Source organism: Candidatus Zixiibacteriota bacterium, from assembly GCA_021159005.1.
Taxonomy (GTDB): Bacteria; Zixibacteria; MSB-5A5; order UBA10806; family 4484-95; genus JAGGSN01.
Map to the genome: position 1 here is coordinate 1 of JAGGSN010000187.1, position 57,671 is coordinate 57,671.

61 protein-coding genes and 2 tRNA genes (1 of these 63 running past the window's edge) are annotated in these 57,671 nt (G+C 42.5%); 53 read left to right on the forward strand and 10 right to left on the reverse strand.

The window, feature by feature from the left end:
• Positions 1 to 89: 89 nt before the first annotated feature.
• Positions 90 to 266 (reverse strand): hypothetical protein, encoded by a 177-nt coding sequence (locus J7K40_11515; protein ID MCD6163024.1) that lies wholly within the window; start codon positions 264 to 266, stop codon positions 90 to 92.
• 1,787 nt (positions 267 to 2,053) lie between these two features.
• Here J7K40_11515 and J7K40_11520 point away from each other — a divergent pair.
• Complete coding sequence (locus J7K40_11520; GenBank protein MCD6163025.1) at positions 2,054 to 3,247, forward strand: HEAT repeat domain-containing protein; 1,194 nt, start codon at positions 2,054 to 2,056, stop codon at positions 3,245 to 3,247.
• Positions 3,248 to 3,436: 189 nt separating this feature from the next.
• Complete coding sequence (locus tag J7K40_11525; protein ID MCD6163026.1) at positions 3,437 to 4,729, forward strand: HDOD domain-containing protein; 1,293 nt, start codon at positions 3,437 to 3,439, stop codon at positions 4,727 to 4,729.
• An 88-nt stretch (positions 4,730 to 4,817) separates the two neighbouring features.
• Here the strand turns inward: J7K40_11525 and J7K40_11530 are convergent, their stop codons facing one another.
• From J7K40_11530 to J7K40_11540, 3 genes are all read right to left on the reverse strand, one after another.
• Complete coding sequence (locus J7K40_11530) at positions 4,818 to 6,161, reverse strand: DUF1565 domain-containing protein (GenBank protein MCD6163027.1); 1,344 nt, start codon at positions 6,159 to 6,161, stop codon at positions 4,818 to 4,820.
• A gap of 254 nt (positions 6,162 to 6,415) precedes the next feature.
• Positions 6,416 to 6,976: a tetratricopeptide repeat protein gene (locus J7K40_11535; GenBank protein MCD6163028.1), complete on the reverse strand. Its 561-nt coding sequence runs from the start codon at positions 6,974 to 6,976 to the stop codon at positions 6,416 to 6,418.
• 446 nt (positions 6,977 to 7,422) lie between these two features.
• The gene (locus tag J7K40_11540; GenBank protein MCD6163029.1) at positions 7,423 to 8,409 is read right to left on the reverse strand and encodes an HD domain-containing protein; all 987 of its coding nucleotides are present in this window, start codon (positions 8,407 to 8,409) and stop codon (positions 7,423 to 7,425) included.
• 394 nt (positions 8,410 to 8,803) lie between these two features.
• On the opposite strand from J7K40_11540, the gene rsgA reads away from it, so the two are divergent.
• The 15 genes from rsgA to J7K40_11615 all read left to right on the forward strand — a co-directional run bounded on the left by rsgA (position 8,804) and on the right by J7K40_11615 (position 23,375).
• Complete coding sequence (rsgA, locus tag J7K40_11545) at positions 8,804 to 9,718, forward strand: ribosome small subunit-dependent GTPase A (GenBank protein ID MCD6163030.1); 915 nt, start codon at positions 8,804 to 8,806, stop codon at positions 9,716 to 9,718.
• A gap of 306 nt (positions 9,719 to 10,024) precedes the next feature.
• On the forward strand, positions 10,025 to 10,222 hold the full coding sequence (rpsU, locus tag J7K40_11550) for a 30S ribosomal protein S21 (protein MCD6163031.1): 198 nt from the start codon (positions 10,025 to 10,027) through the stop codon (positions 10,220 to 10,222).
• Positions 10,223 to 10,230: 8 nt separating this feature from the next.
• Entirely contained in the window at positions 10,231 to 10,677 is a 447-nt protein-coding gene (locus tag J7K40_11555; protein ID MCD6163032.1) for a GatB/YqeY domain-containing protein, read from the forward strand.
• 19 nt (positions 10,678 to 10,696) lie between these two features.
• Complete coding sequence (locus J7K40_11560; GenBank protein MCD6163033.1) at positions 10,697 to 11,374, forward strand: CvpA family protein; 678 nt, start codon at positions 10,697 to 10,699, stop codon at positions 11,372 to 11,374.
• A gap of 142 nt (positions 11,375 to 11,516) precedes the next feature.
• A complete protein-coding gene (locus J7K40_11565; protein MCD6163034.1) occupies positions 11,517 to 13,865 on the forward strand; it encodes an endonuclease MutS2 in 2,349 nt (782 codons plus the stop codon).
• A 2-nt stretch (positions 13,866 to 13,867) separates the two neighbouring features.
• On the forward strand, positions 13,868 to 15,622 hold the full coding sequence (locus J7K40_11570; GenBank protein ID MCD6163035.1) for a DNA primase: 1,755 nt from the start codon (positions 13,868 to 13,870) through the stop codon (positions 15,620 to 15,622).
• The gene (locus J7K40_11575) at positions 15,622 to 17,094 is read left to right on the forward strand and encodes a sigma-70 family RNA polymerase sigma factor (protein MCD6163036.1); all 1,473 of its coding nucleotides are present in this window, start codon (positions 15,622 to 15,624) and stop codon (positions 17,092 to 17,094) included. Before J7K40_11570 ends, J7K40_11575 begins: the two co-directional genes overlap by 1 nt.
• 232 nt (positions 17,095 to 17,326) lie before the next feature.
• Positions 17,327 to 18,643: a signal recognition particle protein gene (gene ffh / locus J7K40_11580; protein MCD6163037.1), complete on the forward strand. Its 1,317-nt coding sequence runs from the start codon at positions 17,327 to 17,329 to the stop codon at positions 18,641 to 18,643.
• 31 nt (positions 18,644 to 18,674) lie between these two features.
• Positions 18,675 to 19,025 (forward strand): 30S ribosomal protein S16, encoded by a 351-nt coding sequence (gene rpsP, locus J7K40_11585; protein ID MCD6163038.1) that lies wholly within the window; start codon positions 18,675 to 18,677, stop codon positions 19,023 to 19,025.
• A 42-nt stretch (positions 19,026 to 19,067) separates the two neighbouring features.
• A complete protein-coding gene (locus J7K40_11590) occupies positions 19,068 to 19,298 on the forward strand; it encodes a KH domain-containing protein (protein MCD6163039.1) in 231 nt (76 codons plus the stop codon).
• 1 nt (position 19,299) lies between these two features.
• A complete protein-coding gene (rimM, locus tag J7K40_11595) occupies positions 19,300 to 19,821 on the forward strand; it encodes a 16S rRNA processing protein RimM (protein ID MCD6163040.1) in 522 nt (173 codons plus the stop codon).
• Positions 19,818 to 20,555: a tRNA (guanosine(37)-N1)-methyltransferase TrmD gene (gene trmD / locus J7K40_11600; protein ID MCD6163041.1), complete on the forward strand. Its 738-nt coding sequence runs from the start codon at positions 19,818 to 19,820 to the stop codon at positions 20,553 to 20,555. Before rimM ends, trmD begins: the two co-directional genes overlap by 4 nt.
• Positions 20,539 to 20,886, forward strand: a complete 348-nt coding sequence (gene rplS, locus J7K40_11605; GenBank protein ID MCD6163042.1) for a 50S ribosomal protein L19 — start codon at positions 20,539 to 20,541, stop codon at positions 20,884 to 20,886. The genes trmD and rplS overlap by 17 nt, the downstream gene beginning before the upstream one ends.
• 136 nt (positions 20,887 to 21,022) lie before the next feature.
• Positions 21,023 to 21,604 (forward strand): ribonuclease HII, encoded by a 582-nt coding sequence (locus J7K40_11610; protein ID MCD6163043.1) that lies wholly within the window; start codon positions 21,023 to 21,025, stop codon positions 21,602 to 21,604.
• Between the two features lie 427 nt (positions 21,605 to 22,031).
• Positions 22,032 to 23,375, forward strand: a complete 1,344-nt coding sequence (locus J7K40_11615; protein MCD6163044.1) for an MATE family efflux transporter — start codon at positions 22,032 to 22,034, stop codon at positions 23,373 to 23,375.
• A 490-nt stretch (positions 23,376 to 23,865) separates the two neighbouring features.
• On the opposite strand, the gene J7K40_11620 is transcribed toward J7K40_11615, so the two are convergent.
• Positions 23,866 to 24,219 carry a hypothetical protein gene (locus tag J7K40_11620; GenBank protein MCD6163045.1) on the reverse strand — a complete coding sequence of 118 codons (354 nt, stop codon included), beginning with the start codon at positions 24,217 to 24,219 and terminating at the stop codon, positions 23,866 to 23,868.
• Positions 24,220 to 24,347: 128 nt separating this feature from the next.
• Here J7K40_11620 and J7K40_11625 point away from each other — a divergent pair, with 128 nt between their 5' ends.
• The 12 genes from J7K40_11625 (at position 24,348) to J7K40_11680 (ending at position 31,875) form a co-directional block, all read left to right on the forward strand.
• Positions 24,348 to 24,803 (forward strand): transcriptional repressor, encoded by a 456-nt coding sequence (locus J7K40_11625; protein ID MCD6163046.1) that lies wholly within the window; start codon positions 24,348 to 24,350, stop codon positions 24,801 to 24,803.
• 267 nt (positions 24,804 to 25,070) lie between these two features.
• Entirely contained in the window at positions 25,071 to 25,829 is a 759-nt protein-coding gene (locus J7K40_11630; GenBank protein MCD6163047.1) for a hypothetical protein, read from the forward strand.
• A 17-nt stretch (positions 25,830 to 25,846) separates the two neighbouring features.
• On the forward strand, positions 25,847 to 26,569 hold the full coding sequence (gene truA / locus J7K40_11635; protein MCD6163048.1) for a tRNA pseudouridine(38-40) synthase TruA: 723 nt from the start codon (positions 25,847 to 25,849) through the stop codon (positions 26,567 to 26,569).
• Positions 26,566 to 27,213, forward strand: coding sequence for a fructose-6-phosphate aldolase (fsa, locus tag J7K40_11640; GenBank protein MCD6163049.1), 648 nt, complete (start codon positions 26,566 to 26,568; stop codon positions 27,211 to 27,213). The genes truA and fsa overlap by 4 nt, the downstream gene beginning before the upstream one ends.
• Entirely contained in the window at positions 27,214 to 28,506 is a 1,293-nt protein-coding gene (locus J7K40_11645) for an adenylosuccinate lyase (protein ID MCD6163050.1), read from the forward strand.
• Positions 28,506 to 29,126 (forward strand): phosphatidylserine decarboxylase, encoded by a 621-nt coding sequence (locus tag J7K40_11650; protein ID MCD6163051.1) that lies wholly within the window; start codon positions 28,506 to 28,508, stop codon positions 29,124 to 29,126. Before J7K40_11645 ends, J7K40_11650 begins: the two co-directional genes overlap by 1 nt.
• Entirely contained in the window at positions 29,123 to 29,887 is a 765-nt protein-coding gene (gene pssA / locus J7K40_11655) for a CDP-diacylglycerol--serine O-phosphatidyltransferase (GenBank protein MCD6163052.1), read from the forward strand. Before J7K40_11650 ends, pssA begins: the two co-directional genes overlap by 4 nt.
• Positions 29,888 to 30,139, forward strand: a complete 252-nt coding sequence (gene purS, locus J7K40_11660) for a phosphoribosylformylglycinamidine synthase subunit PurS (GenBank protein MCD6163053.1) — start codon at positions 29,888 to 29,890, stop codon at positions 30,137 to 30,139. It begins immediately after the preceding gene.
• Positions 30,136 to 30,828, forward strand: a complete 693-nt coding sequence (gene purQ / locus J7K40_11665; protein ID MCD6163054.1) for a phosphoribosylformylglycinamidine synthase subunit PurQ — start codon at positions 30,136 to 30,138, stop codon at positions 30,826 to 30,828. Before purS ends, purQ begins: the two co-directional genes overlap by 4 nt.
• Positions 30,825 to 31,091 (forward strand): hypothetical protein, encoded by a 267-nt coding sequence (locus J7K40_11670; protein ID MCD6163055.1) that lies wholly within the window; start codon positions 30,825 to 30,827, stop codon positions 31,089 to 31,091. The genes purQ and J7K40_11670 overlap by 4 nt, the downstream gene beginning before the upstream one ends.
• A gap of 96 nt (positions 31,092 to 31,187) precedes the next feature.
• Positions 31,188 to 31,424: a twin-arginine translocase TatA/TatE family subunit gene (tatA, locus tag J7K40_11675; protein MCD6163056.1), complete on the forward strand. Its 237-nt coding sequence runs from the start codon at positions 31,188 to 31,190 to the stop codon at positions 31,422 to 31,424.
• Positions 31,417 to 31,875, forward strand: a complete 459-nt coding sequence (locus tag J7K40_11680) for a hypothetical protein (protein ID MCD6163057.1) — start codon at positions 31,417 to 31,419, stop codon at positions 31,873 to 31,875. The genes tatA and J7K40_11680 overlap by 8 nt, the downstream gene beginning before the upstream one ends.
• A gap of 554 nt (positions 31,876 to 32,429) precedes the next feature.
• On the opposite strand, the gene J7K40_11685 is transcribed toward J7K40_11680, so the two are convergent.
• The 5 genes from J7K40_11685 to J7K40_11705 all read right to left on the reverse strand — a co-directional run bounded on the left by J7K40_11685 (position 32,430) and on the right by J7K40_11705 (position 36,018).
• Positions 32,430 to 32,834 carry a hypothetical protein gene (locus J7K40_11685; protein MCD6163058.1) on the reverse strand — a complete coding sequence of 135 codons (405 nt, stop codon included), beginning with the start codon at positions 32,832 to 32,834 and terminating at the stop codon, positions 32,430 to 32,432.
• Between the two features lie 21 nt (positions 32,835 to 32,855).
• Complete coding sequence (locus J7K40_11690; GenBank protein ID MCD6163059.1) at positions 32,856 to 33,023, reverse strand: hypothetical protein; 168 nt, start codon at positions 33,021 to 33,023, stop codon at positions 32,856 to 32,858.
• Complete coding sequence (locus J7K40_11695) at positions 33,024 to 33,392, reverse strand: hypothetical protein (GenBank protein MCD6163060.1); 369 nt, start codon at positions 33,390 to 33,392, stop codon at positions 33,024 to 33,026.
• On the reverse strand, positions 33,389 to 35,116 hold the full coding sequence (locus J7K40_11700) for a DUF4384 domain-containing protein (protein MCD6163061.1): 1,728 nt from the start codon (positions 35,114 to 35,116) through the stop codon (positions 33,389 to 33,391). Before J7K40_11700 ends, J7K40_11695 begins: the two co-directional genes overlap by 4 nt.
• 74 nt (positions 35,117 to 35,190) lie before the next feature.
• Positions 35,191 to 36,018: a hypothetical protein gene (locus J7K40_11705; GenBank protein ID MCD6163062.1), complete on the reverse strand. Its 828-nt coding sequence runs from the start codon at positions 36,016 to 36,018 to the stop codon at positions 35,191 to 35,193.
• A 596-nt stretch (positions 36,019 to 36,614) separates the two neighbouring features.
• Here J7K40_11705 and J7K40_11710 point away from each other — a divergent pair.
• The 24 genes from J7K40_11710 to rpsC all read left to right on the forward strand — a co-directional run.
• Positions 36,615 to 36,687 (forward strand) — tRNA-Thr (locus tag J7K40_11710).
• A 91-nt stretch (positions 36,688 to 36,778) separates the two neighbouring features.
• Positions 36,779 to 37,987 carry an elongation factor Tu gene (gene tuf / locus J7K40_11715; protein ID MCD6163063.1) on the forward strand — a complete coding sequence of 403 codons (1,209 nt, stop codon included), beginning with the start codon at positions 36,779 to 36,781 and terminating at the stop codon, positions 37,985 to 37,987.
• 11 nt (positions 37,988 to 37,998) lie between these two features.
• Entirely contained in the window at positions 37,999 to 38,163 is a 165-nt protein-coding gene (gene rpmG, locus J7K40_11720) for a 50S ribosomal protein L33 (protein ID MCD6163064.1), read from the forward strand.
• Positions 38,164 to 38,170: 7 nt separating this feature from the next.
• Positions 38,171 to 38,243 (forward strand) — tRNA-Trp (locus J7K40_11725).
• A gap of 15 nt (positions 38,244 to 38,258) precedes the next feature.
• On the forward strand, positions 38,259 to 38,441 hold the full coding sequence (secE, locus tag J7K40_11730; protein MCD6163065.1) for a preprotein translocase subunit SecE: 183 nt from the start codon (positions 38,259 to 38,261) through the stop codon (positions 38,439 to 38,441).
• 7 nt (positions 38,442 to 38,448) lie between these two features.
• Positions 38,449 to 38,979: a transcription termination/antitermination factor NusG gene (gene nusG / locus J7K40_11735; protein ID MCD6163066.1), complete on the forward strand. Its 531-nt coding sequence runs from the start codon at positions 38,449 to 38,451 to the stop codon at positions 38,977 to 38,979.
• An 18-nt stretch (positions 38,980 to 38,997) separates the two neighbouring features.
• A complete protein-coding gene (gene rplK / locus J7K40_11740; GenBank protein MCD6163067.1) occupies positions 38,998 to 39,420 on the forward strand; it encodes a 50S ribosomal protein L11 in 423 nt (140 codons plus the stop codon).
• Positions 39,421 to 39,548: 128 nt separating this feature from the next.
• A complete protein-coding gene (locus J7K40_11745) occupies positions 39,549 to 40,250 on the forward strand; it encodes a 50S ribosomal protein L1 (GenBank protein MCD6163068.1) in 702 nt (233 codons plus the stop codon).
• Positions 40,240 to 40,773, forward strand: a complete 534-nt coding sequence (locus tag J7K40_11750; GenBank protein MCD6163069.1) for a 50S ribosomal protein L10 — start codon at positions 40,240 to 40,242, stop codon at positions 40,771 to 40,773. Before J7K40_11745 ends, J7K40_11750 begins: the two co-directional genes overlap by 11 nt.
• A gap of 140 nt (positions 40,774 to 40,913) precedes the next feature.
• Complete coding sequence (rplL, locus tag J7K40_11755) at positions 40,914 to 41,285, forward strand: 50S ribosomal protein L7/L12 (GenBank protein ID MCD6163070.1); 372 nt, start codon at positions 40,914 to 40,916, stop codon at positions 41,283 to 41,285.
• A gap of 56 nt (positions 41,286 to 41,341) precedes the next feature.
• On the forward strand, positions 41,342 to 45,124 hold the full coding sequence (gene rpoB, locus J7K40_11760) for a DNA-directed RNA polymerase subunit beta (GenBank protein ID MCD6163071.1): 3,783 nt from the start codon (positions 41,342 to 41,344) through the stop codon (positions 45,122 to 45,124).
• 43 nt (positions 45,125 to 45,167) lie between these two features.
• The gene (gene rpoC, locus J7K40_11765) at positions 45,168 to 49,241 is read left to right on the forward strand and encodes a DNA-directed RNA polymerase subunit beta' (protein MCD6163072.1); all 4,074 of its coding nucleotides are present in this window, start codon (positions 45,168 to 45,170) and stop codon (positions 49,239 to 49,241) included.
• A 66-nt stretch (positions 49,242 to 49,307) separates the two neighbouring features.
• The gene (locus tag J7K40_11770; GenBank protein MCD6163073.1) at positions 49,308 to 49,682 is read left to right on the forward strand and encodes a 30S ribosomal protein S12; all 375 of its coding nucleotides are present in this window, start codon (positions 49,308 to 49,310) and stop codon (positions 49,680 to 49,682) included.
• An 18-nt stretch (positions 49,683 to 49,700) separates the two neighbouring features.
• Positions 49,701 to 50,171, forward strand: a complete 471-nt coding sequence (gene rpsG, locus J7K40_11775) for a 30S ribosomal protein S7 (protein MCD6163074.1) — start codon at positions 49,701 to 49,703, stop codon at positions 50,169 to 50,171.
• Between the two features lie 132 nt (positions 50,172 to 50,303).
• Complete coding sequence (gene fusA / locus J7K40_11780) at positions 50,304 to 52,388, forward strand: elongation factor G (protein MCD6163075.1); 2,085 nt, start codon at positions 50,304 to 50,306, stop codon at positions 52,386 to 52,388.
• A gap of 64 nt (positions 52,389 to 52,452) precedes the next feature.
• Positions 52,453 to 53,661 carry an elongation factor Tu gene (gene tuf / locus J7K40_11785; GenBank protein ID MCD6163076.1) on the forward strand — a complete coding sequence of 403 codons (1,209 nt, stop codon included), beginning with the start codon at positions 52,453 to 52,455 and terminating at the stop codon, positions 53,659 to 53,661.
• 5 nt (positions 53,662 to 53,666) lie between these two features.
• Positions 53,667 to 53,975 carry a 30S ribosomal protein S10 gene (gene rpsJ / locus J7K40_11790; GenBank protein MCD6163077.1) on the forward strand — a complete coding sequence of 103 codons (309 nt, stop codon included), beginning with the start codon at positions 53,667 to 53,669 and terminating at the stop codon, positions 53,973 to 53,975.
• Positions 53,976 to 53,990: 15 nt separating this feature from the next.
• The gene (rplC, locus tag J7K40_11795; GenBank protein ID MCD6163078.1) at positions 53,991 to 54,611 is read left to right on the forward strand and encodes a 50S ribosomal protein L3; all 621 of its coding nucleotides are present in this window, start codon (positions 53,991 to 53,993) and stop codon (positions 54,609 to 54,611) included.
• An 11-nt stretch (positions 54,612 to 54,622) separates the two neighbouring features.
• The gene (gene rplD / locus J7K40_11800; GenBank protein ID MCD6163079.1) at positions 54,623 to 55,252 is read left to right on the forward strand and encodes a 50S ribosomal protein L4; all 630 of its coding nucleotides are present in this window, start codon (positions 54,623 to 54,625) and stop codon (positions 55,250 to 55,252) included.
• Complete coding sequence (locus tag J7K40_11805) at positions 55,249 to 55,539, forward strand: 50S ribosomal protein L23 (GenBank protein ID MCD6163080.1); 291 nt, start codon at positions 55,249 to 55,251, stop codon at positions 55,537 to 55,539. The genes rplD and J7K40_11805 overlap by 4 nt, the downstream gene beginning before the upstream one ends.
• Positions 55,540 to 55,548: 9 nt before the next feature.
• Entirely contained in the window at positions 55,549 to 56,373 is an 825-nt protein-coding gene (rplB, locus tag J7K40_11810; protein ID MCD6163081.1) for a 50S ribosomal protein L2, read from the forward strand.
• A gap of 31 nt (positions 56,374 to 56,404) precedes the next feature.
• Positions 56,405 to 56,692: a 30S ribosomal protein S19 gene (gene rpsS / locus J7K40_11815; GenBank protein MCD6163082.1), complete on the forward strand. Its 288-nt coding sequence runs from the start codon at positions 56,405 to 56,407 to the stop codon at positions 56,690 to 56,692.
• Between the two features lie 12 nt (positions 56,693 to 56,704).
• Positions 56,705 to 57,079: a 50S ribosomal protein L22 gene (rplV, locus tag J7K40_11820; GenBank protein MCD6163083.1), complete on the forward strand. Its 375-nt coding sequence runs from the start codon at positions 56,705 to 56,707 to the stop codon at positions 57,077 to 57,079.
• A protein-coding gene (rpsC, locus tag J7K40_11825; GenBank protein MCD6163084.1) for a 30S ribosomal protein S3 crosses the window boundary here: on the forward strand, positions 57,079 to 57,671 show its 5' portion. The gene runs 400 nt beyond the window's last position; the window shows 593 of its 993 coding nt (coding positions 1-593); it begins with the start codon at positions 57,079 to 57,081; its stop codon lies off the right edge, out of view. Before rplV ends, rpsC begins: the two co-directional genes overlap by 1 nt.

Genomic DNA, 57,671 nt, shown 5'->3' on the forward strand with positions numbered 1-57,671 from the left:
ATCATATTAAAAACGATTTATTTGGCAGTCCAATAAATTAATTTACAAATTGACAAAACACATATTTTCAACCGCAGCTTTGTATTGTCTTATCTCACTATAGTCTTATGGTTAATATATTCATCAAAAGCTTCATCAATACTGCCAAAAGCAAATTCAGCCAGCTCTTCTATCGTAGAATGTGAAACGGTTTTATCGAACTCCTTATTTATGTAATCAATAAAACCATCGCTATCGATTAATTCATTTCTATTCATCTCATCCATCTATTCATCCTCCTGTTTATTAATGATATTTACAGAAATTATACCCCCAACAACCCCAATAATCAACTAATTTATTGACACCTCAACAAACAACCCCTAATATAAAATCATGTATAAACTAATGCCAATCCTGCTCGTCCTTGCTCTGATAACCGCCGCTTATCCTCAAGATTCTACACAATCCAACCTTCAGCGATTTGACCAGAAACTCAGCCTTGCCCTCAAAGGCCTGAAAATGACCCAAGCCGACCTCTCCCTGCGCGATGACTACCTCGAAAAGGATGAATACCGCCTGCCAATTGTCGACAGCCTGATGCATCACCCGCTCGATATGATGACAATATCGCAAGACCTGCTGACAAATCAGCCGCCGAAATATTCCGATTTCATTGGCTACAGCCTGAAAAACTTTTACCTCACCGGCGGACCGCGCGAGATTGTCAGGAAATACTATCGCGGCGGCGGCATCGATGGCATCACGATGTACCGCATAGCCTATTTCCTCAGCGGCGTAGAATACATGACCTCGCATGAGCTGTACAATAAAAGCTACGCCCCGCTTCTCGATTCGCTGATACTCGGCTTCACGCTTTTACTTGAGGAGGATGTCGAGGATGAGTTCCGCTCTGTCGATGAGATAGACTCCATCGCCGACTACGAGGAGGAGTGGACTAAGGCTCTTTCCAAAATGACTTTCGGTGTATCGCCGGAGGTGTTCGGCATGATGGGGCAGTCGCTGCTTGATATTTTCAAGGATGCTGTCATAAACGATGACAAGACGAATGAATTCAAGCGCAAATATGTCGAGTTTAACACCCGCTATGGCAAGGTATGCATCGGGGATGAATCATCGCAAAACTACACCGGCGATATATTCATCGTAATCGATTACGGCGGGGATGACACCTATGATATACAAAAATCCGGCACCGGCAATTTCACCTTCATTCTCGATTATGGCGGCAATGATACTTACCATCTGCCGAAAAACCGAATCTGCCCCTATGCCGCAGGCGCCAATCTGCTGGTGGATTTTGCCGGCGATGACTATTACGAGGCCGGTTCATGGTCATTAGGCGCTGGCTTATTCGGTGCCGGAACGCTCTGGGATAAGCAGGGCAATGACCGTTATTTCGGCGATACATTCACAATGGGCGCCGGCTGTTTCGGCTATGGCCTTCTGCGCGATGATGCCGGTGATGATTTCTACCACGCCGCTTTATTTGCCCAGGGATTCGGCTTTGTCAGAGGTGTCGGGATACTCATCGATTCACTCGGCAGCGACCACTATTTCGCCGGCGGCAAATACAAGGATATTCTTCGCTATGAGGATCATTACATATCGCTGTCGCAGGGGTTTGCTTATGGCCTGCGTCCCTATATGTCCGGCGGCATTGGCTATCTCATTGATAAATCCGGCAGCGACACTTACGAATCCGATATATTCGGGCAGGGAGCCTCCTATTGGTGGAGCCTCGGTATTCTCACCGATGGCGGCGGCAATGACAAATATTTATCATTCCAGTATGCCCAAGGCTCGGCGACTCACATGACTCTTGGCTGTCTGTATGATGTTGGCGGCAACGATTGCTATCTATCCAAGGGCGTCTCGCAGGGCTGCGGGCACGACCGCGCCACCGGCATCCTCTTTGATGTATCCGGCAATGATAACTACATGTCGCACGACCTTTCGCAGGGCGCCGGGTCGGCTAACGGCATTGGCATTATCGCCGACCTTGGCGGCATCGATTCCTATCTTGTCAAGGATCTGATAAAATCGCAAGGGTATGGCAACCCGCGCCGCGATTATGGCTCAATCGGCATTTTCCTCGATACAGGCGGCGCGCAAGACACCTACGGCGGCGGTGTCGGCGCCGATTCAACCTGGTGGAGCGGCTCGAAGTGGGGGATTGGTATTGACGAATAGGATGCTTCATCATAATGGTGCGCGGAGACATACACCATTCATAGTTGATGGTGCACATGGATGCACATCATTCGCGGCTACAGACAAACCATCGCGTAGGGGCGTATTGCATACGCCCTTATCTACACTATCATTGATTATCATTATCATTGCTACAAACATTTTCTCTCCCATCCTTTATGCTCAAAATCAGCCGACTAACGCCCAAATCGTCGATTCGCTCTTTATCCGCGCCTCCTCCGGCGAGGTCCAATACCGTGATTTGGTTCAGCCTGCCAAGGATGCCATAATCGAGATGGGCGAAACAGCTATTCCGCAGATGCTCGCCAAGCTCAATACCCGCGATGCCCGCGAGACTCATACGGTTGTAGATATTTTCAAAGGCATAGGCGAAATCGCAGTCGATTCATTAGCCAAACGCATCAACAGCCGTGATGATTTCACTCGCCGCTTAGCGATTCGCTGCCTTGGCGAAATTAAAAGCCAGAAAGCAATTGCGTCTATTATAAAAGTTGCCTCTCATGATGATTTTCGCACCAGAGCCGGGGTTATGTCCGCCCTCGGTAAAATCGGCAGTTCTGATGGCGCCTTTACTGTAGTCAGCGGCTTGGATGACTCAGATGAACTTGTCGCTACCGCCGCCGCCGTTGCCTGTGGAAGAATCAGGGAGGGCATATCGCCGAAACCGCTGATTCGGGCATTAAGCCATCGATATTACGGAGTGCGCTATTCTGCCGCCGGTTCGCTTGCCAAACTTGGCGAGATAGCTGTCGAGCCGTTGATAATTCAGCTCCAAACAGAGCCTTGCAGACTGTCTACGGGATATATCATCAAGACGCTGGGAAAGATAGGCTCGAAAAAGGTTATCTCTGCCTTAAAGCCAATGCTATCCTCCGATGATTGGGCTATTAGAGCTTCCACCGCCGAGGCTTTCGGCAATATTCAAAATAAAAAATCGAAGAAGATATTAAATAAAGCTTTAAAAAGCGAAACGCATCCTCTTGTAATAAATCAAATTAAATTATCGTTGGATAAGCTTCAAGCGAACTTATAAATATTAAATCAGGCTTTAAACATTTAGAACAACTTCTCTCCGAATGCCAATTGCAAATAGAATTATCGAAGTAAAGGAAAATATCCCTATTGTTGCAAACTTAATCGCCGTTATATTATATATTTAAAAGAATATTTATTTTAATCAATAAAAATAATTATTGCCGATAATATAGCAAGGTGGGAATTAATGGATTCATTACAGTTAAAAATTAAAAACTTTGCCAGAGCGTGCACTATTCCAGAAGTTTTAGCTACTCTTTTGGCTGAACTGGAAAATGAGAAATCAACATCCTCTTCTGTTGCAAAAATCTTAAATCAAGATATTTCACTTTCTGCCCGTCTGTTGAGAGCAGCTAATTCGCCATTATATAGAAGGCAATTTGATATCGTTACGGTCGAAATGGCAATATCGGTTTTGGGTATGAAAGCTGTAAGGGCTTTAGCCTTATCGGTTTCATTATTTGATATCACCCGCAAGTCAAAATTAAATGATCATTTTAACTTAAAAGACTTTTGGCGGCATAATCTTGAAGTTGCGATACTATCTCAAAAAATTGCCGATAAATGCAAACACACACAGCCGGAGGAGGCGTTTGTATGCGGCTTAATGCATGACCTTGGAGCGTTTTTCTTTATTCAGGAATACCCATCTGAATATGCCGATGTTTTAAAACTGAAAAATGCCGGCGAACCAATCGAAAGCGCCGAACAGAAAGTCTGCAAGATTACTCACTCTGAAGTGGGTGCGGCTATTGCCTCTATCTGGCGGCTGCCCAGCGTAATCAGTGAAAGCATCTTAAATCACCATCAAGATGAACTCCCTGAGATTTCTCCGGATAAGATAAAAATCTGGCACATTGTTAACCTTGCCCATCGCTTCTGCCGCAAGGGTTTTGATATTGGTTCCGAGCCTACACCCGATGAAATAAGCAAACGCTATCAGATAGCGAATATGTTCGGAATTGAAAAAGAGACCATGCGCAGTTTAATAAAGGATGTTCCCGAAATTGTAATCCAAACCGCATCATTTCTCGATATTGATATCGGAGACCCGTTAATGTTATTGCAGAACGCCAATAATGAGCTGGGTAAATTGTATGAACTTTATGAAATGCTGATGATTAAAAATGAGAATCTGCAGAGCAAACTTATAAAGGAAGAGAAGAATAAAAGCGCTATAGAGGCCTTGCAAACTACTCTGGCGACCATGTCGCATTATGTCAACAATGCCAATACCGCTATTATCGGACGAGCGCAAATTCTGGATTTATACATGACCCAGGGACGGCTTCAAGACCCGGAGGGCAAAATCGCAGAATCTGTTAAAATCATCTCCGATTCGGTTGATGTTATCAGCGCGGTGTTGGATGAACTTAAGGAGTTCCCCGAATATAAAACCGTGGTCTATCACGACAACTCAAGAATCCTCGATATAGATAAAAATTTAAAAGCCAGACTGGGACGCCTGGCTCGCAGCTAAATTCAATTTTTATGTTTAAACTTAAAGCCGCCTTTTTAGTAAGGAGGCTTTATTATTTAATCCGAAACATTGCCATATACCCGCAATATTATGGCTCGAGAGTGTACGGATGAAACACCACTTCCCCGCTCGAATTACCGCTTTCTTCGTTGTCATAAATATGAGTGTCTATATATGCAGAATCTGACGCATACCAGGTATTACCGCCAGCCCTTATCACAATTTCACATGAATTATAAATAAAATATCCATCTTCATCGACAAGTGAAAAAGTATTATTGCCGTATGAATAACCGGGTGAACTTATAGAATCGCCCAAATTAGCATAGGCAACCGAATCAATCATGATGCCGATGGAATCGATATTAATAACCTGACTGTTCCTTAAGTAAAGAAAAGTGTCTTCACCATCTTTAAGGCTAATGCCTGTAGCGGCAGTGTTTATAATTGAATTCTCAAAATAGAATTTTTCAATTTCGCTTTTAATATCAATTGCTGTTATGCAATCAGTAAATATCGTCGTATCGTTTATAAAAAGCGAATTATCCTCTAATGCTTGATTTTCATAATCAACGATTAATCCATAATCACAATTTGATACTTCATTGGCTTTGAATTCTAAAATAAAAATATTTGTCGATTGAATTGCGCCAATATAACAGCTGTCTATTTTGCAGTTATATAATTCCATTTGAGTTGTATCGCTGCTGCCGGCAAAATTAATTCCCACACCTGAACCGCCTGTGCCTACAATACCGATGCTTTCAATACTAATAAGATCATTCTGAATAAGGAAAGCGGCGTTGCTGATATTCTCTCCGGCAGGGGCTCTAACAGTTGCCGTGCTTTCCGGATACACACCTTTAACAGACCTGCCAAAAAGCGGCGTAATTGGAAATGTTTCGCCATCGCTGTAAGTACCCGGGAATACTCTGACAGTCTGCCCCGTTTCGGCAATGCTTAAGCCTTTGGTAATAGTCCGGTAGGGTTGGGCAATAGTGCCGGTGCCGGTTTCATCGCTGGCGTTTTCACCATCATCAACATAAATGTTGTTTGGGTCAACAATTGTTATCTTTGAGGAAGCTTTTTTGGAGGTGTCCTCCTGGCTAACAACCCAAATTATAACCGAATCGGCTAATCCCGTGCTGAGGGTGATAGTCGTATCAGGAGCTTTGTACCAACCGGTACTGTCAATACTGCCAATACTATCCAAATCGCCGTTTTCAATGTCATACACATACCATTTAACCGCAGTATTAGTTGTATTATAAACTCCAGCGGTAAATTGGATAGAATCGCTATGATTTACTATTGCCGAATCCGGCGACAGCATAACCTTAATTCCTCCAGAGGGATCAACAGGATTATCATCACCACAGCTGAAAATAAATAAAATTGCCATTATAATCGCAAATGCGCTTAGCTTCCTCATTGTTCTATCCTTTCATTTTACTCGTATTCATTTCGGTTATATTAATACATTATTTATATAAAATAAAGCAAAAATGGTTCAAGTAAAATATTTATTTCTTTTTATAATTGCCCCAAGCGCTTTTACGCCAGTTTGAAATCAGCCATTAGCTCCGGATTTTGCAGTAGAACTACAAATAAATTCCTCTGGTTGCCAAGCGCTGCTTGGCAGCCAGAGCTAAATATTGTGTGGGGCACCGCTGTTAATAAAACCGGTTATTTACTCCCCGATTCAATCGCCTCAATTCGCTTTATCATCATTTTGGCATACTCACTCTCAGGTGCAATATCGATATACTCCCGCCAGACAGCCAAAGCCGCCTTCGGATTATTATCAGCCGTCATTAAAATCAAACCCTTATTAAAATATGCCTGCGCCAGGTCAGATTTGAGATTAATTGCCTTGTTTAGATACTCCAAGGCTGTGTCGTTTTTACCAAGATGGTAATACATAATAGCGCAATCGGTTAAAACCAAGGGCCTGTCGGGCTGTATTTCCAAGGCTTTTTCATAGTATTCAATTGCCGACTGATACTGATCCAAATCAAAATAACCGTTGGCGATTCGGATTATAATTTCGATATTTGCCGAATCTTGCCTAAGAGAATCCTGCAGATATGAAATCTCTTCGCGAAGGGAAACCGCTAAACTGTCAACCGCAGGGGGGGGATGTATAAAATCGGACGGTTTTTCCGTTTGCATTATATAAAATAATATGACTGCGCTGATTATAAAAATTATCGCAAATTGAAGAAGTTTTTTGTTTGTTTCACTCATCGTTTTGCAAGTATGCATCACCCTATAGCCGATGTCAACAATTAAAATACCATGAGTTTCCCCGTTTTTTTCAGAACCCGACCTGCGAATAATTTATTAAAATTTTAGTGGTTGGTGTACGTCCTCGCGCACTAACTTTTTTTCAAATTGTATATATCAATATCCAAAGAATGCATCTACCTAATTTCATGTATTGTCAGGAACTCTTCATGCGTAGTTCCATGCGTTGTCAGTCCGCCCCGGCGGATTTCCAGACAACATCGGCGTTCACGCAAATGGGTTCCTGCCTTCGCGTAAAGCTCGGTGTATTAATAGTCAAGACCGCAAGGAGGGTCTTGACTTGAAAGACGGTATCTAATGGGCTGATGAGTCAAGTCCCAAGCGGACTTGACCTGCTTCGCAATGCATCGTTTGTTGAAAGAAATCTGATAATTTGCCTGAAAAAACTATATTTTAATTGCTTTTGAGGCGATATCCGTACCAAGCAAATGAACAAATTCTACAAATATCTTTTTGTCAAATTTAATGATAGAAGCCTTCATTTTTAACAATATCTTAAACGGTTTATGGTTCAATTTTAATTTATTGGTACGCAATGCTTCATCGTAACAATCACAAATAGCGATAATCCGCCCCTCTATACCAATTTCACCTGCTTTTAATCCGAAAGGGTAACCGGTTCCATCAAGACGTTCCTGATGTTCGAGAACAGGACGGAGAGCGCCGCTGGGCACAACACCTGTTTTCTCCAACATGTTTTTGCCTATTATTGGATATTTTTTAAATCGCGTATTTGTGATTCTAAAATTATCATTTTTGCGAAAGTAATAATTTTCGTCAATTATTCTTTTGCCGATTTCGTGCAATAGAGCTCCAATACAAATATTTTGGAGTTTTTCGGGGTTAGTAATCCCACACCGTATGCCAAGAAGTATCGACATGTTAGCGACATTGATAGCATGCGCAATCGGATACGAAATTTTAGAGTAATCCATTGTCATTAAATGCCGGGAGGATTCTTTATGAAGCGCCATATAAACATGGTTGTTGCTATGGTCAACCGAGTTCTTTATATTTGCTTTAGACATTGGTTCAGTTAGAATTCTATCGAGAATGCTCACCGAAGTACTAGTAAGAATATCAATTTTTTCTTCAATTAATACGGATTTATCTTGAAGCAAATTGGGCAGGTTATTAATCATGTGGTCATAAAACGGTTCCTTTTGCTCGGAAGGCACATACAGGATTTCCTGCCCGTATTCTATAAGATTATCAAAATCCTTTTGTAATACGGGAATATTTTGGCATCGGAAAAGTCGAAATGAGCCATTATTTTTCTGATAAAGGTCGAATTGATATACCGAATCAATTGAAATCGACTTTATGCTTATAGGCAAATATTCACCGTTTTCATTGACATTTTGCTCGCGCATATTTTTATCCCTGATAAAAATTTTAAAGGATCCATTACTTTTACTAAATGCTTTGTAAAATATTTATGAATTCCTCTATATCTCTATATCGGTTTTTATAATTATCACTTTTTATCGATAAAGAATTTCTGCAATTATTCTTCAATTTTTTCAAAAGTTAAGTTGCATTATGAATCAAATTTCCTCTCGGGAATCCGACCTGCAATTGAACAGGAAAAAAATGGGGAGAGTTCCGATAGTTATTAGGTTGACTTAATAAATCCATTTTTATATGTTTTAATATGATAAGCGATTTACCTTCCAAAAGTTATTCAAACCTCATAATAATAAGCCTTAATATTAATGACCGAAATTAATTACATAAATCGATATTGTTTCGATAATAATAGATGCGATGGATAATCAGCAATTATTTACAGGCAAGATAATAGCGATTTTTGGCAAAGATATTAAACTTTATCACCAAGGGGATGTTTACAATGCCTCAATAAGGGGCAAGCTGTTGAAGGAATATCAACTTATCTCGCCTGTTGCGGTCGGCGATAATGTCGAATTTAAAATCACTATTAAAGGCCAGGTGGTTATTGAAAATGTTCTGCCGCGTAAACAATACTTAGCCCGTCCCGGCAAATTAGTTAAAGGAAAAGTTCAAGTAATCGCGGCAAATTTAGACCAGCTCGTAATTATCAGCTCTACCCAAAACCCGAATTTCAAGCCCGGTTTGATTGACCGTTTTCTCGTCAGCGCCCTGAATGAAAAACTTAAGGCTGTAATTGTAATTAACAAGATAGACTTGACTGAAAAAAATATCCACAACGATTATCTCGATGCTTGGAGATCGGTCGGATTTCCTGCCATATATACATCTGCGAAAACCGGCGAGGGCATAGAAAAGCTAATCTCCCTTCTAAAAGGCAAATCATCCGCTATGGCTGGCCATTCCGGCGTCGGCAAATCATCCCTGCTAAATGCTATTAAACCATCGCTAAAATTAGCTACAAAAAAAATCTCCAAAGCTTCCGGAAGAGGAGTGCATACTACTTCCTCGGTTATTATGTTTCCTCTTGACAGCGATAGTTGGGTAGTCGATACGCCCGGAATTAAAGTTTTCGGTTTAACCGGAATCGATAAAAATAATTTGTTTCAAAACTTTCCCGAAATGGCTGAACTTAGCGGCAAATGCAGGTTTAACAATTGCCTGCATATTAGCGAACCGGACTGCGCTGTTAAAAAGGCCGTAGAAACAGGTAGTATAAATAAGTTCCGTTACTTAAGCTATAAAAGAATATGGGAACAACTTGATGAGTAAAATTATTGATAAAAAAGCGGTTAGAGCTTGGAGAAAAATAAATTAAAAATTATGATAATCATTAATACATTTTACTGATTTATAACCTCAAATGTTTGAGCGGGTTGTAAGGCATAGTTTAATTCATTTATTAAAACAGTGCAACTTATGATATAATAAATAGTTAGATATGTAAAAAAAACTTGTAAGTGCTTAAGAAAAAGCTTGACAAGAATAATGCAAATTATTACCTTGCTAAAAGTTAAGTAAGATGCTTAGCAGTTTTGCAATGTAAACCCTTAACCTTTCCGAAAGGGGGTTGAATGAATGACAGGTGTCCGTGTACGTATGGACGAGGCTTTTGAAAGAGCATTAAAAAGATTTACCAAGACTTGTGAAAAAGCTGGGATTCTCTCTGATATAAAAAAACATCAACATTTCGAAAAACCATCCGACCGCAAGAAACGTAAACAAAATGCTGCCCGACGTAAGGCTCGGAAGAAAACCAGCTATTCGTATTATTGAAAGCTGCAATGAAGTTAGTTGATAAAATTAATGAGGACATCAAAACCGCTATGAAAAAGGGCGACAAGACCCGGCTTAGCGTGTTGCGAATGTTCAAGTCCGACTTGAAATACAGGCAAATTGATGCGGGTAGAGATATTACCGATGATGATTGCGTTGCTGTTTTATCCAGTGCCGCTAAAAAACGACGGGATGCAATTGAGGGGTTTGGCAGGGGCGGCCGCAACGATTTAGTCGATAAGGAAAAAGCCGAACTTGAAATAATCAACGAATATCTGCCAAAACAAATTTCCGATGAAGAGTTGAGTAGGCTTGTCGATGACGTTGTCTCGGAAACTAATGCCTCTACGACAACTGATATCGGTATGGTTATGAAAAATATCATGCCAAGGGTTAAGGGAAGGGTTGATGGCAGAAAAGTTAACGAATTAGTTGTGAATAAACTTAAAGAATAGTTTTGAGCAGGAGGGGATTTTGAACTGGATAGATTTTTTTATCGCAGTGGTTTTGCTTATAACTGTCGCCATCGGTTTTAGGCAAGGGCTTTTTAGGTCTATATTCACTTTATTAGGGTTAGTTGCCGCAACAATAATTACGTTCAGTTATGCAGATTGGCTGGCAATTCAGGTTGAGGGTATGTTTAATATTTCGCCAAGTTTGCGTTATACTTTTTGTTTTATGGCTTTGTTTCTGGTGATGGTGGCGGTATTAAAAATTATCAGCCGCTACTTCTATAGAATGGCTAAATTAACGCCTCTAAAATATCCCGATATGATTGGCGGCGGGTTGTTGGGTTTATTCCGAGGTGTAGTAATTGTATCAATGATTTTTATGATGTTTATTTTTTTCCCGGCATTTCAACAATTCAATCAGTCGGTTGATGAGTCTGTATTAGCGTCTCATGTCCGACAAGTAGTGCCGGTGGTTTTTAACATGACCATATCTTTACATCCCGAAAGCGGTCCCTTTGTCGATAAAATCTCTAAAGGCATATTAGGCTCCAAAACAGAAAAATATGCAAAAAACCCTAGGTCTCTGCTCGGTAAAAATGAAGTGCTGGGATTTACAAACAAAGATATAGGCGTTCTCGATAATATAGATAAATACTTTGGCGAAACATTAGAACTGGCTACAAAAGATAAAAAAGATTAATAATTTAGGGAGGTTGTTTCAATAGCGCTTAGATATTCTGCATCTGAGCAGTTATCGTGTTATTATTCCAAGCGCTATATGCCTGATTATCCGGCTTTTGAGACGGTCTTTCAGGGAAGGAATTGTCTATCGGCAAATTTGTATGAATTCTCATGCACTTGAAGTACTGGAGTTTGATCGGATAGTTGAAAAACTCCATGGATTATGCTGGAGTATTCCGGCTAAAAGATACCTTATTGAACCTACCATTAACTCTGATTGGATTGAACATTCTCTCGATTGCTTAGCGGAGATGGTTGATGTATACAAATCCGATGGCGGTCCTCCCACATTGGTTTTTGATGATATAGATATGATGTTGGAAAAAACAGCGGCTGAAGGTGTTGTGCTTGAACCGTCAGAATTGATTAAAACGGCAAATTTATATAATGTTGTTATGGGCTTTAAACAACTAAATAAAAAATATGCTAATATAGGCAGAATTTGTGAAAAATTGACATATAGCGATGAGATTACCGCTGGAATCAACCAGGCAATTTTGCCGCCCAATGAAATTAAAGACAACGCTACGCCCGAACTGAAAAACATCCGCCGGCAAATAAGACAAACCAGACAGCGGCTCGAATCGAAATATAATTCCTATCTCGAATCTGATTATGCCAAATACCTCTCCGATAATGTCGTTACCGTAAGAGACGGGCGTTTTGTTCTTCCGGTAAGGGAAGGCGATAAAAACCGCATACAAGGCATTGTGCACGATAGATCATCCACTGGCGCCACATTTTTTGTCGAACCGCTCGATGCTGTCGAATACAACAACAAATACCGCGAATTATTAGCCGCTGAAAAACAAGAAATTTTCCGCATTCTCAGAACCTTAACAGATCTTGTCCTCGAAAGCATCGATTCTATTAAAAGCAATATTAAAATCCTTGTCGAATTGGATATTTATTCGGCAAAAGCAAGGTTGGCAATAAAGCTTAAATGCAGCCGCCCCAAAATCAACGATGAAAGCTATTTCGATATTAAACGAGGCTTCCATCCCTTGCTGCGCTGGCGCGATATACAAAACGGTAATGATGCCTTAGTCCCGCTTGATATCGAGCTTGGTAAAGAATTTACAACGCTGGTAATAACCGGTCCCAACACCGGCGGCAAGACTGTCGCCTTAAAAACGGTCGGTCTTGTCTGCCTGATGGCGCAATCCGGCATGTTTATTCCTGCGGCTGAGGGTTCATCCGTACCGATTTTTAAAAATATATTCGCCGATATAGGCGATGAGCAATCGCTTGAATCATCGCTTTCGACATTTTCGGCACATCTCGCCAATATCAAAACTGCGCTGAGCGAGGCTGCTCATGAATGCCTCGTGCTCTTAGATGAAATCGGCGCCGGCACCGATCCCGATGAGGGCGCGGCGCTGGGGCAAGCTATTATAGAAAAGCTAACCGAACAAAATATCCTCTCGATAGTAACCACACATCACGGCAAACTCAAAACGCTGGCTATTAACATCGAGGGCGTTCAAAACGGTTCGCTCGATTTCGACAGCCGCAACATGAAGCCGACATACCGCTTCAGGCTGGGAACGCCCGGCCTTTCCTATGCCATCGAAACCGCAGTTAAAATCGGCTTGGATAAATCAATTACCGAACGGGCTGAATCGCTAATCGACCGCTCGGAAAGAAAACTGGCGCGTATTATTAGCGAACTTTCGGAAAAACTTCAGGCAACAGATGAAACTTTAGTCGAGGCGGAAAATAAAAGACTATCGTATGAAGCATTGTCGAATATTTATAAAGAAAAACTCGATAATGTCCAGCAAGAACAAAAGCGTATAAAAAAGGAAGCTCTTCAAGAAGCCGAAAAGATGGTTTACAAACTTAAAGGCGAGATAACCGACCTTATTGATGAGGCGAAAAAATCTGACAAGAAAGTAGAAGCCTTTCGCGCCGCCAAACATCAGGCTCAGGAGCAGATTCAAAACCTTAATGAAAAAATTAGGCAATTCGAACCGCCTGTTAATCAAGCGGCGGCTGATGGAACCGAAGGCGAAAAAGTGTATCTCCCCGACTTGAAAGCAATCGGCGAAATTGTCGAAAAACCCGAACCCAGCGGCAAGGTGCGAGTGCGCATTGGCAATGTGATTCTGCATACTGAGATGCGAAAGCTTTTCAAATCATCCGAACAGGGTGAAGCAAAAGCGCCGATAACTCATACCAATCCTTTTGTTAATGTTGACCCGTCAATGGAAATCGATTTGAGAGGCATGACATTCGATGAAGCTCAACCGGTGCTCGATAAATACCTCGAGGATGTATACCAGGCTCATCTTGATAACGTAACCGTAATCCATGGCAAAGGCACTGGCGTCTTAAGAATCAAGGTGCAGGATTACCTTAAAAGACATTCCAAGGTAAAATCATTCCGGCTTGGCAATTGGAATGAAGGCTCATTCGGCGTAACGATAGTCGAGATTGTAAAGGACTGATTATGGCTGGCCCAATACCGGAAAACATTGTCGAAAAAATAAAAAATGACACCGATATCCTCGACTTGATTTCAGAATATGTTACGCTTAAAAAAGCCGGCAAAAATTATGTCGGTTTATGTCCGTTCCACAATGAGAAAACGCCGTCGTTTACTGTTTCGCCCGATAAGGGATTCTTCCATTGTTTCGGCTGTAAAGAATCAGGCAATGCCATAGGCTTTATCATGCGTCATGAAAGCCTGGATTTCCCGGAAGCCTTGAGATTCTTAGCCAAGCGCGCCGGTATCGCGATTCCCGAAAAAGGTTCCGTTGACTCCATCGCGACCAAACTTTACCAGGCGATTGAATACGCCCAAAGCTTCTATGTGAAGCATCTTAAAAACTCGACCGCCTATGAATATATTAAATCGCGCGGCATAAATGATGATGTGATTAAAGAGTTATGGGTTGGTTTTGCGCCTCCCGGCTGGGATAATCTGTATAAAGAGATTTTAAAAGATAAATTGTCGCCGGAGGTCTTTGAAAAAGCAGGCCTGCTGGTGAAACGTGAAAAACAACCGGGTTATTACGATAAATTCCGCAACCGGTTGATGTTTCCTATATACAGCCTTTCCGGCCGCTCTATCGGTTTTGGCGGGCGCGCATTAAACGATGAAGAAGGGCCTAAATATCTAAACTCGCCGGAGACTGCTATATATCATAAAGGGTCTGTGCTGTATGGTCTAAACTGGTCTAAAAATTCAATCCGTCAATCTACTAAAGCTGTTATTGCCGAGGGCTATTTCGATTACATCTCATTATATCAAGCTGGCATAAAAAATATAGTTGCCGTATCAGGCACCGGCTTTACCGCCAATCAGGCTAATATGCTGGCGCGTTTTAGTGGTGAGGTTATTCTCCTATATGATGCCGATTCGGCAGGCCTAAAAGCCACTTACCGGGCAGTTGAGGTTCTCTACAATGCAGGTCTTGAACCTAAGATTGTCAGGCTGCCCGAGGGTTCCGACCCCGACAGCTTTATCGTCGAGCATGGCTCTGAAAAGCTTGCTATGTTGATTGATTCTGCCAAAAGCTATCTCGAGTTTGTAAGCGATTCGCTTCCCGATAAATTTGTCCGGCTATCAATATCGCATCAGGAGAAACTTATCAAGTCATTAGCGGAAACTGCCGCCGGCATTGATGATAGATTAAAGCATGAATTATTTGTGCGTAAAGCCATTGAAATATTCGATCTCCCGCTGTCTGCAGAAGCTAAATTTCATAAACGGGGAGACGTCCAACAATCAAGAAGTAAGCAAACCGAACGGCTTGGCCGCGCTAAATTTGAGATTACATATCTTGGGTTAATAATGTCGCATCCCGAGTTTATTGATGAAAGTCTAAAAGTTATCAAGGAGGATAATTTTCAAGATTCTTTAAACAGAAGAATTTATGAAAAATTGAATATTATTGACATAAACAATCAGCCTGTCGGCGGACACGGCTTTTCAGTCGGCGATTTCCTTGAGCATTTTACAGATAAAAATCTCAGACAAAGATTAACCGAGATAATTATCAATGAAACTGCGGGAGCGCCGCCGGAGATGCTTTTTGATGAATATATGGCAAATTTTAAAAAGTTTATAGTAGCCGACCGTTTGGGCAAACTAAGAATCAAATTGGCCAATGCTGAAAAGGAGGGTAAAATCGAAGAATCAGAAAAAATTTACAGGGAATTTCAAGATCTTCAGAATACCGCTAACCAGGAGAGGATATAATGGTAGAAGGGGAAAATTCAGGGTTGCCAGATTTTGACCGTGGATTATCATTAGATAATGAAGGCAATGCGGCGAATGGCAGTGAGAATTCAAGTGATGTTAGTATACGCCGGGAAGTAGATGCCTCTGATGCGGGAGGCGATACTACTTGGGTATATTTTAAAGACCTTGGCAGGTTCAAAATTCTTACCAGGGAACAGGAAGTAGCTGTTGCTCGTCAGATAGAACAACATAAAATACACATCAAAGAGATAATATTTTCTTCATTAGCTGTCCTTGAAAAAATGATTGAGTGTCAGGACAAGCTTATCAATAAAGAAATCCGGCTTGAGGATATCGTTTCGCCGGAAACCTGCCGCTGGTTTGCTCCCGAAAACATCAAACGGGAAAAGCTGAAAGTTTTAAATCGCTTGAAAAAGATTAAGAAAATCATCAGCAATTTTGACAGGCCATTGGGAGATTACTCTCAAGAGAATCTTAAGGATGAGCTCAAATTACGCATTCAGTTGCGTAAAAAACTAATGAATGAAATCGAGAAATTCAATTTCAACCTTGAGTTTTTAGATAACCTTATGTATGTATTTAAAAAAAGAACTTCCGGAGGCAGAAGATTTCACCGCCCGCAAAACAACCTGCCCGAGTTGAAAAATAATGATCCTTGCGGATATTTATTGGCCGAGGAATTGCCTGTTGATGAACTTTCAAGATTAAAAAAGAAATTGCGCTTTCTCGAAAGAGAGTTGGAAGCTGCCAAAAAAATAATGATTGAAGCCAACATGCGCTTGGTAATTTCAATTGCCCGAAAATATATTGGCAGGGGCATGGAGTTTATGGACTTAGTACAAGAAGGCAATTCTGGCTTAGTTAAAGCTGTCGATAAATTCGATTATACAAAGGGCTTCAAATTCGGCACTTACGCTTCATGGTGGATACGTCAGGCTATCACCAGATCATTAGCCGAACAGGCCAAAACTATCCGTACGCCAATGTATCTAAATAGCCAGTATGGCAGAGTGGCTAAAGTTTCGCAAAACCTGTTCCAGAAACTCGGACGCAAACCGAATGTCAAGGAAATATCAAAACTTTCAGGCTTTTCGGTAGACAAAGTCTCTGATATCCTGCAGATGATACCCCAAACGGTCTCGCTTTCGAAACCGCTTGGCGATGATGAGGAAAACCAGATATCAAATCTGATTGCCGACCCGCAATTCTCGACAACTTCGGGCAAAGCGTCGTTTGTATATCTTCAGGACCAAATAGAAAAAACGCTAAACTCATTGACTGTCCGTGAGGAGGAAATCATCAGGCTGCGTTTCGGTATGAATGACGGTATGCCGCGCACTCTCGAGGAGGTCGGTTTGATATTTAATCTGACACGCGAACGCATCCGCCAAATTGAGGCCAAAGCGCTAAAGAAGCTGCGCCATCGCACTCGTTCCGATAAACTGAGAAAATGTGTTGATTTGCTGTGATTGATTGCTTTGCGTTGTCAGGCTGCCTAAACAGCTGAATAATCTGTTATGACAGACCGGAAAAATCGGATACTTTATTTTGCCGCTTTTTGACGTGTCTTTCTATCTCTTTATGATACAGCATGTTGAAAATTCTAAAATTCTATAAAAATCGCTATATTTAACTTGCATTTTTTCATTTGTTAATTATCTTAAAACCTTATCCGTTTTAGAGAAACGGTGTTTTATAGTTATGTTTGAACAGTTGACTGAAAGACTTGAATCGGTATTCAAAAAGATTACCGGACGCGGCATCCTTAACGAAAAGGATGTCAAGGAAGCAATGCGGGAAATCCGCATGGCTCTTCTTGAGGCTGATGTCAATTACAAGGTCGCCAAAAAGCTAATTGTCAACATACAGGAACGCGCGGTCGGGCAAGAGGTTGCCAAATCGATAAAACCCGGTCAGCAGGTTGTAAAAATTGTCAGCGATGAGCTAACCAAGCTTCTCGGCGAACAAAATGCTCCTCTGAATACAGCTTCCCAGCCGCCGACAATCATCATGATAATAGGCCTTCATGGCGGCGGTAAAACAACGCTCGCCGGAAAGCTTGCCAAACTGCTTGGCTCGCGCGGCAAACATCCGCTTTTAGTGGCCGCTGATATTCATCGACCGGCAGCCAAAAAACAACTTGAGGTGCTGGCCAAATCAATTAATATGCCGTACTACACAAGCGATTCCAATGCTCCCGGAATATGCCTTGAGGCTGTAAATCACGCGAAGGAAAAGTTGTACGATACTGTTATTCTTGATACCGCCGGACGTTTGCAAATCGATGATGATTTAATGGCTGAGCTTGCAGATATAAAAACTAAGGTGAATCCCGCAGAGGTGTTGTTTGTGGCGGATGCAATGACCGGTCAGGAAGCGGTAAATGTCGCTTCCTCGTTCAACGAGAAAATCGGCATTACCGGTGTTGCCCTAACCAAACTGGATGGCGATGCCCGCGGCGGCGCGGCATTATCTATTAAATCGGTTCTGGATGTGCCGATTAAATTCGTCGGTATTGGTGAGAAACTTGATGCAATTGAGGAATTTCACCCCGAACGAATGGCCTCCCGGATTCTGGGTATGGGCGATATTATAACCTTAGTTGAAAAAGCCCAGCAGAACGTAGATATCGAAAAAGCTAAAAAACTCGAACAAAAGCTTCGCAAACAGGAATTTACTTTCGAGGATTTCCTTGACCAGTTAAAGCAGGTCAAGAAAATGGGACCGCTGGAGTCGCTTCTGGAAATGGTTCCGGGCATGGGCGGAAAGCTGAAAGGGCTTTCCATTGATGATAAGGCATTGCCCCGAATCGAGGCGATTATTTGTTCGATGACTGTTCAGGAACGCCGTAATCCGTCAATAATTAACGGCTCAAGAAGAAAAAGAATTGCGCGCGGCAGCGGAACATCTGTACATGATATTAATGTTCTATTAAAGCAATTTACGCAGATGCGGAAAATGATGAAGAATTTTTCAAAGTTTAATTTCAAAGGTTTTCCGAAAGGGTTTCCGATATAAATTTATAAGTTTAAATATAACAGGAGGATAAGTGGCACTGACAATAAGACTTCGGAGATTGGGAGCTAAAAAAAGACCGTTCTACCGGATTGTTGCAATTGATAACAAAAAAGCTCGCGAGGGACGATTTGTCGATATCCTTGGCTGGTATAGTCCGATTGATAAGCCGGCCAAAGTAAAATTTCATGAAGACAAAATTTTTAAACGTCTTGATGATGGAGCTATTATATCGGATACGGTTAATAGCTTGTTTAAACAAACCGGCTTGATGGCTAAGTATTATAAAGTAAAAAAGGGTGAAGATGTTTCGGATGTTGTCGTATCCGAAACTATTAAGGAAAGGACAAAAAAGAAGAAGGAAAAAACCGCTAAGGCTGAGTAATGATGCTCAAATTGAACCACTTACTGTAATAAGGAGGCCAAGATGAAAGAGTTCATCGAAGTCATAGCACGCGCACTGGTTGATAACCCTGAAAATGTCGAAGTCACCGATGTTGAAGGCGAAAAGACAACCGTATATGAGTTGAGAGTCGCTCCGGAAGACCTGGGAAAGGTTATAGGACGCAAAGGGCAGACCGCTAAAGCTATCAGAACATTGATAGCTGCTGTCTCAGCCAAGAAAGGTAAAAGGGCCTTACTGGAAATTCTGGAGTAGTGTGAGCCCTAAGGATGATACTCTGATTGCCCTGGGGCATATTCAAAAGCCCCGGGGCCTCAGGGGTGAATTGACGGTTTTACCATACCAGGCTGACAGCATAAACTTACGCCAGGGTTTGCAAGTCCTGATCAAAGCTAATAACAACTCATTCGAAACGACAATTGAAGATGTCAAGCATATCAGTTCCCGTTTAGGTGTGAAGCTTAAAGGAATTGATAATCGTGAGGCGGCGGAAGTTTATAAAAACGGAGAGTTATTTTGCAAATTTTGTTTTTTGCCAAAAATGGAAAAGAACGAAATTTATGTTTTTGATTTAATTGGATTGAAAATAATCGATGATAACGATGAAGGTTTTGGCACTATTATAGATGTTAGAAGTTTTACTGCCAATGATTTGCTGGTAATTGAATCTCAGCATGGCGAGATTCTGGTGCCGATGGTAAAGCAGTTCATCGATTCAATCTCTATTGATGAAGGGTTTGTGAAAATTAAAAGAATTCGCGAATTTATTATATCATGAGGATAGACGTCTTGACATTATTTCCCGAAATGATTACCCAACCGCTCAATCACAGCATTATTGGGCGCGCGGTTAAAAACGGCGTGATGAATATTCAGGCGCATAATATTCGCGATTATGCTGTCGACAAGCACCATACCGTTGATGATAAGCCCTTCGGCGGCGGCACCGGCATGGTGATGAAAAGCGAACCTCTATATAATGCGATAAAAGCTATCGACCCCGATAATAAAGCTAAGAAGATATTAACCGATGCCTCCGGCTATAAATTCGACCAGACTGCGGCTAAAGAGCTTATGCTTGAAGACTGGCTTTTGATAATATGCGGCCGCTATAAGGGAGTCGATGAGCGTATAAAAGAACTGTTCGATTTATATGAACTTTCCGTTGGCGATTATGTTTTAACCGGCGGCGAAATACCGGCGCTGACAATAATAGATGCGGTTGGCAGACTTGTGCCGGGCGTTATCAAAGAGATTTCATCAGCCCAATCCGATTCATATTTCGAGGGATTGCTGGGCTATCCGGAATATACGCAGCCGCGCGAGTTTATGGGACATTTCGTGCCCGAGGTTTTAACCGGCGGCAATCACAAACATATAAAAAGATGGCGGCTTGAGCAATCATTAAAAAAAACGCAAACAAGAAGGCCTGATCTTTTGGCAAATAGAGAACTCGATGACGAAGAAAAAATACTATTGAATTTGGAGGATAAAGATGTTGAAAATAATTGAAAGCAAGTACCTGAAAGATAAACTGCCTGATTTTAAAGCCGGCGATAATATCAAGGTACACATCAAGATAATTGAGGGTGATAAAGAAAGAGTTCAGGTGTTTCAGGGTGATGTTATAGCCATGCGCGGTTCCGGAATCAATAGATCCTTTACGGTCAGAAAAATTTCATCAGGTATTGGAGTCGAAAAAATCTTCGCGCTTCATTCGCCCAATGTTACCAAGATACAGGTTATTCGCAGAGGCGATGTAAACAGAGCAAAACTGTATTACCTTCGTGAACGCACCGGCAAGCGGGCTAGAATTGAAACTAAGGTTGCCGAAAAGAAATAGCGCCCGATGGAATAGCAGGTAAGCCGATTCATCTCGCTTAGTTGCGAACGAACGCAACATTAAAACGTAGGGGCGTCCACCTCAGGAGGATGCCCTCTTTTTGCTAAAAACGCTTGACAATCAAAGCAAGTAACTGATGAGCAGGAAGCAGCCCGAAATAATCTGCGGTGTCGATGAGGTCGGTCGCGGTCCATTAGCAGGACCGGTTGTTGCCGCCGCTGTAATCCTCGATTCAAATATCATCATCAATGGCTTAACCGATTCCAAAAAACTTACACCTGCCCAAAGGTATCGAATCCTTTCAGGGATATTAGATAATTCCCAATGTTACGCTGTTGCCGGCGTTTCATGGTTTGTTATCGATAAGATAAACATACTTCAAGCCTCCTTGCTGGCTATGCGGCGGGCGATTGAGAAATTATCGGTATATCCCGACATGGTTTATGTGGATGGCAAATTCGAGATTCCCGGATTGGAGATTCCTCAACGAGCGGTCATCGGCGGCGACAGCAAGATACCGCAAGTTTCAGCCGCCTCGATTATTGCCAAAATCGCCCGTGATGTTTATATGATAGAGATGGCCAATCAATATCCCGAATATGGTTTCGAACGTCATAAGGGATATGGCACTAAAAAACATCTCGAAATTCTCGATAGAATAGGTCCCTGTGAAATTCACCGCCGAAGTTTTAAACCAGTTTCGCAAATGACATTATAGTATTTATCGGATGCTGAGGCTTTGCCGCGTGATAGATAATTTCAGGCAGTGTTAGTTCATAGTCCGCCTAAGGCGGATGAACTGACACGTTTTACTACACAAAATCGGCAGGTTACGTTTCACTACGACCTGCCTGAACAGTTAAATGAGGGGCAGACGGGGACGTCTGCCGCCCACGCGAATCCTTGTCCACCATAGGCGGACTTAGGTTGTTGAAAAAGCAGCAACACCTCTCTTGTTACCAAGCGCTGCTTGGTAACAAGAGGGCGTATCCGCCTGAGGCGTCCTTGTCTGCCAACAACGAATAAAAACCTTTTATTGTCATTTCTTATTATATATACTACTTTTAACGGTTGACATATATCCTAATGTGTCAACTTTTGAATAAAACACGCTCCGGATAATTTTCAAGGCTGGAGACTAATAATTGGCTAAGGATTTAACACAAGGACCATTAGCAAGTCAAATAGTCAGGCTGGCTATACCTGGCTTATTATCTCTTTTAGGGATAACGGTCAATCATTTTGTCGATGGCATCTGGGTCGGCAGACTTGGACCTGAAGCACTGGCGGCAATTACGCCATCATCATTTATAGTATGGATACTCTATTCGATTGTTGACATTATGCCGATAGGTTTGGTGGCAATAATCTCGCGCTATTATGGCGAGAAAAATCTAACCCAAGCATCGGAAACATCGCAGAAAGTTATTCAATTAGTATTCTTTATATCAATAATATTATCAGTCTGCGGTTGGCTGTTTGCTAAAAACGCCATGGAGCTTGTTGGGGTATCGGCCGAGGTTGTCAGGCTTGGCAGCATTTATTTGATGATAATCTCGACCTGTCTGCCGGCGATATTCTTAGTCGAGACTTATTCGAGCATATTCCGGGCAGTTGGCGATACTATCGTGCCTATGAGGCTTATTTTAACGGCAATTATCGCAAATATAATACTTGATCCGCTGTTGATATTTGGAATCGGTCCCTTCCCCGAAATGGGGATAGCTGGCGCGGCATTAGCTACTGCGATTGGTTATTATTTATCATTGGGTTTGGCATTTGTTGAATTAAACAGAGGCAAGCTACCTTTCAAAATTATTAAAGCAAGACCGTTGCCTTTTGATTTCCCCCTTCTCTGGCGGATTGCTAAGATAGGACTTCCAATTTCAATATCAGGAATTGGCTTTTCTATAGTATATTTGGCGTTGGTAAGAATTGCCGCTCCATTCGGTGATTATGTAGTAGCCTCATTCAGGGTTGGTCAATTTATCGAGGCTGTTTCCTTTATGATATGTTTCGGTTTTGGGCAGGCGACAGCGAGCATGATAGGACAGAATCTCGGCGCCAAGCTTACCGACCGAGCGGAAAAATCAGCGCAAACGGCAATTGGCATTGTTTCCGGCATTACCATAGCGTTTTCATTCATATTTTTCTTTGCCGCCAAGCCGTTAGTCTCAATATTCTCAAGCGATATTCAGGTGGCAACTGCGGCGGCTTTATATCTGAAAATCATAGCCATCTCGCAATTGTTTATGGGATTAGAGATCGTTTATGAGGGCGCTTTCTCAGGGGCGGGCGATACATTGCCCCCGATGCTGATTTCAATTATTGGCACTACCTTGCGAATCCCATTGGCAATTATCTTCGTTGGACCGTTAAATTGGGGATACCAGGGAATGTACTGGGCGATCACAATTTCGACGGTTTTAAAAGGAGTTAGTATCTTTATCTGGTTTAAGCTTGGCAGATGGAAACTGAAGCAGGTATAGAAATTTTAATGGTTGGCGTACGTCCTCGTCTGCCAACTTAAGAAATAAAGAATAGCCAAGACCACAAGTCCGCCTCAGTCGGATTGACCTACAAAATACTAAACGTTCCCCTTTTATTGAATATATCGATATAATCATTTGTTAACAGTCTGAGGGCGTATGCAATACGAGGGCGTATGCAATACGCCCCTACGCGAACGGTGTTTCAGTGGCTGGTGTACGTCCTCCTTTATAGTGGCTGGTGTACGTCCTCGTGCACCAACAATAAGTTCAGGGCGTATGCAATACGCCTCTACGCGCAACGGCATTTCAGTGGTTGGTGTATGTTCTTGTGCACCAACTTCAGTGGTTCATGTGGATGGCATCCGCCATAGGCGGGCTCGTCTGCCAACAACGACCCTTGACTGGGCTTATCCGCCTTACCGGGCAAACAAAAAGGCAGGTCTCGGAAAGACCTGCCCTACATAGTTTCCATCCTAATACCTGAAAACTATCTTCTTCTGCCGATAGCCCTCATCTTCTTCTTAAGATCGGGATTTTCCGCCATTTTTTCAAGCATCATATCAGACATACCTTCATACCCGAGAAGCTTCTCGAATATAACCTGCCGCTTATCCATCTGCTCAGTCAAGCGGTTTATAGTAGAGCTGACCCAGATGGTGTCTGCAAATAACTGATTAGTGATATCCGCTTTGATTGTTTCATTCTCAAGCATCTTGCTCATAAGATAGCTTTTCATTTCCGGTTTTTCTAAAATCTGGTCAATCGCTTTGCGCCGGTCGCAATTTACAAACAACACAGCGGCAATAAGCGTAATGAGTAATAATGTTAGAAGCTTTCTCAATTGTTCCTCCATTTATTTAAATGTTTATATCTTTCCTTATTTGTATAAATTATTCATCGGTTAAGTGTCAAGGTAAATTTAAAAAATACTTGACCCGTAATTGCAATGTAGTATAAACTTTAATGGTAATGTCGGATTTTGATAGAAATATTGCCTTGGCTAAGTTCAAATCTTTTCTGGCGGAAAAAGGGTTGAAACTTACCGCTGAAAGGCTAATCATATTAGAGGAATCATTAGCCACCGAGGGGCATTTCGAGGCGGATGACCTTTTGATGATATTAAAAAATAAAGGCCGCAAAACATCGCGGGCGACTGTCTATCGGACTCTGGATATTATCGCTTTAGCTGGAATTCTCCGCAAGGTTTATCTTGGCGATGCGCCGGTGCAGTTCGAGAAAATTACCGATGAGCCCCAGCATGACCACATGATTTGCCAGAAATGCGGCGCCAAAATCGAATTTCATCTGCCCGAACTAAGCGAACTTCAAGAACAGCTCTGCGATGAACATGATTTTACCATGAAAGCCTATAGTCTGCAAATTTACGGTATATGTTCTAATTGTTCGGAAAATAAGAGCGTTTAGGGGTGTCCGCCTGAGGAGGACGCCCTCTTTTTTATTATTCCCCTCTTGAGGGAGGTTAGGGGTATGTTATTAACGCAAAATTTTATGTTGTGTCAGTTCGTAGTCCGCCTAAGGCGGATGAACCGGCACTTTTTGCTTGATAAGAATATCGCCAGGTCACGTTTCGCTACGCATGCCTAAACAGTTAAATGTTCTGAAAATAAAATGGGGAAGCTCCTATTTTACTAAAAGATTGACCGTTAATACAGTTATCTATATATTAAATACATGAAATTCATCCAATTCAATCCCGAAAGCAAACTGTCTGCCTTGCCTGTCGAGGTTAAACTTGCCTGGATCCTATGCCTGTCAATATGGATACTTGTCGTCGATTTGGCAACAAGCCAGCTGCTTTTACTTATCCTAATGGCAGTTCTTGCGTTCTGCGGCGGCTTGAAAATATCAGCTATTATGCATCAATTTTACCTGTTTTTGCCCGTATTTATAATTGTATTCTTGTTTCATCTGTTTTATCATCCGGGAGACGAGCTATTTCATCTCTGGGTTTTAACCGCCACCGACACGGGACTTAAAGCTGGCATATTTAATATTTTCAGGTTTATTAATTTCATTATAATGGCTGTGTGCATTTTAAGCTTTATTTCTCCGGAAGAGTTTGCCGTAAAGCTTTCAACTGGTTTTGGTATTGTGCGGCACAGGTTTTTTCAGGAGTTAGCTTTAGTATTTTTTATCGCCCTGCGTTTTCTGCCGGTTCAGGCTCGCGAAAGGGAGATAGTCAGGATGGCTATGAATGCCAGAGGCGCCAATCTGAAAGGCGGTTATATTAACAGATTAAAAATGGAATCGAAATTATTATTGCCGCTTTTTGCCAGAACGATAAAGCAGTCCGATGATGTGGCGGCGGCTATCGCTTTAAAGGGGCATGATGGAGTTTATTTTGCCGGCGTTAAATCATCATTGAAAGGCATTGATTATTGCTTTATTTTTGTTGGTTTATCGATTACAATACTTATACTATTAATATGAATTGCTATTATTATAAAATGACAGTCGAATATGAAGGCGCAGAATTCTCCGGCTGGCAAATTCAGTCGAATAATCGCACCGTGCAGGGCGTTATTCAAGATGCAATCGAGAAGGTTTATCGCCAGAAAGTGAAGCTAAGCGGCTCGGGCAGAACCGATGCCGGTGTGCATGCAGCAGCCCAAGTCTGCGCTTTTGGCCTCGATAAGAATATCGAACCTGCCAAACTAATGTACCGTCTTAACAGGCTGCTTCCCGATGAGATAGCGGTTATAAAACTAAGCCGGACTAATGCGAAATTCGACCCTCGGCGGGATGCGGTCAGCCGTCTTTACAGGTACAACATAGCTGAATCCCCGACTGCGCTTAACAGACATATAACATATCAAGTTTGTCGGCGTCTTGATATCGACAAATTAAATAAAGCTGCCCGAATGCTTAAAGGACGACATGATTTCAGCGCTTTCTGCAAAATGAAATCTCAAAAGCAGGACAACCATTGCGAGGTTTTTATCTCGCGCTGGTTCCGTTATGGAGGCATGTTAGTTTATGAAGTGAAAGCCAATAGGTTTTTACATCACATGGTTCGGCGTATGGTGAGTGCTATGTTGGCGGTAGAGAATTTGAAAATAAACTTGACACGAATGAAGAGTTTTTTGAATAATACAGATTATGTGCGATTTAATGTTCCAGCTAATGGTCTGGTTTTAATTGAGGTAAATTATAGAAAGGAAAAACGATGAAGTTTTTTATCGATACTGCTAATATCGACGAGATTAAAAAAGCCGCTGAACTCGGTATGCTTGATGGGGTTACGACGAATCCTTCGCTTCTGGCGAAAGAATCCGGCAATTATATAGACATCCTGAAAGCCATCTGTGAAATAGTCGATGGTCCTATCTCGGCTGAGGTTACCGCTGTTGATGCCGATGGAATTGTAGCTGAGGCGGAAGAATTATGCAAGATTCATAATAATATCATTGTTAAGGTTCCCTGTATACGGGAGGGATTTATAGCCACTAAGCGTCTATCCGATAAAGGCATTAATGTGAACATGACCTTATGTTTCTCGCCCTTGCAGGCATTGATGGCGGCTAAGGCTGGTGCGGCTTTTATTTCGCCTTTTGTCGGCAGGTTGGATGATGTCAGCCATGTCGGGATGGACTTGGTTGAGCAAATTATCGATATATACGACAACTACGATTTCGAAACTGAGGTGCTGGTAGCTTCCATTCGCAACCCGCTTCATGTGGTTGAGGCGGCTATGATGGGCGCTGATGTTTCCACTATTCCCTATAAAGTTATCGAGCAGATGGCTAAGCATCCTCTAACCGATATCGGACTGAAAAAGTTCTTAGCCGATTGGGAGAAAGTGAAAAAAAATTAGATGATTCAGCGCTATACATTGCCGGAGATGGGGGCGCTCTGGACTGATGAAAACAGGTTCGCAACCTGGCTTAAGGTGGAAATCGCTGTTTGCGAGGCTTGGGCTAAGCTTGGCAAGATTCCAAAATCGGCGGTTGTTGATATTAAGAAGAAAGCCAATTTTAATATCGAGAGAATCTTCGAAATCGAAGAAGAAACCCATCATGATGTAATAGCCTTTTTAACCAGCGTGGCTGAATTTGTCGGACCTAATTCCAAATATATCCATTACGGTTTGACATCATCTGATATATTGGATATTTCCCTGTCGATTACAATCCAGAAAGCGGCTTTGCTTATCAGGAAAAGGCTGGTTAAGATTACCTCTTTACTTAAGAAGATGGCTAAACGTCATACCAATACAATCTGTATAGGCAGAACTCATGGCGTGCATGCCGAGCCGATGACATTTGGTCTGAAGATGGCGTTATGGTATTCCGAACTGGCAAGAGGAATCGAACGGTTCGATTTTGCTGTTAAGGAAATGGCTGTCGGCAAAGTATCCGGCGCGGTTGGCAATTTTGCTCATGTTGACCCTCGAATAGAACAATATGTCTGCCGCAAGTTCAAACTTAAACCGGCTAAAGTTTCCACGCAGGTTATCCAGAGAGACCGTCATGCCGACTTATTGAATGCTATAGCGGTAATAGGCGGGTCGCTGGAGAAATTCGCAATTGAGATAAGAGGGCTTCAGCGAACCGAGATTGGCGAACTTGAGGAAGGATTTGCCAAAAAGCAGAAAGGTTCCTCGGCGATGCCGCATAAGAAAAACCCGATTACCTGCGAGAGAATCACCGGACTGGCGCGTATTTTCAGAGCCAATGCTATAGCCGGCATGGAAAACCAAGCGCTATGGCATGAACGCGACATCTCTCATTCATCGGTTGAACGCATTATTATCCCTGATTCCTGCATCCTTATGGATTATGCGCTGTTCAAATTTGAGGGTATTCTTAAGGGTTTGGTTATCAACAAAAAGCGGATGAAGGAAAATGTTTATTCGGGCGGCGGTTTAGTATTTTCTCAGAGGGTTTTGCTGGCGCTTATCTCGAAGATGCCAAGCAGGGAAGAGGCATACAAAACAGTCCAGACCTTGGCGATGAAAGCCCGCAATACAGGCGGAAGCTTTTACGACCTTGTTAGCGGCTCATCGGAAATAGGCGGATTTTTATCCGAGAAGGAGATTGAAGATTGTTTCGATGTTGGTTATTTTACTAAAAAATCGGATTACATAATTAGAAGGGCGGTGAGATAATGGCGCGTGAGGGATTTATATTCTTTTTACCATTTGTGGTTATAGCCGTGATATTTTTCTATCTATTTAATAGATATACTAACATGGCTTTCATTTACTTGGGTGTTATATCATTTGTTCTTGCCTGCGCATTCATATTGTTTTTCCGCGACCCGGTCAGGAAAATACCAGCAGGCGACGATTTGATTGTTTCGCCCGCTGATGGCAAAATATTGAATATCGTTGATACAGGCGACCAAACTGTGATTACAATATTTTTATCGATTTTGGATGTTCATATTAACAGGATTCCCGTTAATGGCAAGGTTGTAAGGCTAAAATACAAACCGGGGAAATTCTTAGCCGCTTTTAGAGAAGCCGCTTCCGATGTTAATGAGCGTTTTGAAATAGAAATATCTACCGATAAGGGTAATGTAACAGTTCACCAGATTGCCGGTGTTTTGGCAAGGCGCGTTGTTTGCCGTCTTAAGGATAATCAAACCGTTGTCAAGGGCGACAGGTTTGGCATGATACGATTTGGCAGCAGGGTGGATTTGTTTATTCCCGGCTCATCGCGAGTTGATGTTAAAAAAGGGGATAAGGTTAAAGGCGGCGAAACTATAATGGGGAAATTGCTTTGAATGGTTATCGTCAAATATTTCCGGGGTTATTTACGATGGGCAATCTGTTTTGCGGGTATGCCTCGATATTAGCCAGCATGCGCGGCGAGAATTTAACCGAAGCCGCTTGGCTGATTATTTTTGCCGCATTTTTCGATTTTCTCGATGGCTTAGTTGCCCGCTTATCGAAAGGCGCCTCGCGTTTTGGTGTAGAGCTTGATTCCTTAGCCGATATTGTTTCGTTTGCGGTTGCTCCGGCAGTCCTGCTTTATTCATTCAAGATGATAGAATTCGGTAATTGGGGCTGGTTTATAGGCTTCTCTTTCATCATGGCGGGCGCTTATCGTTTGGCAAGATATAATCTTGATGCAAAGATTGAAACCAAAGGCAATTTCCTTGGCTTACCGGTGCCGATTGCAGCGATTGCTATCGCCTCATTTGTGATATTTTGCGACCATCTGTGGGGCGAAATAAGACTTGACCGATTCCTGTTAATTATGATAATACTGTTTTCAGCGCTGATGGTATCGACTATTGAATATGAAACAATGCCCCGGTTCGATTTTTCAATCAAAAAGAACCGGATTAAGATGATTATATTGGTAAGCGCTGGGATGCTTTTGATGATTAAAACGCGGCTTTTGATGTTTCCGTTTGTTGCCGGCTACATAATATGGGGAATTGTAAAATTGCTTGCCAGCTTAATAGAAAAAGGCGTTCATAATGATGATGATAATCAGTCTGAAAAATCATTGAAAAAGAATAAAAGCGCAGAGGAGTAGATGAGTAAATATACGGCAAAAGTTGAAGTCAAATTTAAAAGCGGAGTTTTAGACCCTCAGGGGGAAACTATTAAAAATGCGCTGTACAACCTTGATTACAACATGGTTGAATCTGTTAAAACCGGCAAAGTGTTTTGGATAGATTTGGAATCGGATTCAACCTCGAAAGCTTTGAAAACAGTAAATGAATTAACCGATAAGCTTTTGGCGAATCCGATAATCGAGAAATTTGAGGTGGAGATAGAGAAATGAAATTCGGCGTGGTTATATTCCCGGGTTCCAATTGCGATTATGATTCGTATCAGGCGGTTAAATCAACCGGCATCGGCGAGGTGCAATATCTTTGGCATGCCGATAAATCGCTTGATGGTGTTGATGTGGTGATCCTTCCCGGCGGCTTTTCATACGGCGATTACCTTCGTTCGGGAGCTATTGCGCGCTTTTCGCCGATTATGAAATCGGTAATCGATTTCGCCAATAATGGCGGCGCAGTAATAGGTATTTGCAACGGTTTCCAAGTGCTTTTGGAGGCGGGATTACTTCCTGGGGCTATGCGTAAAAATTTGGGAATGAGGTTTGTCTGTCAGGATGTTTACCTGAATGTTGCCAACCGCGATACGAGATTTACTAAAAACTGCCCGGACGAGAAGCTTCTCAAAATCCCCATCGCTCATGCTGAGGGGAATTATTTTGCCGATGAAGATACTATAAATGAACTTAATGAAACTAATCGCATTTTATTCAGGTATTGTAATAAGGATGGCGAAATTACCGAAGAGGCCAATCCTAATGGGGCTCAGCAAAATATCGCCGGAATTATCAATAAGGAGGGCAATGTGCTGGGCATGATGCCTCATCCGGAAAGAGCTTGTGATATGCTATTAGGTTCGCAGGATGGACGGTTTATTTTCGAATCAGTTGCAGGAGAGCAGGATAAATGAAAAAGAGGGAAGTGGTGTTTTTGACTGTCGCCTTAGTGTTAGGCGCTGTTATTGGCGGACTGTTAGGCGAACTAATCGGCTCTTTTCTGCCGGATGGAGCGGTTAAAACGCTGTTTATTGAATCGATTGAGATAGGCTTCAAGACGTTTACTGTGGAACTTTATGCTCTCAGTTTTACGCTTGGATTAATGGTAAAAATAAATTTTGTTTCTGTCTTGATGATTATTTTTGTTATTGTATATTTCAGATGGTGGTATATTTAGAGAAGCGTTGTTGTCAGAAGTAACTTTTGACAACACAATAAAAAAGGCGGTTGTCAGAAGTAACTTTTGACCGTACGTAAGATATGAGAGGTGAATATGTTTGATTATATACTGATTGGCACGCCTGGCCCGACAGAACTGATTGTTATTCTATTGTTGGTTCTGGTATTATTCGGCGCCAAACGAATCCCGGAAATCGCTCAGGGATTAGGCAAAGGAATCCGCGAGTTTAAAAAGTCGATGAGCGACATTCAGGGCGAAATAGAATCCCCCGAAAAGGAGAAGAAGGCAGACCAACCATCAGAGAAAAAAGAAGACGACAAAAATGGCTGAGAATAATCAACGCCCGATTTTTACTGAAAACGCTATTCAAGCTATAGCCAAAGTTCTCAACAACGCCGAAGTCTCAAGCCTTCAGGACCACTGGCGAATCAAGGTGGTTAATCCGCAGGAGCATCGGCACCTGTCGATAGATATTTATCCCCGGGCGAGTCTATCAAAGAAAAAGAAGGGCGCTTTGGTTTCAGTTTATGCCCTTAACAGCCATTTACAGCTTCATGAGTGCCGCGGTTTTATTATCTCTGATGAACTTGGCGAGGTTACTTTTATAAGCCATGCCGATAGCACACTCAGCGGTTTGGTTATCGAAAGGGAAGCTGCCTGTTCGCTCTATGCCAATGCCGACAAAGACCTGCTCTCGGATGATTTCACTCAACTCGGTGTCGAGGTGATGCTATCCGGCGTCGCTCTATCGTTAGCCGAGGAAATAATTGATAATAAATAATTAATAATTTTGTGGCTGGTGTGCATCACCGTGCGCCAGTTTTTATGATATGCTGTCAGGTGCGGGGACATGACAGCGCTTGAAAATCATTTAAAGCTATTAATTAATATCACTGAATAGTCAGGAGTCGGAGACTCCTGACCTACTTCCTAAATATATAGTGAGTGCAAGGTAATTTTAAATATCAAATCTCACTCAGTTATCGCAGGTTGGGTTCTCCACCCCAGGCGGATGAGTGGAGCGAACGAGCGGACGAAGTCCTTTATTCAACCCGACACCTCTCACAACAATATAATATTTTTTCCTTTAGTAAAATCCCTATCATAATCGAAATGTCGGGTTTCTCCCGTTGGTCGGAACCCGACCTGCTCTACTATAACAGATTGTGTGATAACGGAAAACAAAAGAAACTCGCACTGACAGCATGTATGAAAAAACTCCTCTTGATAATACGGAGCATGCTAATTAACAAAACAACCTTTAATCCTGAAATAAATAGCTTGACTTGAAAGACGGTATCTACAAAGCTGGTGTACGTCCTCGTGTAGCTTATGCTATTTATGAATATTCCATGATTTCTGAGGCAACGTTGCTATTATTGCATTTTCGAGTCCGTTGATCATATCGATTTCCAAACCGCTACTATACTGCCTATTTTCGGATGGTTTCCATGCCAGAATCTTTACCTTTTTATTCTCTCTAAGAGCTTGTTTAATCAATTCCGCAATCCGTTCATTAGTCCCAGCGCCTATCATTCCTTGGTATCGTCCCATGCGGTCCTTCAAAGTAGTTGTTGAACTTTGACACGCACCGACATACATGACTTCATCATTAACCAAAAAAGCATAAATAACTCTATCATCTTTGCTTTTATTTAGACTAAAACGTACGCCACTGCTCAAGTTTTCATCTAATAAACATTCACCAACTTCATTAAATTCAAGTCCTGATATTTCCATAAAACCTCCTGAAAATGGTAGTTATTTTGTGGCTGGTGTACGTCCCCGTGCACCAGCTATTTTATCGCCGCGGTGAGTCGAACCGAGGCTGAAAGCCTCGGCTATTATATATCCTAATATATTATATACTTCAAGATGGTTCATCTCAGGTGAGCCGTATGACTGTAGGGATGCGGTTGCTCTTGGCAACTACCGTTTCGATTTCTTACTCGATGTGTCCTTCTCGCTGTTTTTCTTTTCGATTTTTTTAACCTTCACCGGCATTTTCTGCTCAATTTTTGGTTTGGGCTTGGGTGGCGCAACCTTCTTGACAGCCGGCGCTTTGCGTTTCTGATAATCATCGTTAATTCCATCGCCGTCTTTGTCGATAAACTTATCTTTCACAGGTAAGGCTGCAGCTTTCGATTTCAGTTTTACAGCCGGCGTTTTCTTATCAATCTTCTTTTCGATTTTGGTCGAATCTTTTTTGCTTTTCTTAGACACTTTCTGAATAGCAAAAGCCTCCGCACCGCTCATAGCTATGAACAGCGCCAACGTCAATATAATTACTTTTTTCATTTCCTGCCTCTTTCCTTAGAATATTTCGACCCGGATTTGGAGCTTCCGCTTTTTAATTTGTCGCTGGTTTTAGAACGTACAGGTTCGGCTTTTTTAGACTCGTTTTTCTTGATATTGTCTGACTTTTTATTATCTGTTTTTTTTACTGAAGTTTGTCCCGAATTCGGTTTTTTCTGCTTCTGCTTTTTATTTATAATAATATCTTTATCGTCAGAATTCAAGGATTTACTGCTTTTTTCCCGTTTAATCTGATATTCTCTATCTTTTTGGGGATAATTGTGAATATTATCCTTTTTGTTTTTTTCTTTAAATATTAATCCGCTATTTTGCTTATTAATCTTTTCCGTGTAGGTTCCATCATTAAAAATCCTATCCGAATACTTTTTCTGCACTCTTGATGGCGGAGTATGAAGCGGCCTGGTATGTTTAACTCGATATTTTTCCGCTTCCCTGACAAAACCGGGATCGTTGCGGTGCTTCTCCTGTTTAAATCTCCAATTTTTCATATTCGAGCGGCCATAATCGAAATCCCGGAATTTTCGTTTAATCTTGGCATCGACATAATATCGCTGACCTCTTGTTACATAAACATAATCCTGCCAGCAGGGATAGCCATGATAATAAATCCATACCCAGTGACGGCCAATATATATTTCCGGTATAAGAATTGGCGCGATGCCGAAATAACAGCCGTCAATCCAGATCTCGGCGCCCGGGTAATCACAGCCAATCCAGATACTGCCAATATAATACGGGTCATAACGCCAGTAGCGGTACCAACTGTGATGCCGGTAGCGGTTATCGATAAAAAACATCGTCGAGGCGGAAATATAAGACCCATTCCTAACAATTCTATTATTTAGGTCGTTTACGAAAACCGCCATCTCGCCGCGCATCGTATGAACGAAATCATCATAGTAGCTGTCCCAGTTGCCATACTCAAAATATTCATAACGCATGAATTCGGGAGGGTCAATCCGGTAGGGGCTGGCAACGGCGTAAATATATTCCTTGCCCTTAGGTCCGGTTACCTCAAGCCGGTAATCATCATAAGCATCGGGGATACGGTAAACCTCTTCGCCGCGAATAAAACAATCGCTGTTGTAATCGGATGGGAAAAGAAGGCTGACATTGCCGGCTGGATCGATATCATAAATCACCGCATAGCAATCCTCCGAAGCGCGAAAATAAACAGCCACATCTTCGCCGAAATAATATGTCGCTCCATCGCTTTTATTAACCCAGACATCAATCTCAAGGTTGTCAACCCTGCTGATGCCGTGTTTCTGGTCGGCGGAGGCGGCAACTGTCATAATTGCGGCCAGCGCTATTACCATTAAATTTCTCAAATGCTTTTTCATATCAACCACCTTGTTTAATATTATTGTAGGTCGGGTTCTCCGCCTAAGGCGGACCGTAGCGGGGAGAAACCCGACGCCGTTTGCTTTATTATGGTTTGAGGCATGCGAGGGCGTATGCAATACGCCCCTACGCGGAATAGCATGCGAGGGCGTATGCAATACGCCCCTACGCGGAATAATAGCATGCGAGGGCGTATGCAATACGGCCCCTACGCGGAACAGTAATTGTGGCTGGTGTACGTCCTCGTGCACCAGCAATAAGTTATTGTAAGTCGGGTTCCGACCCAACGCAGTAGGGGAGAAACCCGATACAACCACTTCATTTAACCCGATGCCGCTTGATTTGTTTTCATCTTTCATCATCGCTGCCTTTTTCTACAGCTGGTATCCGCCATTGACGGACACCAACCATATTACCCTATAAGAAATTATGCCCCTTAATTTACATCCAAGTCATTGCCGGCATGTTTCTGCATATCCGGCCTGATTTTCAATTCTCTATTGTCTTCATCAATTTGATAAGCCCAGTAAAACTCCATCGCGTCAGGATTATTATCAAAATCGGTTATCCATATTCGGGCGTAATGCCACTCATCGAAATGCCATAGCTTCAGCATGTACATATGCCCATCAATAGCCTCGACACTGTTAAAATCCGACCAGCCATCATCGGGAGCATAGCTTACATCATCGAAACCATCGGCATAGCCGAAATCCTGGATGTAATAATCATCATGACGGACATATATATAGAACGAGTTGTTATAATAGCTAAGGTAAATATCGCAATTGGTATAATCATCATACGGAACTCTTTCGCCCGCATAAAGATCGAAACCGGTATAATCGTAATAACTGTTTTCGTCATAAGCGTATATAACAGCATTAGCCCCTTCCGGGCGAGGTGTATCATAGGTATAATCAGACAACTCTGATTCCTGGCCATCCTCGTCAATAGCGGTTACCGCATAGTAATATGTTTCACCATTATCAACAGCGTTATCAATCCAACTGGTATAGTTTGATGATACCTCATTCTGAAAATAAAAGGTATTGTCCGGGCCGTTTGTATTGCGGTAAATAGCATATGTTTTGATATCCAGTTCGCCAACCGCATACCAGGCAAGATAAATCGCCTCATCGGCGGTAATTGATGTTAAACCTGTCGGCGCGGCGGGTACGGGATCGACATAAGAAGTGTTTTCCTCACAGCCAACTATAATCATGGCTACTAATACTATCATAATGCCCATAAGCTTTTTCACTGAAACCTCCTGTTGTTATCGTCTGATAATTAATTAATCAATAATCATGCCAAAATCGCTAATTCTGTAACATGCAGTCTTTCAGGGAGATATGGTTTTACGTAAAAATGTCGGTTGCTGTTATGCACAATATTTGTTCGTTTGGCAACTATAGTTGTGCATGGCTATTATTCACATTGCAGGGAAATCCGAGCCGCCTAAACATTTGATTCGGGGTTGTGTCAGTTTGCAGTCCGCCTAAGGCGGATGAACTGACACATATAGCGAAGACAGGAACCACTGCCTGATTCCGGTAATATAAAAGTATCAATGTTGATAGGGAAATATTCCTGACAACGCTTGAATTAATCACTCCCTGATAATTTTTTAAATTTTGTAAAAACAAAATAATATCAACTTTGTTAATTGTGGTTAGGTTATTCTATATAATTGTGATTCATAGTCTTAAATGGAATTATTAATGTTAAGCAATTGGCTTGCCAAACCGATAAAATATTTTAAATGTTTTAAAAAAAGTTCTTGACACTCCGATAAGGAGTTTTATATTGCAAGTCTGTCATTTAGAGGATGTTCTATTTCTCTATGTGATTAGGTGTGCCCATGTAGCTCAGTTGGTAGAGCACGTCCTTGGTAAGGACGAGGTCACCGGTTCAATCCCGGTCGTGGGCTATTAAACAGAATATGGTTTGCCGAGTGTAGAAATTATTATTGCAGTTCGGTGATTAAATAATGAATTTATGTGGCAGGAGAAGGATGACTGATGGCCAAGGAGAAATTTGAGCGAACGAAACCGCATGTGAATGTAGGTACGATAGGTCATGTTGATCATGGCAAGACTACATTAACGGCGGCGATGACGATGATATTGGGTCGCAAGGGTCAGGCGGCGGTTCGCGATTTTGATTCGATTGACAATGCTCCGGAGGAGCGTGAGCGCGGCATAACGATAGCGACGGCGCATGTTGAGTATGAGACCGATAGGCGTCATTATGCTCATGTTGATTGTCCTGGTCACGCCGATTATGTTAAGAACATGATAACGGGTGCGGCCCAGATGGATGGCGCGATATTGGTAGTTAGCGCGGCGGATGGTCCGATGCCTCAGACGCGCGAGCATATATTATTGGCACGTCAGGTAGGAGTTCCTTACATAGTTGTATTCATGAACAAGATAGACCAGGTAGATGATCCTGAGTTATTAGACTTGGTGGAGCTTGAGGTACGGGATTTATTGAGTCAGTATCAATTTCCGGGTGATGACATTCCGATAATTCGTGGTTCGGCATTAGAGGCTATGAATCGCGGCGCTGATGAGAGCGTACCTTATGATGATCCTGCTTTTAAGTGTGTGCATGAGTTGATGGATGCGGTAGACAGCTATATACCGGAGCCGAAGCGTGATATTGACAAGCCGTTTTTATTGCCGATAGAGGATGTATTTTCGATAACGGGTCGAGGTACGGTAGGAACGGGTCGAGTTGAGCGCGGCAAGATAAAGACCGGTGATCCTGTTGAGCGTGTTGGTGTTAGGGAGACTCGCAAGACGGTAGTAACGGGTGTTGAGATGTTTCGGAAGATATTGGATTATGCTCAGGCGGGCGATAATGTAGGTTTGTTATTGCGCGGAGTAGATAAGAATGATCTTGAGCGCGGCATGGTTTTGGCGGCGCCTGGCAGTATTAAGCCGCACAAGAAGTTTAAGGGAGAGGTATACATTTTGACGAAGGAAGAGGGTGGTCGTCACACGCCGTTTTTCAATGGTTATCGTCCGCAGTTTTATTTTCGGACGACGGATGTAACAGGTACGGTGAAGCTTCCGGAAGGTGTTGAGATGGTAATGCCTGGTGATAATGTAACAGTAGAAGGCGAGTTAATAACGCCGATAGCGATGGAGAAAGAGCTTCGTTTTGCTATCCGTGAAGGCGGCCGCACCGTAGGCGCCGGCGTTATTAGCGAAATAATAGAGTAAAGAGGTATTCAATGGCTAAAGATAGAAAGCGGCCGATTGTTATACTTGAATGTGTTGAGTGTAAAAATAGAAATTATAATACAACTAAAAATAAAAGGAAGCATCCGGAACGAATAGAACATAAAAAGTATTGCCCGACATGCAATAAGCATGTTATGCATAAGGAAACAAGATAATACTTTTAGGACAGTAGCTCTAATGGTAGAGCGCCGGTCTCCAAAACCGGATGCTGGGGGTTCGAGTCCCTCCTGTCCTGAATGGAGTTTTTATGATAAAAAAGACAGTTAAATTTGTTACTGAAGTTAGACAAGAACTGACAAAAGTCGCGTGGCCAGCGAAAATAGAATTGCGTGATTCTACGATTGTGGTGATTATTTTTTCGCTGATTTTATCAATATTCATCGGAATAGTTGATACGGGTTTGACAAAAGCCACAACCCTTATTTTCAGGTAGGAATATTATGGCTAAAAGGTGGTACGTAGCTCATACATATTCAGGCCATGAATATAAAGCAAAAAAATATCTTGAAAGCGCTATCGAGGGGAATAACCTTGACGAAGCTTTTGGCGATATACTTGTTCCTACTGAAGAAATAGTGGAAATGAAGCAGGGCAAACGCTCAACTTCAGTAAAAAAATTCTTGCCCAGCTATATTTTAGTTGAAATGGAGCTGAGCAAGGATGCTCAAAATCTCGTTACCTCAACGCCCGGAATAACCAACTTCGTTGGCGCATCCGGCAAACCCGTACCGCTTCGTAAAAATGAGGTAACCAGAATCATGCAGCAAATTGACCGCTCGAAGAACCGTGATGTTCTTGATATACCTTATAAAATAGGCGAGGCGGTCAAGGTTGTCGATGGACCGTTTTCAGACTTTGCTGGAACTGTTAGCGAGGTCAATCCCGAACGCAGAAAATTAAAAGTTATGGTTTCAATTTTCGGAAGGCCAACTCCGGTCGAACTGGATTATCTTCAGGTGAAATCTCTTTAAAGCTGATAAGGAGCTGTTGTGGCTAAAAAAATAATAGGTACAGTCAAACTTCAAATACCGGCGGGCAATGCCACTCCGGCGCCGCCAGTAGGTCCTGCTTTGGGTCAGGCAGGCATAAACATTATGGAATTTTGCAAAGCCTTCAATTCCCGAACTAAATCTCAAGCCGGCTTGATTATTCCAGCTGTTATTACTGTTTATGCTGATAAGTCGTTTACGTTTATTACTAAAACGCCGCCGGCAGCAGTTTTACTGAAAAAAGCCGCCAAACTTGAAAAAGGCTCGGGAGAGCCTAACAAAAATAAGGTTGGCGTTGTCAAAAAATCCCAAGTCAGGGAAATTGCAGAACTTAAGATGACAGATTTAAATGCCGGTTCTGTTGAAATGGCTGAGAGAATGATTGAGGGTACCGCCCGTAGTATGGGCATCGAAGTTCGGTGATAATCAGGTATTGAAAAGCTGAAATAATTTAAAAGGTAAAATTACTTTTAATGGTTTGATAGTTGGAACAAAGAATAATTATTTCTTAGGATAAATAAGGTCGTTAAGGGGAGACCAAAGGAGTTTAGTTGAAAAGAGGAAAAAAATACAAAGAAGCCGCGGAAAAAGTGGAAAAAACCAAAGCTTATACCCTGGCTGAGGCTTTTGAAGTTATTCGTAAAACCGCGACTGCCAAGTTTGATGAGACTATTGAGGTCTCATGCCGTCTGGGGGTTGACCCCAGAAAAGCCGACCAGATGATTAGGGGAACCGTATTGCTTCCCCATGGCACCGGCAAAAAAGTGCGAGTGCTGGTATTGACGAAAGGTGAAAAAGCCTCCGAAGCTGAGGCAGCCGGAGCGGATATGGTCGGCGCTGATGATTATATCGAAAAAATTAAAGGTGGCTGGGCTGATGTTGATGCTATTGTAGCGACACCGGATATGATGGGAAGCATCGGACGCCTTGGCAAGCTTTTGGGACCTAAGGGGCTTATGCCAAACCCCAAAGCCGGTACGGTAACTAATAATATTGCCAAAGCGGTTAAAGACTTGAAAGCCGGTAAAATCGAATACCGGGTTGATAAAACCAGCAACATCCATTGCGGTGTCGGAAAACTGTCATTTAACGATGAACAATTAATCGATAATGCTAAAGTGTTTTTCGGAGCGATTGTTAGAGCCAAGCCAGTATCTGCTAAGGGAACATATATGAAAAATGCTTCTATATGTTCGACGATGGGACCTGGAATAAAATTGGACACATCAGAAATTTTAACTTTTGCCAGGTAAGGTTTATATGCCGACTAAAGAAAAAGAAAATAAGATTAAACTTATTAAAGATAAAATCGCCGATTCTAACTGTATTATTGTAACGGATCACACCGGCGTAAATGTTAATGACATTACAATCTTAAGGCGAGAACTGAAAAAAACCAATGCCGAATTACGAGTCGCTAAGAATACTCTAATGTCTTTAGCAGTTAAAGAAACGGAACTGGAAAAACTGACTGATATTTTTGTCGGACCATCCTCATTGGTATTTGGCTTTGATGATCCGTCGGTTCCAGCCCGGATAATCTATGATTTTGGAAAGAAAACCGATAAGCCTAAAGTGAAAGCATTCGTTCTTGAAAATCGACTTTTGAGTGTAGAGGATTATAAAAAAATCGCTCAATTGCCGCCCAAAGAACAGGTTTTGGCTATGGTTGTTGGCGCTGTACAGGGGCCAATCACCGGATTTGTAATGACACTTGATGGTGTTATCAGGAATTTTATCGGTTTAGTGGATGCGTTAGCTGAAAAGAAAAGTTGAAAGTTTATGGCAAAATGACAACGCTTCTGATTGCTTGAATTGACCGTCAAATATTAGCAATCTGTCAAAGTAGCTGTAAGCTTTAAATAATGACGGAGCAGGAAAGTACAAAAGAAAATAGTTAAAAGTAGAGGTTTGAAATGGGTAATAAAATTGAAGAAGCTTTCGATATTATTAAAGAGATGACAGTAATAGAATTGTCTGATTTATCAAAAAAAATGCAGGATGAATTCGGTGTTTCTGCCGCTATCGCTGCCGCTCCTGCCGCTGCCGCTCCGGCTGCTGCCGAAGAGGAAGAACAAACAGAATTTAATGTTGTTTTGGAATCTATTGGCGACAAGAAAATTCAGGTTATAAAAGCCGTGCGCGAACTCACCAGTCTTGGCTTGAAAGAAGCTAAAGAAGTGGTCGATAAAGCTCCAGGCAATGTCAAAGAAGGCGTTAGTAAAGAAGAAGCGGAAGCAGCCAAGACTAAACTTGAGGAAGCCGGCGCTTCTGTTCAGATAAAATAAGTGATTTGATTAGATAACATTAATATTTATCATTTAATTGATATGGGAGGGACTTCGTGAGTTTAAAGAATGGAAACGGACGAGTCTCTTTTTCCAGGCTTGAGACTATTTTAAAGCCGCCGCACCTTTTAGCGGTTCAGACAGATTCATTTGAAAGCTTTATGCAGGCTAAGGTTGATCCTGATGAAAGGAAAAACCAGGGTTTGCAGGCAGTCTTTCAGTCTATGTTCCCTATTACGGATGTCCATGAGATTTATTCTTTGGAATTCGTGAGGTATACTATTGAGGAGCCGAGGTATTCAATGGTCGAATGCCAGGAACGCAATATGTCTTTTGGGTCAGCTCTTAAAGCTACCCTGCGTTTAGTCGTTAGGGAAGGCGAGGGCGAGGATGCCAAGGTAAAGGATATTATCGAACAGGATGTGTTCTTAGGTGAACTTCCCCAAATGACCGAAAAGGGAACCTTTATTATTAATGGCGCCGAAAGAGTTGTGGTTAGTCAGCTCCATCGTTCTCCCGGTGTTTTCTTTGATGAGACTATTCATCCTAACGGCAAAAAACTTTTTTCCGCCAGAATTATTCCATACCGCGGTTCATGGGTGGAATTTTCTCTTGATATTAATGATATAATGTTTGTCCATATTGATTCGCGCCGCAAACTATCCGCTACCACGCTTTTGAGGGCTATAGGCATTTCGACGGATGAAGACCTACTCAATACTTTTTGCAAAGTTAAAACGGAATCGTTTTCCTCGAAGAAGGCTCCAAAACTGGTAGATAGGTTTACAGCCGCTCCGATTGTCGACCCGAACACCGGCGAGATCATTATAGAAGCCGGCGAACTACTTGCTGAAGCTGATATTGAAAAACTTGTAGAATTGCAAATCTCAAAAATAAAATTGATTGATATTAACCTGGCTCACGAAACTCCGGTAATCATTAATTCTATTGCGAAGGATAAAAAGGAAAATATCCGCGACGAAGAGGGTGCTCTTCAGCGTCTGTATTCTTTGATTCGTCCGGGTGACGCTCCTACTATGGAATTGGCCAAATCCCTTCTTGAAAGGATGTTTTTTAATCCCAAGCGGTATGATCTTGGCGAAGTAGGCCGTTATATGATAAATCAGCGGCTTAACCTCGATATCCCTGTTGAGCAAACTGTTCTGGATAAAACTGATTTTATTTCCATAGTTAAATATCTTATCGACCTTCGAAATAATATTGGTGATGTTGACGATATTGACCATCTTGGCAATAGACGTTCGAGGTCGGTGGGCGAGCTTCTCGGCAATCAGTTCTCAATTGGATTGTCGCGCATGGCTAGAACAATCAAGGAAAGAATGAGCCTAAGAAGCGATGAGACTCCTACGCCTCACGAATTGGTTAACGCGCGAACCGTGTCATCGGTGATAGATACTTTTTTCGGTTCGTCCCAGCTTTCCCAGTTTATGGATCAAACTAATCCTTTAGCGGAACTTACGCATAAGAGAAGATTGTCGGCTTTGGGACCAGGCGGACTAACAAGAGAGAGAGCCGGTTTTAAAGTTAGGGATGTTCATCATACACATTATGGAAGAATGTGCCCAATCGAAACCCCAGAGGGTCCTAATATCGGATTGATTAATTCTATGGCAACATACGCTCGAATCAATAAATATGGTTTTCTCGAAACGCCATACCGCAAAGTTATTAAAGGTAAAGCAACTAATAAAATCGAATATCTTACTGCCGATGTTGAGGACCGATTTATTGTTGCTCAAGCTAACGAACCAATTATGGAAAACGGAGAATTCACTAACAAGATAATCACCGCAAGAAAAAAAGGCGACCTTGTTTCCGTTACACCTAAAGAGATTGCTTATATGGATGTTGCTCCTATGCAGCTTGTTTCAATAGCAGCGTCATTAATACCGTTTCTTGAGCATGATGATGCTAACCGGGCTTTGATGGGGTCGAATATGCAGCGCCAGGGAGTCCCGCTTTTAGAAACTGAATCGCCTATTATCGGAACCGGTATTGAGGGAGTTGCCGCTATCGATTCGCATGCGGCTATTACCGCAAAAAGAAGCGGAATGGTCGAATACGCCTCAGCTGAGCAAATTATTATTAAACCTAATGTCAAAGATATGAATAAATCTTTAGACATTATGGATTTTGATACATATAAATTGCTGAAATTTGCCCGCTCCAATCAGGATACCTGCATTAGTTATAAACCGATAGTCAAGGCAGGCATGGAGGTTAAGGCTGGCCAGCCAATCGCTGATGGCCCGGCTACTTCAAATGGCGAATTGGCGTTGGGCAAGAACGTATTAGTAGCTTTTATGCCTTGGCGCGGTTATAATTTTGAGGATGCTATTATTGTTTCGGAAAGATTAATTATCGATGATGTCTTTACTTCTATTCATATCGAAACTTTTGAAATTCAGGTGCGGGACACTAAAAGGGGCACTGAGGAAATAACTCGTGAAATACCTAATGTTTCCGAGGAAGCGTTGGTAAATCTCGATGAAACAGGCATTGCCAGAATAGGTGCCGAAGTAGAAGCCGGCGATATCTTAGTCGGCAAGGTAACGCCTAAAGGCGAAACAGAACTTTCTCCCGAAGAGAGATTATTGCGGGCAATTTTTGGCGAAAAAGCCGGTGATGTCAGGGATGCTTCCCTGAAAGCCCCTCCGGGGATGAATGGAATTGTTATTGACAGCAAACTTTTTTCTCGAAAAAGCCGTTCGTCCGATGAAGCTAAGAAACAGGAACGAAAAGAAATATCGAGAATAAAGAAAGATTTTGCCAAACAGATAGACTATATCGTTCAATTGCGAAATACGCGGATGGGCGAATTTCTTGCCAACCAAACCTCGCGAGTAGTCAAAGACGAAAATGGTGAAATAATAGTTAAACCCGGCTCAAAAATCCATAAGGATACATTCATTAGTTTCAAAAGCGCTGTTATAACTGCTGAAAATGGTTTCGTTGCTGATGAAAAATTAAACAAAGAAGCTATTAAATTATGCCGGCAAGCCAAAGATCTGATAGCCAAAAAGGAATCTCAACGAGAGATAGAAATAGAAAAAGTAGTTCGCGGCACTGAATTGCCTCCGGGAGTAGTACAGCTTGTCAAAGTGAAGATAGCGATTAAACGGCATCTCTCCGTTGGCGATAAAATGGCTGGCCGCCATGGAAATAAAGGCGTAATTGCCAAAATTGTGCCGATTGAAGATATGCCGTATTTACCTGACGGCACTCCTTTGGACATCCTCTTGAATCCATTGGGCGTGCCATCACGTATGAATGTTGGCCAGCTTCTTGAAACACATCTTGGCTGGGCTGCTAAAGAATTGGGACTGAAAATAGCTACGCCTGTTTTTGATGGTGCAACCGAAGCTCAAATCAAAGAATACTTGAAAAAAGCCGGACTTCCCGAAAACGGCAAATCTGTCGTCTATGATGGTTTTACCGGCGAACCGTTTGCCAATGAAATTACGATTGGCTGCATTTACATGATGAAGCTCTCACATTTGGTTGACGACAAGATACATGCCCGTTCCATCGGACCATACTCGTTAGTTACGCAGCAGCCTTTGGGCGGTAAAGCTCAATTTGGCGGGCAGCGGTTTGGTGAAATGGAGGTTTGGGCATTAGAGGCTTATGGCGCTTCCCATGTTTTGCAGGAAATGCTGACCGTAAAATCTGATGATGTTGCGGGCAGATCGCGCATATACGAAGCTATTGTGAAGGGTGAAAATCCTCCCGAACCGGGCGTGCCCGAATCGTTTAATGTTCTTGTCAAAGAGCTTCAGGCTCTTGGGCTGGATGTTGAATTGGTAGAGAAAGAATAACTTTCAAGTGGAAATATTAATGCCATTGCGTAGGAGACTTTAAGTGGTCGATCCTTTTGCCAAAAATCAGAGGAAGCCGTCGGACATTACAGCTATAAAAGTCCAACTGGCTTCACCGGATGTCATAAGAGAATGGTCTTATGGTGAAGTTACAAAACCTGAAACGATCAATTACAGGTCGTTTAAACCGGAACGAGAGGGCTTGTTTTGCGAAAGAATTTTCGGTCCGGTAAAAGACTGGGAATGTAATTGCGGGAAATACAAACGCATAAGATTCAGAGGTATTGTTTGCGACCGATGCGGCGTTGAGGTTACTCAATCTAAAGTGCGGCGCGAGAGGATGGGACACATTGAACTCGCCGTTCCTGTAACTCATATATGGTATACTCATTCGCTGCCAACCAGAGTTGGCTATCTCCTTCATATGCCCGTCAAAGCGTTGGAAAAGATAATTTATTACCAGTCGTATGTTGTTATTGACCCGGGCAACACTTCGCTGAAATATAAAGAAATAATTTCCGAGGAAGAATGTTTCGAGCTTGAAGATGAGGGCAAAAAATTTGACGCCAGAATGGGAGCTGAAGCTGTTCGGGAGCTTTTACGGAAATTGGATATCGAAGAACTGGCTGTTTCGCTTCGAGCGCAGGTTAAAGTTGAAACCTCCGTACAGCGGAAAAAAGATACGCTTAAAAGACTTAGAGTAATCGAAGCGTTCCGTCAATCCCAAAATAAGCCCGAATGGATGGTAATGGATGTTATTCCGGTTATTCCGCCAGACCTGCGTCCACTGGTTCCTCTTGAGGGAGGCAGGTTTGCCACCTCGGATTTAAATGATTTATATCGGCGGGTTATTAATCGTAATAATCGTCTTAAAAAACTTATCGAAATTAAAGCTCCTGAAGTTATTTTGAGAAACGAAAAGCGAATGCTTCAAGAAGCCGTCGATGCCCTGCTGGATAATGGACGCCGCAGCCGTTCTGTACGCGGCGATTCCAAACGTCCGCTAAAGTCATTGTCCGATTTATTGAAGGGCAAACAGGGCAGATTCCGTCAAAACCTGCTGGGTAAACGAGTCGATTACTCCGGCCGCTCGGTTATCGTGGTTGGCCCCGAATTAAAACTCCACCAGTGCGGGCTGCCAAAAAGCATGGCGCTTGAATTGTTTAAGCCCTTTATTATCCATAAACTCGAAGAAAAAGGGTATGTCCAAACCGTAAAATCAGCTAAACGATTGGTCGAACGGGAACGTCCCGAAGTCTGGGATATCTTGGAGGAAATAATCGAAGATCACCCGATTATGTTAAACCGCGCGCCAACACTTCACCTTCTCGGCATCCAGGCATTTTTCCCAGTACTTGTCGAGGGTAAGGCAATCAGGCTTCACCCGCTTGTTTGCGCCGCTTTCAATGCCGATTTTGACGGCGACCAAATGGCGGTTCATGTGCCTTTGTCATTCGAGGCTCAATTGGAAGCGCGGCTGTTGATGCTGTCGGTTAATAATCTGCTTCTGCCGTCATCCGGCAAACCGGTAGCGGTGCCGTCTCAGGATATCGTTTTAGGATGCTATTATCTTACTAAAGAACGGCATAATGTTAAGGGCGAAGGAAAGATATTCGCCTCCGCGAATAATGTTATTTATGCTCAGTCAATGAAAGAAATAGACTTGCATGCGATAATTAAAGTTCGGATAAACGATGATGATAAAGAACTGTTGGAGACAACGCCCGGTAGAGTAATCTTTAATGAAATTATTCCCGATGAATTAGGCTATTTTAACGAAGCGGCGACTAAGGGAAATTTGGGAGAATTGGTTTTCAAATGTTTTCACAAAGCGGGAATCGCTGTAACTGCGAAATTTTTAGATAAGCTTAAAAAGATTGGCTTCGAATACGCTACTCTGGGTGGAATTACAATCGGTATTGATGATTTAGTCATACCAAAAGAAAAAGAACTTCTGGTTAAAAATACCTATAAAGAAGTTGAAGAAATTACTAAAATGCATAAAAGCGGCGCTATTACACAGGGCGAACGCTATAATAAAGTAATTGACGCATGGACTAGAACAACATCCGCAGTAACCGAGGCGCTATTCGACAATCTTGCTATTCTCAATGAAGGTTTTAATCCTGTATATATGATGTCAAGGTCAGGCGCCAGAGGTTCGAAAGACCAGGTTCGCCAGTTAGCTGGTATGCGCGGATTGATGGCTAAGCCGCAGAAGAAAGTCATTGGTCAGATAGGCGAAATTATTGAAACCCCGATTATTGCTAATTTCCGCGATGGCTTAACGGTGCAGGAATACTTTATTTCAACTCATGGCGCTCGCAAGGGTTTGGCTGATACAGCCCTGAAAACCGCCGATGCCGGTTATCTTACGCGCCGGTTGGTTGATGTTGCCCAGGATGTTATTATCACAGAGGATGATTGCAATACTATATTAGGTCTTAATGTCTCAGCATTAAAAGAGGGCGAAGAGGTTATCGAGTCCCTTGCCGACCGCATCATTGGCCGAGTAACTCTTGAAGATGTTATTCATCCGATCACCAATGAGGTCTTAGTCGAATCCGGAGATATGATTACCGAAGAGACTGCCAAGGAAATTGAAGATGCGGGAGTCGAGTCGGTTTATATTCGATCGGTATTAACTTGCGAGGCTCGCCGGGGCGCTTGCGCTAAATGTTATGGGTCAAATATGGCCTCCGGCAATCTGGTTGAAATCGGCGAGTCTGTTGGGGTAGTCGCTGCTCAATCAATAGGCGAGCCCGGTACGCAGCTTACACTAAGAACATTCCATATTGGTGGTACTGCTGCTGTTATTGCCGAACAATCAAAAATCGAATCCCGCCATTCTGGCAAAGTTGTTATTAAGGATGTTCGATCAGTTCCCACAAGAGAAGAAGGCTGTCAAATTGTTTTGTCATCAAAAGGCGAAATACAAATCGTTGATGAAAAAAATCGAACTCGCCAAAAATTTTCTATCCCTTATGGCTCAACATTAAAAGTGATGGATGGTCAGGAAATAGAAAAGGGCACTATTATTTTTGAGTGGGATCCGCATACAAATTATATCCTTACCGATAAAAAAGGCATTGTTGAATTTGTAGATATTATCGAAAATGTTACATACAGGGAAGAACTCGATGAATCAACCGGCTTATCGGCGAGGATGATTATTGAACAAAAAGATAAATCGAAGCGGCCGCAAATAAGGATTCTCAATGAAAACGGTAATCGTATTGCCAATTACCCCGTTCCCACATTAGCCAACCTTGTAATAAAGGATGGTCAGGAAGTTATAGCTGGTGATTTGCTGGTTAAAATTCCTCGTGAAATCTATAAAACGAAAGATATTACCGGCGGTTTACCAAGAGTTGCCGAGTTATTCGAAGCGCGTCATCCTAAAGACCCCGCAGTTGTTACGGAAATCGATGGTACGATTGAATATGGGAAAATAATTAGAGGCAATCAGCAAATTATAGTTAGTGCCGAACATGAAGAAGTTAAAGAATACTTAGTGCCTCACGGTAAACATATGAGGGTTCATAACGCTGATAGGGTAGATTCCGGAGATAGATTATGTGAGGGTCCGATTGACCCGCATGATATATTGAAAATCAAAGGTCCTAACGATGTGCAGGAATACTTAGTCAACGAGATTCAGGAAGTTTATCGTCTTCAAGGCGTTAGAATAAATGATAAACACATTGAAGTTATTGTTCGACAGATGCTGCAGAAGGTTAGAGTTGAAGAAGTTGGCGATACCAATTTCCTTGAGGGTGATCAGGTTGATAAATTCCGATTCAATGATGAGAACCAGCGGGTTATTTCCGAGGGCGGCGAACCGGCGACATTTACACCCATATTAATGGGGATAACTAAAGCGGCTTTGTCGACCGAGAGTTTTATCTCGGCCGCCTCATTCCAGGAAACTACTCGTGTTCTCACTGAGGCTGCCATTAACGGCAAACAGGACAATCTCCTTGGTTTGAAAGAAAATGTTATTATTGGACATCTGATTCCTGCTGGCACAGGTCTGGAAGAGTATAATAAAATAGAAATTGAGGAAGAAGAGAAAGAAGAAGAAACGGAAAAGGAAACTGAATCAACAATTATCTAAAAAATGCTTGACAATAGCAAATTTAAGAGTATTTTAAAATTTTGTTTTTGAATAACGGAGGTTCGATTGCCGACAATAAGTCAGTTAATAAGAAAGCCAAGGAAGCGGATTCTCACGAAACCGACAACACCGGCTTTGAAAGGGTGCCCGCAAAAACGGGGCGTCTGTACCAGAGTGTATACATCCACTCCCAAGAAACCTAATTCGGCTTTGCGTAAAGTTGCTCGTGTAAGGCTGACTAATGGGATTGAAGTAACTGCCTATATTCCAGGCGAAGGTCACAACCTTCAGGAACATTCCATTGTTCTTATTCGCGGCGGCCGCGTAAAAGATTTGCCCGGAGTGCGCTATCATATTATAAGAGGCACTCTCGATACGGCCGGAGTAGAAGATCGTAAAAACAGCCGTTCAAAATACGGCGTTAAAAGACCGAAGAAGTAATAAACTGTTGAGGTAGTTGTGCCGAGAAAGTGCGCACCATTAAAAAGAGAAAGAATGCCTGATCCCCGCTATAACCTTCAATTGGTTTCGCAATTTGTTAATTGCTTAATGGAGCGGGGGAAAAAGCAGGTTGCCGAAAGAATATTTTATAATGCAATGGATATCATCCAGGAAAAATCCAATGAAGCACCTCTGGATGTATTCCATAAAGCATTAACTAACGTTAAACCATTATTAGAGGTAAAGTCCCGCCGAGTAGGTGGCGCCAATTACCAAGTGCCTATTGAAGTAAGACCTGACCGTAGAGTAGCTCTCGCCATCAGATGGTTGATTAATTACTCGAACAGCCGGCCTGAAAAAACAATGGCTGACAAGCTAGCTAATGAAATCCTCGCCGCTTCTCGTAATGAGGGCAGTTCTGTAAAGAAAAAAGAGGATACTCATAAAATGGCTGAAGCCAACAAGGCATTTGCTCATTTCCGTTGGTAGGTTGGGATAAAAGGTTGTATTTAGACGATTCTTTTTACATAGGAAATTAAAATATCGGTTCTAATCCGCTGCTGCGTGCTTAGCTCGATTGTTTATGTTTCCGCACATTGTAAAAACAGCAGTGGTTTTTTTATGTCAATGAATCTGGAAAAAACAAGAAATATCGGAATTATGGCTCATATTGATGCTGGCAAAACTACTACCACAGAGCGTGTGCTCTACTATACGGGTCTGACTCATCGGATAGGAGAAGTCGATGACGGTGCGGCTGTTATGGATTGGATGGACCTCGAAAAAGAACGCGGTATTACTATCACATCCGCGGCCACTACTGTTTATTGGAATGATTATCGCCTCAATATAATCGATACGCCCGGTCATGTTGATTTTACTGTTGAAGTGGAAAGATCGCTCAGAATCCTGGATGGAGCAATTGCTCTTTTCTGCTCCGTCGGTGGAGTCGAACCGCAATCCGAAACTGTCTGGCGTCAGGCGGATAAATACAGAGTTCCGCGCATTGCCTATGTTAATAAAATGGATCGTATCGGTGCCGATTTCTTTGGCGCTGTTGATATGATGAAAAAAAGATTAGGTGCCAATGCCGTTCCTATTCAGATACCTGTTGGCTCGGGAGATTTGTTTACCGGCATTATTGATGTTATAGAAATGAAGTCCAGGACTTTCGATGAGGAAACGCTTGGCGCAACTTATTACGATAGCGATGTTCCCGATTCCCTTATGCAGCAAGCCGAAAAAACCCGCGAAGAACTCTTGGAAATCCTCTCCGAATATGATGATACGCTGCTGGATAAGTTTGTTAACAATGAACCAATAATGATTCATGAAATAAAAAACGCCCTTCGGAAAGCCACGCTTAAATCAGAAATATTTCCGGTAATGTGCGGGTCATCTTTTAAAAATAAAGGCGTTCAGAAGATGCTTGATGCAGTAGTTGATTATCTGCCATCCCCTCTCGACCTGCCTCCTGTTATAGGACATATTCCGGATACGGAAAAAGAAATAACCAGAAAACCATCTGAAGATGAACCGTTTGCAGGCTTGGTATATAAAATAATTGTCGATCCATACGTCGGAAAACTCACCTATTTTAGGATTTATTCAGGCAAGATACAAGCAGGTTCTACCATATTTAACGCTACAACCGGCAAAACCGAAAGAGTTTCTCGGCTGCTTCTGATGCATTCTAATAAGAAAAATGATGTTCGCGAAGCGTGTGCTGGCGACATTGTTGCCGGTATCGGGTTTAAAAATACCGCCACTGGCGATACGATATGTGATAAAAAGCACCCTATTATCCTCGAGCAAATGAATTTCCCTGATCCGGTAATTTCTATTGCTATCGAACCTAAAACAAAAGCAGACCAGGAGAAGTTAGCTATTTCATTATCTCGCTTGGCTGAGGAGGATCCGACATTCAAAGTGAATCAGGATGAAGATACCGGCCAGACAATTATCTCGGGAATGGGAGAACTTCACCTTGAAATATTAATTGATAGGATGGTTAGGGAATTTAAGGTTTCGGCTAATGTAGGTAAACCACAGGTTGCTTATAAAGAAACCATCTCGAAAATCGCCAAATGTGAGGGGAAATTCATCAAACAAACCGGCGGCCGCGGCCAGCATGGTCATGTCAAGTTAAGAATAGAACCATTAGAAACCGGATGTGATTTTGAATTTGCCAGCGAAGTTACCGGCGGGGAGGTCCCAAAAGAATATATTCCCGCAGTTGAAAAAGGTGTTAGAGAATCCCTTGATAATGGAATTATCGCCGGCTATCCTACCGTGGATATCAAAGTTGTGCTTATTGGCGGAAGTTTCCATGATGTCGATTCATCCGAGTTGGCATTCAAAATAGCCGGGGCGATGGCTTTCCAGGATGGTCTCAGGAAGGCGGCGCCTGTGCTTTTGGAGCCTATAATGGATGTTGAAGTGGTCGTGCCCGAGGAATATCTTGGCGATATTATCGGCGACCTGCAAACCAGACGCGGTAAGATCGAGGGAATTGCTCAGCGGCCTGATGCTAAAGTTGTGGCAAGCGAAGTGCCGCTATCCGAAATGTTTGGTTATGCAACTAAACTGAGGTCGCTTTCTCAGGGAAGGGCAGTATATTCGATGCAGTTTGCGCATTATGCGAAGATGTCTCAGCAGGTAAGTGATAAAATTGTTAAGAAAGTTAAAGGATATGTTTATCATTAAATAGGGACGTTATTTTTATTTTTTAGTGATTTGATAATGGAAAATAAAGTTAAGGAGATGACTGATGGCCAAGGAGAAATTTGAGCGAACGAAACCGCATGTGAATGTAGGTACGATAGGTCATGTTGATCATGGCAAGACTACATTAACGGCGGCGATGACGATGATATTGGGTCGCAAGGGTCAGGCGGCGGTTCGCGATTTTGATTCGATTGACAATGCTCCGGAGGAGCGTGAGCGCGGCATAACGATAGCGACGGCGCATGTTGAGTATGAGACCGATAGGCGTCATTATGCTCATGTTGATTGTCCTGGTCACGCCGATTATGTTAAGAACATGATAACGGGTGCGGCCCAGATGGATGGCGCGATATTGGTAGTTAGCGCGGCGGATGGTCCGATGCCTCAGACGCGCGAGCATATATTATTGGCACGTCAGGTAGGAGTTCCTTACATAGTTGTATTCATGAACAAGATAGACCAGGTAGATGATCCTGAGTTATTAGACTTGGTGGAGCTTGAGGTACGGGATTTATTGAGTCAGTATCAATTTCCGGGTGATGACATTCCGATAATTCGTGGTTCGGCATTAGAGGCTATGAATCGCGGCGCTGATGAGAGCGTACCTTATGATGATCCTGCTTTTAAGTGTGTGCATGAGTTGATGGATGCGGTAGACAGCTATATACCGGAGCCGAAGCGTGATATTGACAAGCCGTTTTTATTGCCGATAGAGGATGTATTTTCGATAACGGGTCGAGGTACGGTAGGAACGGGTCGAGTTGAGCGCGGCAAGATAAAGACCGGTGATCCTGTTGAGCGTGTTGGTGTTAGGGAGACTCGCAAGACGGTAGTAACGGGTGTTGAGATGTTTCGGAAGATATTGGATTATGCTCAGGCGGGCGATAATGTAGGTTTGTTATTGCGCGGAGTAGATAAGAATGATCTTGAGCGCGGCATGGTTTTGGCGGCGCCTGGCAGTATTAAGCCGCACAAGAAGTTTAAGGGAGAGGTATACATTTTGACGAAGGAAGAGGGTGGTCGTCACACGCCGTTTTTCAATGGTTATCGTCCGCAGTTTTATTTTCGGACGACGGATGTAACAGGTACGGTGAAGCTTCCGGAAGGTGTTGAGATGGTAATGCCTGGTGATAATGTAACAGTAGAAGGCGAGTTAATAACGCCGATAGCGATGGAGAAAGAGCTTCGTTTTGCTATCCGTGAAGGCGGCCGCACCGTAGGCGCCGGCGTTATTAGCGAAATAATAGAGTAATTAAAATGGATAGCCAGAAAATAAGAATAAGACTCAAGGCGTATGATCATGTCTCCCTTGATAGGTCTACTTTAGAAATTGTTAATACTGTAAATCGAACCGGAGCAAAAATTATCGGACCGGTGCCGTTGCCGACTAAGAGGACTGTTTATACTGTTCTGCGTTCTCCGCATGTTGACAAGAAATCGCGGGAACAGTTTGAGACCAGGATTCATAAAAGGTTGATTGATATTTATGATTCCAATCCTCAAACAGTCGACTCATTGATGAGGCTTGATTTGCCGGCCGGTGTTGATGTTGAAATTAAAGTCTAAGGATAGTGCGTCAAAATGAAAACATTGTTTGGTTTTAAAATAGGAATGACACGGGTCTTTGACGAGATAGGAAACATGGTGCCGGTAACTGTAATCCAGGCAGAGCCCCAGCATGTTATCGGTATAAAGACTAAGGATAAAGACGGCTACAATGCCTTAAAAATAGGTTTTGGCGAAATTCGCAAGAAACTTGTCAAAAAGCCGGTAGCTGGTCAATTTAAGGAAGCGGGCATCGAACCGCGCCGTCACATCAGGGAAATAAGAACTGAATCTGACGTTGACAGCAAGATTGGTGATGCCATTAATGTTGACATTTTTGCAGCTGGCGAAAAGGTTAACGTTACGGGAATTTCTAAAGGTCTTGGCTTTCAGGGCACTGTTCGCCGTCATGGATTCAAAGGCGGACCCAAAACGCATGGCCAGTCTGATAGACTGCGGGCGCCTGGTTCAATTGGTCAATCTTCATATCCATCCCGGGTTTGGAAAGGCATGAAAATGGCTGGTCATATGGGTAATGAAAAAGTTACTACTAAAAAACTGTTGATAAATTCGGTAGAACCCGAACATAACTTGATTTTAATTCGCGGTGCAATCCCCGGCAAGCCCGGTGGGCTGTTGAAAATCGTTAAAGCATAGGTGTGATTGCGATGGCTGAAGTAAAAGTATTTGATATTGACGGAAACAACAAAGAAAGCAGGCAATTGAACGGTCCGCTGTTTAATTCAGAGGTAAAACCGCATCTGCTTCATGAATATTCTGTTGGTTATTTGAGAAATCAACGTCAAGGAACCGCTTCTACAAAAACCAGAACTATGGTAAGAGGCGGGGGGCGAAAACCATGGCGTCAAAAAGGAACCGGTAGGGCAAGAGCAGGCACTAAGAATTCGCCTTTGTGGGTTGGCGGCGGCGTTGCTTGGGGACCTCACCCAAGAGATTATTACCGGGATATGCCCAAAAAGTTTAAGCGCGCGGCATTAAAATCAGCATTTTCTGATAAAGTCGCCAACGATCGAATAAGAATTGTCGAACTGCCCGAATTGGAAGAACCCAAATCTAAAATTATCGCAGGGTTTTTAAAAGGACATGAAATTTATCATAAACGAACGCTAATACTTTATGAGGGCGTAAATAAAAATCTGGGCATGTCATGCCAAAATATAAAATGGCTTGCGGTGAAACGTTCAGTATTAGTAAATCCATTTGACCTTATATGGGCTGAACATATCCTTATTACACCTGATGCCTTGCAAAAAATAGAGGAGGTATTTGGTAATTGAAAACGGCAGAAAACATAATTAGACAGGCTGTTATTTCTGAAAAGGGAACCCTTTTGAGAGATAATGAAAATTGCTATGTTTTTAAGGTTCATCCCTCGGCCAATAAAATAGAAATAAAGAAAGCCATTGAAAAGGCTTTTGATGTTAAGGTTTTGAATATCAAAACAATTAACGTAAAAGGTAAAACCAAGCGGTTGGGACGATTCGAAGGCAAACGCTCTTCTTGGAAAAAAGCTATGATTAAGCTAAAAGAAGGCGATTCAATCGATATCTTCGAGAATGTGTGAGGCAGCTAAATGGGACTAAAGAAATTTAAACCGACGACTCCTAGCCGTCGCTATATGACAGTTTCCGATTTTTCGGAGATTACTCATGGCTATCCCGAAAAGAGTTTGTTGAAACCTATTCGGAAAACGGGCGGACGATGCAATACCGGACGAATTACAAGCCGGCATATAGGCGGTGGTCATAAAAAGCATTATCGTATAATTGATTTCAAACGTGAAAAAATCGGTATTCCAGCCAGGGTAGCTTCAATAGAATATGATCCTAATCGGTCGGCCAGGATTGCATTATTGTTTTATTTTGATGGCGAGAAAAGATATATCATAGCGCCGCTGAATCTAAAGGTTGACGATATCATCCAGACTACCGATAAGCTTGAAATTAAACCCGGCAATAATCTTCCTTTGGAAAAAATTCCTCTTGGAACTGATATTCACAATATCGAACTCAAAGCCGGCAAAGGAGCGCAGATGGTTCGTTCGGCTGGTACGATGGCAACGCTTTTAGCTAAGGAAGGGAATTACGCTCATGTTCGCCTGCCATCCGGCGAAGTAAGGCTGATTCATTTAAAGTGTCGTGCTACTATTGGTCAGGTCGGTAATATCGACCATGAAAATATAAATCTTGGCAAAGCCGGCCGTTCCAGATGGCTGGGAAAACGTCCTAAAGTAAGGGGCGTTGCCATGAATCCGGTGGACCACCCTATGGGCGGCGGCGAAGGACGCTCGTCGGGCGGACGACATCCTTGCAGCCCCTGGGGACAATTTTCTAAGGGACTAAAAACACGCAAGAAAAAACACTCTGATAAGATGATTATTAAGAGACGAGGGAAATAATATCCCGATGGACTATACAGGAGGTTTTTAAATGACCAGGTCTTTGAAAAAAGGACCATACTTGGATGCTAGCTTAGTGAAGAAAGTTAAGGCGCTGAACGATAGCAGCGAAAAACGCGTTATCAAAACATGGGCGCGCCGTTCGACTATTCCACCTGAATTCGTAGGACACACGCTGGCGATTCATAATGGAAATAAATTTATCCCCGTATATATAACTGAAAATATGGTAGGCCATAAACTCGGTGAATTTGCTCCTACGAGAATATTTAGAGGGCATTCAGGCAAGCTTACCGACAGGTCTGTCACTTTAAAATAGGTTATGATTATTATGGAAGCTAAAGCAACTTCAAAATACATTAGAATGTCGCCTCGAAAAATCCGTCAGGTGGCGGAATTAATTAAAGGTCGCAAGTATGTCGATGCAAAAGGTATCCTGACATTTATGCCCAAAGCGGCCAGTCAGGTTCTTTTGGCCACCATGAAATCTGCGGCGGCTAATGCTATATCAAAAGAGGGTTCGGCAAAAGTAAAGGTTGAAAACCTCTATGTTAAGAATATACAAATTAATTCCGGCCCAATCCTAAAAAGAATTAGACCGGTTGCAATGGGAAGGGCTTTCAGAATTCGTAAAAGAACCTCCCATATTAATATTGTTCTGGCTGAGAAAAAAGCCTCAACAGTTAGACCAGGTAAGGAGGCTTAGTGGGACAGAAAACTCACCCATACGGGTTGCGGCTTGGAATAGTTAAGCCATGGAAATCTCGCTGGTTTGCCGCTAAAAATTTCGCTGATTTGCTGCAGGAAGATTTGCTCATACGGCGCTATGTTTCTAAGCGTTTGGATCATGCCGGCATTGCAGACATACAAATTTTAAGGGCTCCGAAAAAAGTGTCAATTGATATTCATACTGCAAAACCAGGCATAGTAATCGGTAGAAAAGGCACAGAAGTAGATAAGCTGAAGGAAGAACTTCAACTTCTGTCGGATAAAGAAATTCTGCTGAATATTGTTGAGGTTAAAAAGCCGGAGCTTTCTGCTTCGTTGGTTGCTCAATCGATTGCTCAACAGCTTGAGGGCAGAGTGAATTTCCGTCGAGCTATGAAAAAAGCCGTAGCCGCTTCAATGAAAAGCGGTGCCGAGGGAATCAAAGTAGTCTGCGGCGGACGTCTCGGCGGCGCCGAAATTGCGCGGTCTGAAAAATATCACAAAGGAAGAGTCCCGCTTCATACCCTGAGAGCAGATATCGATTATGCCGCCGTTACAGCGCATACTACCTATGGCTGTATCGGAATAAA

Coding starts and splice junctions, on each gene's coding strand:
- J7K40_11515 (MCD6163024.1), bottom strand. CDS start 266: ATGGATGAGATGAATAGAAATGAATTAATCGATAGCGATGGTTTTATT.
- J7K40_11520 (MCD6163025.1), top strand. CDS start 2,054: ATGGCAACCCGCGCCGCGATTATGGCTCAATCGGCATTTTCCTCGATA.
- J7K40_11525 (MCD6163026.1), top strand. CDS start 3,437: ATGGATTCATTACAGTTAAAAATTAAAAACTTTGCCAGAGCGTGCACT.
- J7K40_11530 (MCD6163027.1), bottom strand. CDS start 6,161: ATGAGGAAGCTAAGCGCATTTGCGATTATAATGGCAATTTTATTTATT.
- J7K40_11535 (MCD6163028.1), bottom strand. CDS start 6,976: ATGAGTGAAACAAACAAAAAACTTCTTCAATTTGCGATAATTTTTATA.
- J7K40_11540 (MCD6163029.1), bottom strand. CDS start 8,409: ATGCGCGAGCAAAATGTCAATGAAAACGGTGAATATTTGCCTATAAGC.
- rsgA (MCD6163030.1), top strand. CDS start 8,804: ATGGATAATCAGCAATTATTTACAGGCAAGATAATAGCGATTTTTGGC.
- rpsU (MCD6163031.1), top strand. CDS start 10,025: ATGACAGGTGTCCGTGTACGTATGGACGAGGCTTTTGAAAGAGCATTA.
- J7K40_11555 (MCD6163032.1), top strand. CDS start 10,231: ATGAAGTTAGTTGATAAAATTAATGAGGACATCAAAACCGCTATGAAA.
- J7K40_11565 (MCD6163034.1), top strand. CDS start 11,517: ATGAATTCTCATGCACTTGAAGTACTGGAGTTTGATCGGATAGTTGAA.
- J7K40_11570 (MCD6163035.1), top strand. CDS start 13,868: ATGGCTGGCCCAATACCGGAAAACATTGTCGAAAAAATAAAAAATGAC.
- J7K40_11575 (MCD6163036.1), top strand. CDS start 15,622: ATGGTAGAAGGGGAAAATTCAGGGTTGCCAGATTTTGACCGTGGATTA.
- ffh (MCD6163037.1), top strand. CDS start 17,327: ATGTTTGAACAGTTGACTGAAAGACTTGAATCGGTATTCAAAAAGATT.
- J7K40_11590 (MCD6163039.1), top strand. CDS start 19,068: ATGAAAGAGTTCATCGAAGTCATAGCACGCGCACTGGTTGATAACCCT.
- trmD (MCD6163041.1), top strand. CDS start 19,818: ATGAGGATAGACGTCTTGACATTATTTCCCGAAATGATTACCCAACCG.
- rplS (MCD6163042.1), top strand. CDS start 20,539: ATGTTGAAAATAATTGAAAGCAAGTACCTGAAAGATAAACTGCCTGAT.
- J7K40_11610 (MCD6163043.1), top strand. CDS start 21,023: ATGAGCAGGAAGCAGCCCGAAATAATCTGCGGTGTCGATGAGGTCGGT.
- J7K40_11625 (MCD6163046.1), top strand. CDS start 24,348: ATGTCGGATTTTGATAGAAATATTGCCTTGGCTAAGTTCAAATCTTTT.
- J7K40_11630 (MCD6163047.1), top strand. CDS start 25,071: ATGAAATTCATCCAATTCAATCCCGAAAGCAAACTGTCTGCCTTGCCT.
- truA (MCD6163048.1), top strand. CDS start 25,847: ATGACAGTCGAATATGAAGGCGCAGAATTCTCCGGCTGGCAAATTCAG.
- fsa (MCD6163049.1), top strand. CDS start 26,566: ATGAAGTTTTTTATCGATACTGCTAATATCGACGAGATTAAAAAAGCC.
- J7K40_11645 (MCD6163050.1), top strand. CDS start 27,214: ATGATTCAGCGCTATACATTGCCGGAGATGGGGGCGCTCTGGACTGAT.
- J7K40_11650 (MCD6163051.1), top strand. CDS start 28,506: ATGGCGCGTGAGGGATTTATATTCTTTTTACCATTTGTGGTTATAGCC.
- purS (MCD6163053.1), top strand. CDS start 29,888: ATGAGTAAATATACGGCAAAAGTTGAAGTCAAATTTAAAAGCGGAGTT.
- purQ (MCD6163054.1), top strand. CDS start 30,136: ATGAAATTCGGCGTGGTTATATTCCCGGGTTCCAATTGCGATTATGAT.
- J7K40_11670 (MCD6163055.1), top strand. CDS start 30,825: ATGAAAAAGAGGGAAGTGGTGTTTTTGACTGTCGCCTTAGTGTTAGGC.
- tatA (MCD6163056.1), top strand. CDS start 31,188: ATGTTTGATTATATACTGATTGGCACGCCTGGCCCGACAGAACTGATT.
- J7K40_11680 (MCD6163057.1), top strand. CDS start 31,417: ATGGCTGAGAATAATCAACGCCCGATTTTTACTGAAAACGCTATTCAA.
- J7K40_11685 (MCD6163058.1), bottom strand. CDS start 32,834: ATGGAAATATCAGGACTTGAATTTAATGAAGTTGGTGAATGTTTATTA.
- J7K40_11695 (MCD6163060.1), bottom strand. CDS start 33,392: ATGAAAAAAGTAATTATATTGACGTTGGCGCTGTTCATAGCTATGAGC.
- J7K40_11700 (MCD6163061.1), bottom strand. CDS start 35,116: ATGATGAAAGATGAAAACAAATCAAGCGGCATCGGGTTAAATGAAGTG.
- tuf (MCD6163063.1), top strand. CDS start 36,779: ATGGCCAAGGAGAAATTTGAGCGAACGAAACCGCATGTGAATGTAGGT.
- rpmG (MCD6163064.1), top strand. CDS start 37,999: ATGGCTAAAGATAGAAAGCGGCCGATTGTTATACTTGAATGTGTTGAG.
- nusG (MCD6163066.1), top strand. CDS start 38,449: ATGGCTAAAAGGTGGTACGTAGCTCATACATATTCAGGCCATGAATAT.
- rplL (MCD6163070.1), top strand. CDS start 40,914: ATGGGTAATAAAATTGAAGAAGCTTTCGATATTATTAAAGAGATGACA.
- fusA (MCD6163075.1), top strand. CDS start 50,304: ATGTCAATGAATCTGGAAAAAACAAGAAATATCGGAATTATGGCTCAT.
- tuf (MCD6163076.1), top strand. CDS start 52,453: ATGGCCAAGGAGAAATTTGAGCGAACGAAACCGCATGTGAATGTAGGT.
- rpsJ (MCD6163077.1), top strand. CDS start 53,667: ATGGATAGCCAGAAAATAAGAATAAGACTCAAGGCGTATGATCATGTC.
- rplC (MCD6163078.1), top strand. CDS start 53,991: ATGAAAACATTGTTTGGTTTTAAAATAGGAATGACACGGGTCTTTGAC.
- rplD (MCD6163079.1), top strand. CDS start 54,623: ATGGCTGAAGTAAAAGTATTTGATATTGACGGAAACAACAAAGAAAGC.
- rplB (MCD6163081.1), top strand. CDS start 55,549: ATGGGACTAAAGAAATTTAAACCGACGACTCCTAGCCGTCGCTATATG.
- rpsS (MCD6163082.1), top strand. CDS start 56,405: ATGACCAGGTCTTTGAAAAAAGGACCATACTTGGATGCTAGCTTAGTG.
- rplV (MCD6163083.1), top strand. CDS start 56,705: ATGGAAGCTAAAGCAACTTCAAAATACATTAGAATGTCGCCTCGAAAA.